Consider the following 56984-nt stretch of genomic DNA (forward strand, 5'->3'; position numbering starts at 1 on the left):
CGCCTACTCGATCTCCGCAGGGGTGCGGCGCTGGCGCGCCTACTCGATCTCCGCAGGGGTGCGGCGCTGGCGCGCCTACTCGATCTCCGCAATCGGAGCCGGGACGTCGGCAGCGAGCCTCAGTCGCGCTTGGGCAGCTCCTGCAGCGTCCACCTGTTGCCGTCGGGATCGGCGAACGTGACGAATCTGCCCCACGCCTGCTCGTCGACGCCCTCTGCCTCGGCTCGCATCGCGTGCAGGTGTGCCAGAGCCTCGTCTGCGTCCGGCACGACCACCTGGATCGTGTTCTGCTTCCCGGGCTCGAGCGTGATGCCCAGGCCCTCGCCGAACGCGATCGAGCACGCCGAACCCGGGGGAGTCATCTGCACGAAGCGCAGTCCGTCGAAGGGCACCTGGTCGAAATCGGCATGGAAACCGATCCGCTCGTAGAACTCCTTGGCCCTGTCGACGTCCGTCACCGGGACGAAGATGAGCTCGATCTTCCAATCCATCGTTCTCTCCCTCGAGCTTTCGCGTAGATCACACGCTACGCGCGGGCCCCGACATCCGCCGGCCGTTCCCCGGTGACTAACATGGGCAGGCACGCGCGAAACGGATGCAGAAAAAGGGGCAGGAGGCGAAGTGGCCACAGAGCGACCCCCCTTCAGCCCGGTCATCGCGCTGCTGACCGTGTCGGCGGTGTGGGATGCTCAGCTGAACGCCGCCCTCCGTGACCTGGGTCTCACCACGCGCAAGTACGGTCTGCTCGCGCACGTGCAGGCGAGGCCCGGCATCTCGTTCAGCGAGCTGGCCCGCCGATCGCAGATCACCGTGCAGACTGCCCACACCGCCGTCCGCTCACTCGCCGACGACGGACTGGTCGCCGATGCGATGGCGCTCGCCGGTGCAGCATCCGATCTCCGCGTCACCGAGAAGGGTGCGGCGGCGCTCGCCGAGGCCGACGCGCGCCTCGCCGGGCTCGACGCTGCGCTGATCGCCGCGGATCCTGAGCTGACGGGGGCCCTCGAAGGCCTTCACGAGGAGCCGATGCGCGGGTCTGCGCCAGAGCAGGGCCGCTGATCGGCCCGCCGGGCGATAGGCACAGCCCTCAGGGCGCGGGCATCTCGAGGGCGGCGACCCCTGGCATCCCGAACCATCGCCGACCGTCGTCGGTGTGGACCGTGGTGGCGAGCACGCCCTCGCACGAGGCGCACCGGGCGACCAGGCCCATCGCCGAGACATAGACCAAGGCTCTCGCGAGCACGTCGACCGTGCCGCAGTGCAGGCACCGCGCCTCGCGGGCGGTGAGGTCTGCACCGAGGGCGTCGGCGAGGACGCCGGCCAGGGCGTTGCCGTCGAGGTGCCCGGCACGTATAGGGCTCATCATGCGCCTCCGAATCGCTCGGTGCGGATGGATGACCCGCGGTGTCCTGCCGCCGTCAGCCAATCGGCGACGGTCTCGACGAAGGTCGTCGGCCCGCACACATAGACGAGAGGATCGGATGCTGCGGCCCACACCGCTGTGTCGAGTCGCTCACGTGTCACCCGACCCGTGACCCCCGCCCACCCCGCTGGTGCCTGCCGCGTGTAGACGTAGTCGACCTCGACGGCGGAGGGGGCGAGGGCGGAGAGTTCGCGGCGGAAGAAGACGTCGTCGGGAGTGCGCACCGAATACAGCAGCCGGAAGGGGCTCTCGTTGCCGGCTCGCGCGTGCGCCTCGGCGATCGCGTAGAGCGGCACGACGCCCGAGCCGCCGGCGATCAGCTGGACCGGCCGGGGGTCGCCGCCGGGCTGCCAGATGAAGAACGCGCCCAGGGGCCCGTGAAGTTCGAGCCGATCGCCGACCTGGAGATCGTGCACGAGGAAAGGCGATACCTCTCCGTCGGGTACTTCGTCTACGGCCAGCACGACCTGCGTGCCCTCGCCCGATGACGCGAGGGAGTACGAGCGCGACGCCTGGTAGCCGTCCGGCGCGGTGAGGCGGACGTCGATGTGCGCCCCGGCATCATTGCCCGGCCAGGTCGGCACCTCGAGGGTGATCCGGCGCGCACTGGAGGTCTCGGGCACGGCTGCCACCACGGTGGCGGCATGCCACGCTGCGGAGCGGCGAGGGGCAGCGGGTAGCTGCGAGCCCCGTGGTGGTGTCACCAGTAGCGCTCCTCTTTCCACGGATCGCCGTGCAGGTGGTAGCCGTTCTGCTCCCAGAAGCCCGGGTCATCGCGCGGCATCGTCACGAGGCCCCGGATCCACTTCGCGCTCTTCCAGAAGTACAGGTGGGGGACGAGCAGGCGTGCGGGCCCACCGTGCTCCGGGTCGAGCGGCGCGCCGTCGGCCTCGAACGCGATCCAGCTCTTCCCGCCGAGCAGGTCGTTCAGCGGAACGTTGGTGGTGTAGCCGCCGTAGGAGTGCGCCATGACGAAGCCGTGATGGGTCTGCACCTGCGCGAAGATCGTGTCCAGCGATACGCCCCGCCACGGCATCTCGAGCTTCGACCAGTGCGTGACGCAGTGGATGTCGGCGCTGATGTCTTCGATTCCGAGGGCGCGCAGCTCATCCCATGACCAGCGGTGGGTGCCGTTCTCCGTGGTGAGCGTGAACTCCCACTCGTCCGTCGAGATGCGCGGCGTCGGGCCGGCGGACAGGACCGGCCAATCGGGGGCGAGGGTCTGACCTGGTGGCAGGCGCGGATTGCGTTCCCGCCGCCGACCGGTGAACCCCCGGGTGATGAAGGACATGCGAACCCCTTCCGTCGGGTTCACCCTAGCGACAGATCGCCCCGATCATCACCCGGAGGCACCAGGATGGAGGCGTGACCAGCACCTCGCTCCTGCCGGCGCGTCCGCAGCCCGACCCCTCGGCGTCGAAGAAGAAGAGGAAAGCGCCCGGCGGCGACCAGTTGTCAGCCGCTCTGATGCTCGTGGGCACCGCGATCGCCATGCTGTGGGCCAACCTGCCCGGCGACACCTACGACGAGTTCTGGTCGATGCCGATCGGGCTCTCGATCGGCGACTGGGCGGGCGTGTTCACGCTGCACCAGTTCGTCAACGAAGGTCTCATGGCCTTCTTCTTCTTCCTCGTCGGGCTCGAGGTCAAACGGCAGCTCACGATCGGAGAACTGACCGACCGATCGCGTGCAGCCGTGCCCATCGTGGCGGCCGTCGCGGGCCTTATCGTCCCCGCGCTGATCTTCGTGTCGTTCACCGCCTCGACCGGCCACGCGCAGGCCTGGGGCATCGTCATCTCCACCGACACCGCTTTCCTGATCGGCGCGCTCGCGATCATCGGCCCGAAATACCCGTCCCGCTTGCGCACGTTCCTCCTCACGCTCGCCGTGGTCGACGACATCGGCGCGCTGCTGGTGATCGCGCTCTTCTACTCCAGCGGGATCAGCCTGTGGCCCTCTCTCGCGGCGATCGTGATCATGGTGCTGATCGCTCTGGTGCGCTTCCTGCCGGAAGGACGCGGCTTCACCTATACGGTCCTCGGCATCGCGCTGTGGATCGCGGTGCTGCTCGCCGGTATCCACCCGACGCTCGCCGGTGTCGCGGTGGCGCTGCTGATTCCCGTGTTCTCGCCGCGCCGCGGCGACGTCGAGCGCACGGCCGAGCTGTCGCAGGCCTTCCGCGAGTCGCCGAATCCGATGTACGCAGCGGCGGTCACCCGGAGCCTGCGCGACTCGTTGTCGATCAACGAGCGGATCGACAACGGATGGCGTCCGTACATCGCCTACGGCGTCCTCCCGTTCTTCGCCCTTGCCAACGCGGGCGTGAAGCTCGACGGTCAGGTGCTCCTGGAGGCGTTGGCCTCGCCGGTGAGCTGGGGAATCGTCGTCGGGTTGGTGGTCGGCAAGTTCGTCGGCATCACCGGCGCGACCGCCCTCATGCGCGCGCTCGGCAGGGGGCAGCTCGCGCCGGGACTCGGAATGAACCGGATTGCGGGCGGAGCCACGCTGTCGGGCATCGGTTTCACCATCTCGCTCTTCATCGTGCCGATCGCGATCGCCGACCCGCACACGCAGGACCTCGCGCGGGTCGGCGTGCTCGCAGCATCCGTCACCGCCTTCTTCCTGGGGTGGGCGGTCCTCTCGATCGGGGATCGATTGCGGCCGCCGCAGGCGATCGGGGCCAAGCTCGCCCGCCCGATCGACCCGACTCGCGACCACCTCCGCGGACGGATCGATGCGCCGTACAAGATCGTCGAGTACGGCGATTTCGAGTGCCCGTTCTGCAGCCGTGCGACCGGATCGGTCGATGCGGTCGTCGAGTACTTCGGCGACGATGTGCTCTGGGTCTGGCGGCACCTTCCTCTCGACGCCCCGCACCCGCACGCGCAAGAGGCGGCGCAGGCGGCCGAGGCTGCGGCCCTGCAGGGCAAGTTCTTGGAGATGGCCAGGAAGCTGTTCGCGCACCAGGACGCACTCGAGACCGATGACCTCTGCCGCTACGCGGAGCAGCTCGGGCTCGACGGCGACAGGTTCGCCTCCGACTTCGGCTCGCCGTCCGTGCTCCGGCGCATCCAAGACGACCGGCTCGATGCCGAGCTCATGGATCTGCATGCGACTCCCACATTCTTCGTCAACGGGATACGGCACAGAGGCCCGTATGACTCGGCCAGCCTGATCCGCGCGCTGCAGGCGCCCGCACCGCAGCCCGCGAAGCGCTGATTCTCTTCCGAGCCGATTTGCCCGAGTCGATTTGCGGAGCCGACTTGCTCGGAATACTCCGTGAGACTGGGTGTTGAAGTTGATACAGAGGCGCTCAAGTTCATAAACTTGATGCCTTGGCACTCAAGTTTCATGAGGAGGACTCGTGCCCGAAGACTTCACCCCCCAGAGCGACGAGAACGGCGCCGGTGCGTTCGATGAGTTCCTGGCCCGCTACATGGCCGGTGAGCGCGCCCGCGAGGCGCGCTCGATCGACCTCAGCAGGTTCTTGAGCAGTCGTACGCAGTCGATCCTGCAGAACGCGGGGCGATTCGCCCTCGAGCGTGGCCAGCGTGAGCTCGACGCGCTCCACGTGCTGCGCGTGATCGTGCAGGAGGCGCCCGCCGACGACGCGGTACGCCGCGTCGGCGCAGACCCGCGTGCCATCGTGCGTGCCGTCGAAGAGCGCCTCCCTGCGCCCACCGATCCTGCCGAGCTCGACGGGGCGATGATCGCGCCGTCGGTGCAGCGCGCGCTGTTCCACGCCTACCAGGTGGCTCGGGCGTCGGGCTCGACCTACGTCGACCCCGAGCACCTCTTCTTCGCGCTCGTCATCGCGCAGGATTCCCCGGCCGGCCAGGTGCTGGCTCAGGCCGGCGTCACCGCCGAGGCCCTCACCCAGGGCGCCCGAGAGACGGTCACGCCGAGCGGAGCCACCTCGAACGAGGAGAAGACGGATGCCGCGGCATCCGAGACTCCGATGCTCGATCGTTTCGGAACCGACCTGACCGCCCGTGCCATGGCCGGCGAGCTCGACCCGGTGATCGGGCGTCTCGACGAGATCGAGCAGACCATCGAGATCTTGAGCCGTCGCACGAAGAACAACCCCGTGCTGGTCGGCGAGGCCGGCGTCGGAAAGACCGCGATCGTCGAGGGCCTGGCCCAGGCCATCGTCGCCGGCACCGTGCCCGAGCAGCTGCGCGGCAAGCGCGTGATCGCGCTCGACCTGCCGGCGATGCTCGCCGGCACCCGGTACCGCGGAGATTTCGAGGAGCGCCTCACGAGCACGATGGACGAGGTCGCCGCCCACAAGGGCGAGCTCATCATGTTCATCGACGAAGTGCACACCGTCGTGGGCGCCGGTGGCGGCGGCGAAGGCGCGATGGATGCCGGCAACATCCTCAAGCCGCGTCTCGCGCGCGGCGAGCTGCACCTGGTGGGTGCGACGACGCTCAAGGAGTACCGCGTCATCGAGAAGGATCCCGCGCTCGAGCGCCGCTTCCAGCCCGTGCGGGTCGGCGAGCCGTCGGTGCAGAACGCCGTGCTGATCCTGCGCGGACTGCGCTCGGCGTATGAGGATCACCACGCCGTCACCTACACCGACGACGCGCTGCGCGCTGCGGTGGAGCTGTCGGATCGCTACCTCAGCGACCGTGTGCTGCCCGACAAGGCGATCGACCTGATCGACCAGGCGGGCGCGCGGCTGCGGCTGCGCCTCGGCATGACCGTCGATGTCGGTGCGCTCGTCGCCGAACTCGCCACCCTCGAGGCCGACAAGAACGCCGCGGTCTCTGGGGAGCACTACGAGGAGGCGTCGCGCATCCGCGACGCGATCGCGGACGTGCAGACGCGGCTGGAGGCGGCGACGTCCGGCGGCCCTTCGACAGGCTCAGAGACCGTCGCGTCTGCCGATGCTGTGGTCGATGAAGCGCAGATCGCCGCCGTGATCAGCCGGGCCACCGGCATCCCGGTCAATCGCCTCACCGAGACCGAGCGCGACCGTCTCGCCCTTCTCGAGGACGAACTGCACGCCCGCGTGATCGGACAGGATGACGCGGTCACCGCTGTCGCCAAGGCCGTGCGCCGCAACCGCACCGGCATGGGCGACTCGCACCGACCGGTCGGATCGTTCCTGTTCCTGGGCCCCACGGGTGTCGGCAAGACCGAGCTCGCCAAGGCGCTCGCCGGGTCGCTCTTCGACGACGACACGGCCGTAATCCGCTTCGACATGAGCGAGTTCGGCGAGCGGCACACCGTGTCGCGCCTGGTGGGTGCCCCTCCGGGATACGTGGGGTACGACGAGGCCGGGCAGCTCACCGAGCGCGTGCGGCGCAACCCCTACTCGATCGTGCTGTTCGACGAGATCGAGAAGGCCCACCCCGACGTGTTCAACCTGCTGCTGCAGGTGCTCGACGACGGGCGTCTGACCGACGGGCAGGGGCGCACGGTCGATTTCCGCAACACCGTGATCGTGATGACCTCGAACCTCGGCAGCGAGTTCCTCGCGTCGCGCTCAGGCGCCATCGGCTTCATCGCCGACGGCGGCGGAGCGACCGGGTTCGGCAGCGACAAGGATCTGCGCGATCGCGTGATGGGCAAGCTGCGCGAGGCGATGCGGCCCGAGTTCCTCAACCGCATCGACGAGATCGTCCTGTTCCGCAAGCTCGCCGTCGATCAGCTGCGCGAGATCGTGGGGCTGCTGCTCGGTGCGACCCGCGCCCGCCTCGCCAAGCGCGACGTCGAGCTCGAGGTGACGGCGTCGGCGATCGATTGGGTCGCCGAGAACGGCTACGAGCCCGAGTACGGTGCGCGACCGCTCCGCCGTGTGATCCAGCGTGAGGTCGACGACCGCATCGCCGACCTGTTCGTCAGCGGTGAGCTCGTGGACGGCGGGTCGGTGACGGTGGATGCTGTCGCCGGTGCGCTCGTCGTCCGCACCACGCTCGTCGACGTGGCGCAGGCCGCGTAGGTTCGTCGTTCCGCGCAAGGCGCCGTCGGGATTCCCGGCGGCGCCTTCGCGTGCGTGCAGGTGTCTTCTGTTCTGTCGGCGGCAGCGGTTCGGCAGCGGGTCGGTTGGGGGTCAGCGGCGGGTCGGTGGGTCGGTTGGGCTGGGGGTCAGCGGCGGGTCGATGCCGCGACGGTGAACTTCGCGTTGCGGGCGACCTGGCGGGTCGGTCCGACGATGCGCTCGAGCGCGGAGCGATAGGCGAGCGGCGAGTTCCACACCGTCCACAGCTCGCCCCCCGGCCGCAGGGCGCGTGCCGCATCGGCGAACAGCCAGAACGCGAGCCGCTCGTCGACAGCAGCCCCCTCGTGGAACGGCGGATTCAGCGCGATGAACGCCGCGCTGCCGTCTGGGCGACTCGCGAGTCCGTCGTCTCGGACGACCTGCACCCGCTCGGCGATGCCGTTCGCTGCCGCCGTGGCGCGGGCCGAGGTGACCGCGGCCGACGACCGGTCGGTCGCAAGCACCGTGATGTCGGGATGCTGGAGCGCCAGCCACACGGCGACGACGCCGGTGCCGCACGCGAGGTCGACGACGTCGCCGCCTTCCGGGAGCCGTCCGGGAAGGTTCTCGATGAGGAACCGGGTGCCGATATCGATCGAGGTGCCCGCGAACACCCCGCCCAGGGCCGAGACGACGATCGGTTCGGAGAGGCCGGGCAGGTTGTGGCGGGCGGTACGGGGCATGGGATCGGCGCCGTCGTGGGGGCCGCGCGCGATCAGCACCCGCGACTTCTGGCGCGCGTGGGTCACGTCCACGGTCGTGAAGTACTCGCGCAGCACGTCGTTCATCGTGAGCGACATGTGCTTGATCCGGCCGCCGGCGAAGACGACGACATCCGGGCGCGCGTGCGCGGCGATGAGACCGGCGATATCGCGCAGCGCATCGAGCGACCGGGGGAGTCGCACCAGCACCGTGCCGGCATCCGTCACGAGCGCGGGGTCGAGCCCCAGTGAGCGGGCGCGGTCCGGGTCGGCGACGGCATCCCGCAGCGTCCATTCGGCCGTGACGGAATCCTGGTGCACGCGCACGTGGCCTGCTCCATCGCCGAGCACGGCGCGCGTGAGGGCTCCTGATTCGTCGCCGATCACGACGAATGCACCCGGCGGAGTCGTCGCGCGTGCCGACGCCGACTCGTCGAGGATCAGCCGGTCCGCAGCATCCGCATCGATCACCGCCCCACGCTAGCGCGAGAGCCGGGATGACGTGAGAGCACACCGGGCTCCGCAGTGCACCTGGAACGGCCGCAATGCCCCTCGATTCCCGCAATGCACCCTCGGTCGAGGGTGCATTGCGACGGTCGAGGGTGCATTGCGACGGTCGAGGGTGCATTGCGACGACCAGAGGTGCGGCGTGGGATGCTCGGAGGATGACAGAACAACACGGCGTGGTGTCGATCGGCATCGCCGGATCCCTCGGACCGGAGGCGGGTGCCGCGGTCGCGGAGGCTGCCGAGCGCGCGGGATTCCGCGGGCTCTGGGTGAACGACACGCCCGGCTCCGATTCGCTCGCCGTGCTGGCGGCGGCCGCCGCATCGACCGAGCACCTCGTGCTCGCGACGGGCGTGATCCCGGTGGATCGCCGCCCCGCCGCCGAGATCGTCGCCGCCGTGCAGCGGCTCGGGCTCCCTGAGGATCGCTTGATTCTGGGCATCGGCGCCGGGAGCACCCGCGTCGGCGCGCTCGACCTGGTCGGCGAGCAGGTGCGACAGCTCACGGCGGAAACCGGTGCGCGGGTTCTCGTCGGTGCACTCGGCCCCAAGATGCGTGCCCTGGCGGCAGAACACGCGGACGGCGCGCTGCTGAGCTGGCTTACGCCCGCACGCGCGGCAGAGCAGGCGCGACAGCTTCGGGATGCTGCACCCCAGGGCGCCGGTCACGTCGCCCTCTACGCGCGCACGGCCGTCGACCCCCGCGCGATCGCGCGACGCGACGAAGAGGCGCGCCGCTACGCGACCTATCCCGCCTACGCGGCGAACTTCGCCCGGCTCGGCATGGACCCGCTAGCCACGGTCCTCCCCGCCCCCGATGAGGATCTGGCGGCAGGAGTCGCCGCCTACACGCAGAGCGTCGACGAACTCGTTCTCCGGGTGATCACGGCATCCGACACGCTCGATGAGCATCTCGAGTTCATCGAGGCCGCCCGCCGTGCGCTGGATGCGAGCTGACAGGATGAGCCGATGAGCCGCCACCACCGTCGTCGGCGCCGTTCCCCAGCATCCGAAGCCGTGCGGGTCATCGCCCGCGTCGTCCTCGCCGGCTTTCTCGTGTATACGGGACTCTCGCACCTGTTCTGGGGTCGCCGCGGCTTCCGTATCGCGGTGCCCGACTGGGCGGTCCGGCAGTCGCACCTCGATAAGGACGCGATCGTCGTCGCGTCGGGGGCGGTCGAGATCGCGCTGGGCGCGGCGCTCGTGGCGCTCCCCGCCGAGCGGGCACGGGTCGGCGCGCTGACCGCGGGGTTCTTCGTCGCGGTGTTCCCGGGCAACGTCCACCAGTGGCTCACCGGCAGGCCCGCCCCGATGATGCGCACCGACATGTCGCGTTTCGGCCGGCTCTTCCTGCAGCCTCTCCTCGTCGCGTGGGCCCTGTGGGCCGGCTCCTGAGCCCGCGCCCGCGCGTGCCTGAGCCCGCGCCCGCGCGTGAGCCCGAGCGGGCGCGGGCGCGAGAAACCACATCGGCGCTGAGACGACACGTGACGCGTGATGTCTCGTCGCGGATGTGGTTTCTCGGGGGTCTGGAGGCCATGGCAGAGTGGACGGATGCCACGCATCGGTGCGATCTTCACTCCCTCCTTCCCGCCCGAGGCGCTCCGCGGCGCCGCGCAGGCCGCCGAGGCCGAGGGCGTGCCCGAGCTGTGGCTCTGGGAGGACTGCTTCCGCGAGTCGGCGTTCGCCGCAGCATCCGCCGCCCTCGCCTGGACCGAGCGACTCAAGATCGGCATCGGGGTCGCCCCCATGCCGTTCCGCAACGTCGCGGCGCTGGCGATGGAGATCGCGACTATGGAGCGACTCTTCCCCGGCCGGCTCATCCCCGGTGTCGGCCACGGAGTGCTGTCGTGGATGGGTCAGATCGGGGCACGCGTCGCCTCGCCGCTCACCCTCATGCGCGAGTACGTACCGGCGCTGCGGTCGCTGCTCGCGGGCGAAGAGGTCACGTTCGCGGGGCGCTACGTGTCGCTCGATCAGGTGCGGCTCGACTGGCCGCCCGCTCAGGCTCCGGTCGTCATGGCAGCGGGGGAGGGACCCAAGACCGTGCGCCTGACGGGCGAGGTCGCCGACGGCACGATCCTCCCGGACGGGAGCAGCCCGGATCGCGTCGCACGCACGCTCGCGCTCGCCCTCGAGGGGCGGACCGCGGCCGGACGCGCCGGGTCGCACGAACTCGTGGTTTTCGTGATCGCCGCCTTCGGAGGCGAAGAGGCCCGCACCGCTGTCATCGACCAGCTCCAGCGGACGAAGGGCGAGGTCGACCCGGCGCTGGTCGTCGCCGGCGCCCCCGAGGAGGTGGCAGCGGCCGTCGCGCCGTTCTTCGACGCAGGAGCCACCGCCGTCATCCTCCAGCCGCGCGACGGCGAACCGGACCTGAACGCGTTCCTGGCCGGCGTCGGAGCAGTGTCGCGGCTGTACGCCTGAGCCCTGGCGCCTAGCCCTGGGCGACGGAGCCCGAGTGACCGAGCCCGAGTGCGCGAGAAACCATATCGGCGCTGAGACGACACGTGCCGCGTGATGTCTCGTCGCGGATGTGGTTTCTCGGGTAGTTGCGGAGGCCCGGACAACGGGTCGCCCGGGCGACATCGGGCGACACGCGGCGACATGGGACGACGGGTCGCGATGTCGGCGGTCGGTGGGAGACTGCGGGGATGCTGTTGGCTGAGCTCGTGACGACGTCCGATCTGGTGGGGTCCACATCGTCGCGCACGGCGAAATCGGCCGCGCTCGCCGCGCTGCTGCAGCGGTTGGAGACCGAAGAGATCGCCCCGGCGGTGGGGTACCTTCTCGCCGCACCCCGCCAGGGGCGGGTCGGCGTCGGCTGGCGGGGGCTGGCCTCGCTCGAGGTCTCGCACGCCGAGACGCCCACGCTCACCGTCGCAGACACCGACGCCTTCCTCGACCGGCTGGTGGCGGCATCCGGAGCCGGGTCGGCGGCGACGCGCAGCGAACTCCTGTGCGAGTTCGCGGGCCGGGCGACCTCTGCAGAGTGGTCGTTCGTGTCGCGCGTGCTCCTCGGCGAGCTGCGCACCGGCGCACTCGAGGGTGTGCTGCTGGACGGCATCGTCACCGCATCGCAGCGGCCGACGGCATCCGTCCGCCGCGCAGCGATGCTCTCGGGCGACCTCGGCGCGACCGCGGTCATCGCCCTGACGGGTTCGCCCGAAGAACTCGACGCCGTCGGTTTGGTCGTGGGTCGCCCCGTCCTGCCGATGCTCGCCTCGACGGCGGCGTCCGCGGGCGATGCGATCGCCGTCACCGGCGCGGCCTCGGTCGAGTACAAGCTCGACGGCGCTCGGATCCAGGTGCACCGCGACGGCGACGAGGTGCGCGTGTTCACACGCAACCTCGCCGACATCACCCATCGCGTGCCTGAGCTCGTCGAGGTCGTGCGCGCCTTTCCCGCCGACCGGCTGATCCTCGACGGCGAGACGCTCTCGCTCGACGAGGACGGCGGCCCCCGCCCCTTCCAAGACACGATGTCGAGGTTCGGATCCGAGACGGCGCGGGCGATCGCGCTGCAGCCGTGGTTCTTCGACGTGCTCCACGTCGACGGCCGGGATCTCATCGACGAGCCGCTGTCGGTGCGGCTCGACGAACTCGAGCGGATCGCGGGCGGGTTCCGGATGCCGGGCATCCGGACCTCTGATGCGGATGCCGCGGAGCAGCTGTCGCGCGAAGCTCTGGCCGCCCGCCACGAAGGCGTGGTGGTCAAGGCGCTCGACTCGCCGTACACCGCCGGTCGACGCGGCAAGAGCTGGATCAAGGTCAAGCCGGTGCACACCTACGACCTGGTCGTGCTGGCCGCCGAATGGGGGTCGGGCAGGCGCACGGGGCTGCTCTCGAACCTGCACCTCGGCGCGCTCGATCCGACCGGCGAGTTCGGCGAACCCGGCGGTTTCGTGATGGTCGGCAAGACGTTCAAGGGGCTCACGGATGAGCTGCTGCGGTGGCAGACCGAACGGTTCCCGCAGCTGGAGACCCGGCGCACCGCCTCGACGGTCTACATCGAGCCGCTCATCGTCGTCGAGATCGCGATCGACGGCGTGCAGCGTTCGACCCGATACCCCGGTGGGATCGCGCTGCGGTTCGCGCGGGTCAAGGCCTACCGCGACGACAAGCTGCCGCGCGACGCCGACACGATTCAGACGCTGCGGGCGATGCTCGGCTGACGGGAGCGCATGCTCGAGCGGCGGCCCCGGACTGGACGAGCCCGAGACGTGCCGGTTGACTGAGCCCATGAAGAACTTCACTCGCTGGCTGCTCGCGTCCGGACTCGTCTTCGCGGGGCTCACCCACCTGTTCTGGGGCCGCAAGGAGTTCCAGGCGCAAGTGCCCGACTGGACGACGGAGCTCCTCCCGATCGACAAGGACGGCGTCGTGGTCGCCTCCGGCGCTGTGGAGATCATGCTCGGCGCGGCGCTGGTCGTGTTCCCGAAAGAGCGCCGGCGGATCGGCGCGATCCTGGCCGGATTCTTCGTCGCGGTCTTCCCCGGCAACATCGAGCAGTACACGAAGCGGCGCGACGGCTTCGGGCTCGACACCGACACGAAGCGGTTGGTGCGCCTCTTCTTCCAGCCGCTGCTGGTCGCATGGGCGCTCTGGTCGACAGCACCGCGGAGTACCGGCCTGAAGCGCTGAGTGCCCGGCTCGCGGTATCCGCTCGCCGATCAGGAACGACAAAGAGGGGCCCCGCTTGCGCGGGACCCCTCTGGCGAACCAGTCGATCGGATCAGCCAGCGGCCTTGACGATCGAGAGCAGGTTCGGGTTGTTGGCGTATGCCTCGGCCGCGTTCGCCTTCGTCACGATGACGGGCGGCAGCAGGTAGGCCGGGACGACCTTGACACCGTTGTTGTACTGCGTGGTGTCGTTGACCTCAGGAGCCTTGCCCTCCTGGAGGGACTGGATCATCTTGATGGTCTGGGCGACAAGCAGCGACGTGTCCTTGTTGATCGTCGAGTACTGCTCGCCGGCCATGATCGACTTGACCGACTCGGCCTCGGAATCCTGACCGGTGACCGTGAAGGTCGAGACGTCCTTGCCGGCCTGCTTCGCCGAGGTGAGGATGGCGCGGGCAAGAGTGTCGTTCGGGGACAGCACACCGTCGATCGTGGCGGCGGTGTAGTTGGCTGCGAGGAGCGAGTCCATCCGGCTCTGCGCGTTCTCAGCCTTCCAGCCCTGCGTTGCGGTCTGCTGGATGTCCTTCTGACCCGAGACGACGACGAGCGTTCCGTCGTCGATCTTGGGCTGGAGCACCGACATGGCGCCGTCGAAGAACACGGCGGAGTTCGCGTCATCCGGGGAACCCGAGAACAGCTCGATGTTCCACGGCGCAGCGTGGCCGCTGCGTGCCGCGAGACCGTCGAGCAGGGCCTGACCCTGCAGCTCGCCGACCTTGTGGTTGTCGAACGCGACGTAGTAGTCGACGTTCGGGGTGTTCTCGATCAGGCGGTCGTACGCGATGATCGTGACGCCGGCGTCGTGGGCCTGCTGCAGCTGAGTACCCAGCTGCTTGCCGTCCTTCGCACCGATGACGATGACCTTCGCGCCGTTGGTGACCATGGCCGAGATCTGGTTCTGCTGCTCGGCAACGGTGTTCGACGCGGGTGCGTACTGAACATCGGCGCCGAACCCGGCGTCCTTCAGGCTGGACTCGAACAGTCCACCTGCGAGCACCCAGTTCTCCGACGTCTTGTCGGGCAGGGCGATGCCGATCTTGGAATCGGCAGCGAACCCGGCCGCTGCTGCGGTCGATGCTTCATCGCTTCGGCCGCCGCTGGACGACGAGCATCCGGCGAGGGCGAGCGCGGCCACAGCAGTGAGTGCTGCTGCGGCAAGAGCGATCTTCTTCATTGATCCATCACTTTCTTCTCTTGGTTGGGAATTGTGAAGCTTCTAGCGCCTTCGGAGATCGGCCGGCTGGCTCGACTCGTTAGAGCTCGATGGAACGACTTCCGGGATATCCGGGAAGCCGTCGGTCTTTCGACGCCGCGACATCAGGAACCCGATGATCGAGGGGCCGCCCCGGCGCTTGCTGAGGACATCGACGGCGACGGCACCGAGGAGGACGAGGCCCCTGATGATCGACACCAGGTCGGCGCCGGTGCCCAGCAACTGCAGGCCGTTGTTCAGGAAGGCCATGACCAGACCACCGATGATGGCGCCGATCACCGTGCCGATACCGCCGGACACGGCCGCACCACCGATGAACACCGCCGAGATCGCATCGAGCTCCCAGCCGTTACCGTCCTGCGGACCGGAGGCCGTGGAACGGGCGACGAAGATCATTCCGGCCAGGGCTGCGAGCACCGACATGTTCATCATGACGAAGAAGTCGATCCAGCGATCCTTCACACCCGACAGTGTCGCGGCGAGTCGGTTGCCACCGACCGCGTAGATGTGGCGGCCGAAGACGGTGCGGTTCGTGATGAACGAGTAGAGGCCGACCAGCACCACGAGGATGATGCCCGAGATCGGGAAGCTCGTACCGGCGCGACCGGTCGCGAACAGCCACGCGACGAAAAGGATCGCGGCCGACAGCACGACGACCTTGGTGATCGACACCCACAGCGGCGCCGCCTCGGAGCCGGTCTTGTGCTGACGACGTCGGAGGCGGATCTCGTAGTAGACGATCCACGCGACGCTGAGCACACCGAGGAGCATCGTGAGGAAGTTGAAGTCGAACGGCAGCGGAAGCTCGGGGAGATAGCCCGCGCCGATCACGCCGAATTCGATCGGGACAGGAGTAGTCGTGGACTGGCCCACGACCTGGTTGAGCCCGCGGAAGATGAGCATGCCGGCCAGCGTCACGATGAACGCGGGCACCCCGACGAACGCCACCCAGAAACCCTGCCAGGCGCCGACCAGAGCGCCCACCACCAGGCCCAGCACGATCGCGAGGTACCAGGGCAGGTGCCAATCGATCATCGACTTGGCCACGACGATGCCGACGAACGCGGCGACCGATCCGACCGAGAGGTCGATGTGGCCCATGATGATGACCATCACCATGCCGATCGCGAGGATCAGGATGTACGAGTACTGATTCACGACGTTGATCAGGTTGACCGACGACAGCGTCAGCCCGTTCGTCATCAACTGGAAGAACAGGATGATCACGATCAGCGACGCGAGGATGCCGAACTGGCGCGCGCTCGACGAGCTGCCGCCGAACATCTTCCTGATGTCGGAGAATCCGCCCCGCTTGGAGGTGGGGGTCGTGTCGGTCATGCCTGTGCCTTCTGTCGGGTGGATGTCATGCTGCGCATGAGGTTCTCGGCCGTCGCGGTCGCCGTGGGGATGTCATCGGTGATCTGCCCCTCGAAGATGGTGTAGATCCGGTCGGTGATGCCCAGCAGTTCGGGCAGTTCGCTCGAGATGAGGATCACGCCCTTGCCCTGCGCCGCGAGGTTCTGGATGATCGTGTAGATCTCGTACTTGGCGCCCACGTCGATACCGCGGGTGGGCTCATCGAGGATGAGCAGATCGGGGTCGGTGAACATCCACTTGGCGAGGACCACCTTCTGCTGGTTGCCGCCCGAGAGCTTCGACACACCGACGTCGACGTTCGGAGTCTTGATGCGGAGGCGCTTGCGATAGTCCTCCGAGATCTCGTTCTCGGCATCGCGGTCGACGACCCCGGCGCGCGAGATCTTCCGCAACTTCGCCGACACGATGGACTGCTTGATGGTGTCGAGGAGGTTGAGCCCCAGGACCTTGCGATCCTCGCTCACGTACGCCAGGCCCTCGTCGATCGCGGCTTGGACGTTGCGCAGGACGATCTCCTTGCCGTCCTTGATGATCGTGCCCGACTCGTAGGTTCCGTACGAGCGCCCGAAGATGCTCATCGCCAGCTCGGTGCGGCCTGCGCCCATGAGCCCGGCGAGCCCCACGATCTCACCGCGACGAACGACGAGGTTCGAGTGCTTCGCAACGAGTCGCTCAGGGACCTGGGGGTGACGCACCGTCCAGTCGCGGACCTCGAAGAACACCTCGCCGATGTGTGCGGTGCGGTCGGGATAGCGGCTCTCGAGCGATCGGCCGACCATGCCGCGGATGATGCGGTCCTCGTCGACGCCGCCGGCACTGACGTCGAGGGTCTCGATCGTGCGACCGTCGCGGATGATCGTGATCGAGTCGGCGATCTGCTCGATCTCATTCAGCTTGTGGCTGATCATGATCGACGCGATGCCCTTGCTCTTGAGCCCCAGGATGAGGTCGAGCAGGTGCTGCGAGTCGTCTTCGTTCAGCGCGGCGGTGGGCTCGTCGAGGATGAGCAGCTTGACGTCCTTCGCGAGCGCCTTGGCGATCTCGACGAGCTGCTGCTTGCCCACGCCGATCGTCTTGATCTGCGTCTCGGGGTCGTCGTTCAGGCCGACGCGCGCGAGGAGGTCGACGGCCCGGGTCCGCGTGTCGGGCCAATCGATCACGCCGCGCTTCTCGATCTCATTGCCCAGGAAGATGTTCTCGGCGATCGATAGCTCGGGGATGAGCGCGAGCTCCTGGTGGATGATCGCGATGCCGGCCTGCTCGCTGGCCCGAATGTCGCGGAATTCGACCGTCTCTCCGCGGAACCAGATGTCGCCGCTGTAGGTGCCGTAGGGGTAGACCCCGGAGAGCACCTTCATGAGCGTGGACTTGCCCGCGCCGTTCTCGCCGCAGATCGCGTGGATCTCGCCGGCGTGGACCGTAATCGAAACGTGATCGAGAGCCTTGACTCCGGGGAACTCTTTCGTGATGGAGCGCATCTCGAGGATGGGCGTTGCGCTGGGCTCACTCACGGGCGGACTCCGTTGTCGGGTGGTACTCGGGGTTCAGGGGGCGAACGTGTGACCGTTCACATTGAGTCATGGTGCTCTCCTGAGACGCCGGTGTCAAATCTCTGGGATAACAGGATGGAAACGATATGCCCAGCGGCGTTCTCGGGTGCGAGCGCGCCGCTTCAGCCCGCCCGCGGCGGCGCGGTCGAGCCCCGCATGACCAGGCTGGTGGCTACCCAATCGTGCTCCGGAGCGGGTTCGCCGAGGAGGGTCGCGACAGCACGGCGACCGAGCATTCCGAAGTCCTGATGGATCGTCGACAGCGGCGGCCACACGTGTGCGGCGATCGGAATGTCATCGAACCCGACGACGCTCACATCCCCCGGGACGTCGAGCCCGGCATCCCGGAATGCATGCAGTAGACCGATCGCCATGAGGTCGTTCGCCGCGAACACCGCGGTGAAATCGCGTCGCCGCAGCAGCTCGTACCCGGCGAAGTACCCGAAGTCGGCCGTCCAGTCGCCGGCGATCGGCGGCATCGTTGGCAGGTCGGCATCCGAGACCGCCTCGAGGAATCCGCGCATCCGCGCATCGGCCTCGATCCAGTCCTGGGGCCCGGCGAGATGCACGATTCCCGTGTGGCCGAGCGAGATGAGGTGCTCCGTGGCGGCTTTGGCCCCCATGAGCTGGTGCGGGTCGACCGATCGCGCATCGCTCCCGACCGACTGCAGGCTCACGTAGGGAACGTCGATCTCCATCCCGGCGATGACGTCGAACGTGCGCGTCTGCGGCGCGCTGACGACGATTCCCTCCACGCCCTGGTCGAGCAGGATCCGCACGCCGTCCGCGATCGCCTCGGGCGTCGCTGCGGGAATGTTGGCGGTCGTGACGATGTAGCCGCGCTCGCGGGCGGCCTCCTGGAGCGCCGCGATCGCGGCGCTCGGACCGTACTCGCCCACGGTGGCGAGCAGCACACCGAGGGTGTGACTGCGGCTGGTGACCAGCATCCGCGCCGCTCTGTTCGGCTTGTAGCGGAGGGTCTCCATCGCACGTTCCACGCGCGAACGCGTCTCATCGCGGATGCTGTGATGATCGTTCAGCACCCGGGAGACGGTCTGGTGGCTCACGCCCGCCAGGCGCGCGACATCGCGTATGCTCGGCGCGCGGCCGCGCTCGAGATCGGACGACACTGGCACCTCGGGGGCTGGATGTTCACGGTCACATTCGCGACGTGGAGACCATTATGCACCCGAGTGGTCGCATGCCCCTTCGGGAGCGGTCCCAGTGCGGCGACTACTGCTCCCGGAGCCGCACCAGCCGCTCGTGGCCGGTCTCCTCGAGTTCGGCGATCGACTCGCGCGCCTTGACGAAGTCGGAGAACGAGCGGTATCCGAGCGCCTTCTCGCTGAACGACGGATCCATTCGGCGCATGTGCGTCTTGACCGCCGAGCTGTGCAGCCATTCCGCGTCGTCCTTGTCGTGCCCCAGGCGCAGCGCCCGATCCAGGAGTGCGGTGGCCGTCTCCTGCGGGTCTTCGGCCGGTTCGTCGGGCTGCGGCTCTTCGACAAGCGGCGTCGCGGCAGCCGCCTCGGCCGCGGCAGCGAGCGTTTTGGACGACACCCGACGATTGGTGCGCTTGGGTGCGACGCCGTCGAGTGCGCCTACCAGGGATGCCTCGACGTCGGACGCGCCCGAGAACGCCAGGGCCGTTCCGGGTGCGGCCGCGGCGGCGGCAGAGGCGGCTGTCGTTGCGCTCGCCGGTTCGGTGGGTGCGCTCCCCGGTTCGGTCGATCCGTCTGCGGCGGCCGGCGCGTCGGCGGAGATGGCCGAGTCGGCCGCGGCGGCGGCCGCAGCATCCGCTTTCGACTTCGCACCGGTGCGTCGTCCCGACGAGCGCGTCTTCGGCGCATCCTTCACCGGCGCGGCAGCCTCGTCTGTGGGCTCGCTCGACGCGGTTTCTTTCGCCACGGGCTCCTTCGCCGCGCGGCCGGAATGCTGATCTTTCGCGGGCGCGCGCACGATCGGCTTGACCCCGGGGAGCGAGTCGTACGCCTCGAACTCGTCGCACGCGGCGGCCAGCGACTTCGCGGTCGAACCGGCGACGCCCACACCGATCACGTAGCGGCCGAGCCGCTTGCAGCGCTGGGCCAGGGGCACGTAGTCCGAGTCGCCGGCCACGATCACCACGTGGGTGAGGTCGGGAAGCCGGAACATGTCTTCGACCGTGTCGACCGCGAGGCGGATGTCGGCGCCGTTCTTCGCGTACGCCGCGGCGGGGAAGAGCTGCACGAGATCGACGGCGCGGCCGACCAGCTGCGTGCGATAGATCGCGTTGACCGGCGATGACCAGTCGGCGTAGGCGCGGGTGAGCACGAGCGTGCCGAACGACGCGGCGAAATCGATGATCGCGCCGACGTCGATCGACGCGGCCGCGAGGCGCTCGGCGATCTCGGGTTCGGTGGGGTTCTCCGCGATGCGCTGCCGATCACGCGCATAGGAGTTCCGACCGTGCACGCGGTCGTACCACGACATCACGATGTTGTCGAAGTCGAGGTAGACGGCGACGCGGCCGCTCTGAGTGTCTGGCATGGTTCCAGTGTGTCACCCGCCCGACCGGCTCATCCGCCGGGGCCCGTCACTCGCCCGGGTACCGCACACCGATCTGCCGGCGGATCTCATCGAGGGTGCCCATGATCGCGACCGACTCGTCGATCGGGAGGATGTCGCCCTCCAGTCGGCCTTCTGCGACGAGGCGCTCTGCAGCGAACGCCTGGTACTGCATCCCTCGGCTGATCACGTCGGATTCGTACGATTCGAGCACCGTGCCGTCAGCGGCGACGACCCGGAACGAGGTGGGGGTGTACCAGACGTGGTCGATGTCGATGCGCGCCTCGGTGCCGAGGATCGTCGCCGTGTTCGGGCCGGCTGCGCGCGACGACGACAGCGTGGTGGCGATCTGCCCGCCCGGGTAGGTGAAGATCGTCGCGACCTCCTCATCCGCCCGCGTGGCCTGCAAGCGGGCCGACGCCTGGATGCCCGACGGCGCACCCAGAACGTCCCACGTGAACGAGATGGGGTAGATGCCGAGGTCCAGGAGCGCTCCGCCGCCGAGTTCCAGGGCGTTCAGCCGGTGGGCGGGGTCGGCGGTGATCTTCTGGGTGTGATCGGCTGTCACGGCGCGGATCTCGCCCAGCGTGCCTTCCGCGATGATCTCGCGGATGCGCACCATGTGGGGCAGGTAGCGCGTCCACATCGCCTCCATTGCGAGCAGGCCCTTCTCGGCGGCGAGATCGCGGATGCGCGCCGCTTCGGCGGCATTCAGGGTGATCGGCTTCTCGATGAGCACGTGCGTGCCGTTCTGCAGCGCGAGCACGGCGTTCTCGACGTGCAGCGGGTGCGGTGTCGAGATGTACAGGATGTCCACCTCGGGGTCGGCGGCCAGCGCCTCGTACGAGTCGTACGCGCTCGGGATGTCGAACTCGGCGGCGAAGGCATCCGCCGACTCCTGACTGCGCGATCCCACGGCGACGAGGTCGAGTCCTGCTGCGCGCAGGTCTGTGGCGAAAGCGTGGGCGATGCCACCCGTGGCGAGGATTCCCCAGCGAAGTCCGGTCATGTGAACGAGCGTAGCGAGGTTACGGCACCAGGATGATCTTGCCGTTCGCGCCCTCTTCGACGGCGCGATGGGCAGCGGATGCCTCGGCCAGCGGGAACGTGTCGCCCAGCTCGATCGAGAAGGCGCCTGCGGCAAGCAGCGCCAGGGCCACCGGGACCGCCTCGACACGCCAGGCCGACTGCTGCGGGGTCAGACCGATGGGTGAGCCACCGCCGAACGCACGGATGCCGAAGCCCGCAGCATCCCGCCCGCGCACGATCGTTGCGATCCGGGACTTGTCGGGCACGAGCTCGATCGACGTCAGGATCGCCTCGTCTGTTCCGGCGGCGTCGATCGCGACCGTCACGCCGCCCGGCGCGGCGGCGCGTACGCGGTCGGCGAGACCGTCTCCGTAGGCGACCGGAATCGCGCCGAGCGCTTCGATCCGCGCGAATCGCCGCGGCGAGGCGGTGGCCACCACCGTGGCGCCCCAAGCGACGGCGAACTGCACGATGGCCTGGCCGACGGCGCCCGAGCCGCCGTTGACGAGCAGCGTGTCGCCGGGGCCGACATCGAGCGACCGCACCGTCTGGTAGGCCGTGCCGACCGGAATGCCCAGAGCCGCGCCTTCGGCGGCGGACACGCCGGGCGGGCGGATCCACGCGTTCTTGGCGGCGACGACCACGTCGGTGGCGTAGGCGCCCTCGACGTCTTTGAGTGCGACCGGGTCGCCGGCTCGGAACCCGTCGACACCGGAGCCGACCGCGGTCACGATGCCCGCAGCATCCGATCCGACGTGGCGCGGCTCGCCGATCGTGTCCGAAGCCCGCAGACCCCCGCGGAGCTTGGCGTCGATCGGGTTCACGCCCGCAGCCTCGACGCGGACGACGATTTCGCCTTCCCCGGCGACCGGGTCGGGCACCTCGCTGAGGGTCAGGACCTCGGGTCCGCCGAATCGGGTGTAGACGATCGCATGGCTCATGTGGGGGCCAACGGCGGCGCCGCGACGCGTATTCCGATCACCCGGCGATGGCCTTGGCGATGCGCTGCGGCGAGACCTGCTCGGCGGTGCCGAGGCGCTGGGCGAAGAGGCTGATCCGGTACTCTTCGAGTAGCCACCGCGCGTGCACGATCCCGGCAGGCGCGTCGGCGGGTGCGGGGATCACCCCGCCGGCGTCGGAGTACAGCGCGGCGGCGCGCTCGAACTCGGTCATGCGCTGGCGGTCGCGGCCGGGATTGTCGGCGAGGGTCGTGACCCGCTCGATCGCGCCCTGCAGATACCGCGGGAGGTGCGCGAGCCGGGCGAGCCCGGTTCGCGTGACGAAGCCGGGGAAGACGAGTCCTTCGAGCTGACCGCGCACGTCGCCCAGCGCCCCGAGCAGGGTCAGGGCGTTCTGTCCGCGGAGGGCGCGGTCAGCATCCCGCCACAGCAGCAGGATGCGCGCGCACAGTGACACCGCCGCGAACAGCTCGTCCACGCTCACCGACGAGAGCGCTTCGCGCACGCGCGCGAACTCGGCGCGCGTGCGCACGCCGTCCGGCGCCGTGCGGCGCAGGACCGCATCGGCTACCGCGACGCGGCAGTCTTCGATCAGCGCCTTCGCCGACGGATACGGTGAGGCGGCCAAGGCCAGCTTCTCGGCCGAGGTGAGGTGCTCGAGCACGTACGTCGCCGCCGACGGCACCGCCAGCAGCAGGAGGCGGCGCACGCCCGCGCGCGTCTGCCGGGCGGCGTCCTCGGCGGAGGTCTCGATCCGCACCGACACCGAGGCTCCGTCATCGATCAGCGCGGGGTAGCCGCGCACGATACCGCCCGCCACCCTCGTGTCGATCACGTCGGGCAGGTCGTCGATCGTCCAGTCGGTCAGCCCGGAGCGGGTGACGGAGATGCCGGATGCCTCGGCGACATGCTCCGCTCCGTTGTGCGCCGCGGGCGTCGAACGGGCGACGGTCCGTTCCACCGTCGTACGCGCCCGGCCCGCCAATCGCTGCTGGAGCGCGGCGAGGTCGCGGTTGGAACCCACCGCGCGCCCCCGGTCGTCGACGGCGCGGAACGACACCTGGAGATGACCGGGAACCCGCTCCATGTCGAAGTCGTCGGCGCTGACCCGTTGGTTCGCGACGCGCTGCACGAGCCCCGCCAGTGCCGCACGCAACGTCGTCGCGGGGACACCGTCATGGGACTCGGGGCCGAGGCCCGCCAGCTCGTCGGAGAACGTCGCGGCCCAGTCGGCGGCCGGGACGACGGTGCGTCGGATCGCCTTGGGCAGTGCACGCAGCAGGGCCGTGACGAGCTCGTCGCGCATGCCGGGGACCTGCCAGTCGAAGCCGTCAGGGCGCAGCTGGGCGAGCAGCGCCAGCGGGATCACCGCGGTCACGCCGTCGTCGGGCGCCCCCGGCTCGAAGCGGTACGCGAGCGAGAGCACCTGGTCGCCCTGGTGCCACCGGGCGGGGAATTCGCGCTCGTCTGTCCGGCCCACCTCGTCCAGGAGGTCGGCCTCGGTCAGGTCGAGCAGACGCGGCGTGCGGGTCGAGGCATCCTGCCACCAGGTCTCGAACGACCGCACGTCGAACACGTCGTGCGGGATCCGTGCGTCGTAGAACGCGAACACGGCCTCGTCGCCGACGAGGATGTCACGGCGTCGCTCGCGCTCCTCGATCTTCTCGAGGCGCCGACGCTGCTCGACGTTGCGCCGCAGGAATGCGGTCAGGCGCTTGTCGTCCTTCGACGGGCTCAGGAACCGGAAGGGCTCCCACTCGCCCTCGACCAGGGCGTGCCTGACGAACATCTCGCGGGCAAGTGCGCGGTCGTCCCTCGCGAGCTGGACACGACGGCGCGGTACGATCTCGACCCCGAAGAGCGTGATCTTCTCGGTCGCGACGGCGGCTCCGGCATCCTTCGACCAATGCGGATCGCTGACCTGTCGACGAACGAGGTCGCCGGCGAGGGGCTCTGCCCATTCCGGGTCGATCGCGGCGACCGTCCGGGCGTACAGGCGGCTGGTCTCGACGAGCTCGGCTGCCATCACGGCGGTCGGGCGCTTCTTCTTCAGGCCCGACCCCGGGAAGATCGCGAACCGGGTGCCCCGCGCCCCGAGGTACTGGGCACCGGCCAGCCGCTTGGTCTCGGTGCGCTCACTCGACGAGCGGGCCGGCGGCGCCTTGGCGACCGACCGCTCGTCGATGATGCCGATGTGCGAGAGGAGTCCGGCGAGGATCGCCTTGTGGATCTCGTCGGGGTCGGCTGCGGCGGTGGTGGTGGCAGGGGCGGTTTCGCCTGTCCGGATCAGCGAGCGCAGCTGACGGTGCACGTCGAACCACTCGCGTACGCGCACGTAGTTCAGATGCTCGGCGCGGCACAGCCGCCGGAAGGCGCTCGAGCCGAGTTCGGACTGCTGCTGCTGCAGATACGTCCAGAGGTTCAGGATGCTCAGGAAGTCGCTGTTCGGATCGGCGAAGCGCGCGTGGAGGCGATCGGCCTCTTCGCGGCGCTCTTCGGGGCGCTCGCGCACGTCCTGGATCGTGAGGCCGGCGACGATCGCGGACACGTCGGGGAGTACGCCCGAGGCGCGGGCGGCGATGAGCATTCGCGCGAAGCGCGGATCCATCGGCAGCCGAGAGATCTCACGGCCGAGCGGGGTCAGGCGCGGGGTCGCGTTTCGCGGAAGCTCGACAGCGCGCAGTTCGAGCAGCAGGTCGAATGCGGCCTTCACTCCGCGGGAATCCGGCGGAGTGAGGAACGGGAACGCCTCGATGTCGCCGAACCCGAGCGAGAGCATCTGCAGGATGACGGCCGCCAGGCTCGTTCGGAGGATCTCGGGTTCGGTGTACTCGGGCCGCTTGTCGAAGTCGTCCTCCGAATACAGCCGGATGGCGATTCCCGAGGTGGTGCGCCCCGCGCGCCCCGCGCGCTGCTGCGCCGACGCCTGCGAGACGGCCTCGATCGGCAGCCGCTGGATCTTCGATCGCGCGCTGTACCGCGAGATGCGCGCCGTGCCGGTGTCGATGACGTAGCGGATGCCGGGCACCGTCAGGCTCGTCTCGGCGACATTGGTCGCGAGGATGACCCGACGCCGGACGCCGGCGACCTTCGAGCGCTCGAACACGCGGTGCTGCTCGGCGGCGCTGAGCCGCCCGTACAGGGGGAGCACCTCGGTGGGGTGCGCGTCGTGCGCGTAGACGCCGCGCACGGTGTCGGCGGCGTCGCGGATCTCGGCCTCGCCCGGGAAGAAGACCAGCACGTCTCCGGCCGGTTCGCGGTCGAGTTCGCGGAGCGCCGCGACGACATCGTCGACGTCGTCGGCGCTCTCTGGTGCCCGGTAGCGGATCTCGACGGGATACGTCCGCCCCGACACCTCGACGATCGGCGCGGGCGTGCCGTCAGCATCCGCGAAATGCTTCGCGAAGCTCTCGGGGTCGATCGTCGCGCTCGTGACGATGACGCGCAGGTCGGGGCGCTCGGGAAGGATGCGGCGCAGATACCCGATGAGGAAGTCGACGTTGAGCGATCTCTCGTGGGCTTCGTCGACGATGATCGTGTCGTAGCGGCGCAGCAGCCGGTCGCGGTGGATCTCGTTGAGCAGGATGCCGTCGGTCATGAGTGCGACGCGGGTGTCTTCGGAGACCTTGTCGGTGAAGCGCACCTTGTAGCCGACCGTCGTGCCGAGCGGCACCTGCAGCTCTTCGGCGATGCGCTCGGCGATCGTGCGGGCCGCGATGCGGCGCGGCTGGGTGTGCGCGATACGGGTGCGGCCGAGTTCGAGGCAGATCTTCGGCAGCTGCGTGGTCTTGCCCGAGCCGGTGGCGCCTGCCACGATCACGACCTGGTGGTCGCGGATCGCGCGCGAGATCTCGTCGCGCGCGGCGCTGACGGGCAGCTCCGGCGGGTACGAAATGACGGGTTCGGGAGAGGGCATAGCCCTCCATTCTAAAGTCCGCGATGCCTTCGCCTGCGGAGTACCTCTCGCTTCTAGGCTGGAGCGCATGACATCGATCCCCACGATCCAGCTCAACGACGGACACGACATCCCTCAGCTCGGCTACGGCGTCTTCCGGGTGCCGCCCGCAGACACCGAGCGCACCGTCAGCGAGGCCCTCGAGGTCGGCTACCGCCACATCGACACTGCGGCGATCTACGGAAACGAAGAGGGCGTGGGGGCGGCGATCGAGAAGTCCGGCATCCCGCGTCACGAGATCTTCCTCACCACCAAGCTCTGGAATGACCGGCACGAGGGTGACGAGCCGCGCGCGGCGCTCGGCGAGAGCCTCGAGAAGCTCCGCACCGACTTCGTCGACCTTTACCTGATCCACTGGCCGACCCCCGCGCGCGACAACTACCTGCACGCATGGGAGAAGCTCATCGAGCTGCGGGATGCCACGCTCGCGCGCAGCATCGGAGTCTCGAACTTCCTCGTGCCCCACCTCGAGAAGATCGTCGCCTCGACCGGGGTGATCCCGGCGGTCGACCAGATCGAACTGCACCCCGCCTACCAGCGCCGCGATATCGCCGAGTGGGCCGCCGCGCACGGTGTCGCGATCGAGGCGTGGGGTCCGCTCGGCCAGGGCAAGTACGACCTGTTCTCGCTAGAACCGGTGCACGCCGCCTCGGTCGCGCACGGCAAGACCCCCGCCCAGGTCGTGCTGCGCTGGCACCTGCAGAAGGGGTTCGTCGTCTTCCCGAAGTCGGTGCGCATCGAGCGGCTCCGCAAGAACCTCGCCGTCTTCGACTTCACGCTGTCGGACGCAGAGATCGCCGCGATCGACGACCTCGACTCCGCCGACGGCTCGGGCCGCGTGGGCTCGCACCCCGACGACGTGAACTGAGCCGATGAACGGGCTCCACGCCTCGGCGAGCCCCTACCTGCGCGCCCACGCCGACAACCCCGTCGCCTGGTTCCCGTGGGGAGCCGAGGCGTTCGAGGAGGCACGCAGGCGAGATGTGCCCGTGCTCGTGTCGATCGGCTACTCCACGTGCCACTGGTGCCACGTGATGGCCAGGGAATCGTTCCAGGACGCCTCCACCGCCGCGCTGATCAACGACGGGTTCGTCGCGATCAAGGTCGACCGGGAGGAGCATCCGGAGGTGGATGCCGCCTACCTCGCGGCCGCCGCGGCCTTCACACCGCATCTCGGCTGGCCGCTCACGGTCTTCGCGACCCCGGACGGCGCGGCGTTCTTCGCCGGAACCTATTGGCCTCCGGATGCCCGTCCGCCGCTGCCGGCCTTCCGCGATGTGCTGGCGGCCGTCCGCGAAGCCTGGACCGACCGCCGCGTCGAGGTCGCGCACACCGCAGCCGCTGTGCGGGACGCCCTCGAGCACGCGGCGGCCCCATCCATGTCGGCCGCGTCGCTGCCCGAGCTCGACGATCTCGCCGCAGCGGCGACGCGCCTCGCCGAGCGCGAAGACCCCGACTTCGGCGGGTTCGCCGACGCGCACGCGAGTATGGGCACGCCGAAGTTCCCCAGCGTGCCAGCGCTGCGGTTCCTCCAGTCGCCCGCGCTCCGCGATGCCGCACCGCGTGCGGCGGGGGTCGCTGCCCGCGCCCTCGCGGCGATGACCGCATCCCCCCTGCACGACCCGGCGGACGGCGGGTTCTTCCGCTACGCCACGCGCCGCGACTGGACCGTTCCGCACTTCGAGCGCATGCTCACCGACAACGCGGGGCTGATCGAGGTCGCACTCGACGCCGGTGACCCGGGCATCGCCCTCTCGTCCGCCGGTTTCCTGATCGATGTGCTCCAGCGACCGTCGGGCGGCTTCGCCGCTGCGCAGGATTCGGAGTCGATCATCGACGGCGCACGCAGCGAGGGCGGCTACTACGCGCGGGATGCCGCGGGGCGAGCGCTCCTGGAACCCCCCGCGATCGACGGCAAGGTCGTGACCGGGTGGAACGGGCTCGCGATCGGAGCGCTCGCCCGCGCCGGAGCGGCGCTGCGCCCGGAGCGACCCGACGACGCGGATCGGCTGATCGGCGCGGCGCGCGCGGCGGCGGACGCGGTCATCGATCGCCACCTGCGGGCAGACGGCCGACTGCTGCGCGCCTCGCTGGACGACGTCGCGTCCTCAGCGCCGGCGACTCTCGAGGATTACGGGGCGCTCGCAGAAGGTCTCGTCGCGCTCGCCGTCGCCACGGGGGAGGCGGTCCACGCCGAGCAGGCCCGATCGCTCGTCGACGCGTGCCTGGACGGCGGGCCGGAGGGCGACCCCGTGCTCGTCTCGCAGGGCATCCGACCGCCCTCCGACGACACCGACGGCGACCACCCGTCCGGTCGCGCCTCGTTCGCGTCGGCGGCGTACGCGCTCTGGCTGCTGGGCGCGGGGGATCGGTATCGGGATGCTGCGGCATCCGTCATCCGCTCCGGCGCGGCCTCGGCTCTCGCCGAGCCGCTCGCCCACGGCTCGCTCCTGCGTGTCGCCGCGCAGCTCGCCGCGCCACCGCGTCAGGTGGTGATCGTCGCCCGCGACGACGCGTCGCCGCACGACCCGCTCGTCACGGCCGGCAGCAGCCTGGCCGCCGACGTCGTCGCGATCGTCACCGCCGATCAGGCCGCCGGCTTCGCCCTCAGGGGGTTCACCTTGTTCGAGGCAAAGGGCCTGCAGGGCGGCGTCACCACGCTGTACGACTGTCGCGCGTTCGTGTGCCGACTTCCCGTCACGCGGCCGGATGAACTCGCGCGGTCGCTGCCTGCCTAGACCCAGCTCTGCAGCCAGTTGTGCAGGCGCCAGAAGTCGTAGGGCACCGAGGTCGCCGTGAGGATCGGGTACCAGAACGCCGACACCAGCACGACGAAGACGAGGATCACGATCACGACGCGCTGGCCGCTCTTGCGGCGTGCCGGTTCCACCAGGCCCGCCCCCGCGATGTCCCTCAGCGCGAAGGCGAGCGCGAGCACCAGGAACGGCAGCATCGCGATCGTATAGAACTGGAAGATCGTGCGCTCGGGGTACAGCAGCCACGGCACGTACGTGACGGCGACACCCGTGAGGACGAGCGCGTAGCGCCAGTCGCGGGTGCGGACGAAGCGCCAGCAGAGGTAGATCACGGCCGCGATCGCCCCCCACCAGATCAGCGGGTTGGGCATGCTGTACACGTTCTGCACGCAGCCGTTGGTCGCGGTGCATCCCGCCTGCCCGACGATGTCGGCGTGGTAGTACATCGAGGTCGGGCGTACCAGCAGCGGCCACTGCCACGCCGGGCTGGCGTAACTGTGGGGGCTGGAGAGCCCGACGTGGAAGCCATACATCTGCTGGTGGTAGGCCCAGAGGTTCTGCAACGGGAGCGGCACCCACGACCAGAAGCCGGTCGCCGGGTGGGTGTCGACGGCGTGCCGGCCGAATCCGCCGTCGGTGACGAGCCATCCGGTCCACGATGCGAGGTAGACGGCGAAGCCGATCGGTACGAACAGCAGGAACGCGACAGGTCCTTGGCGGAACGCCGCATCCGCGGGCCACAGCCGCACTCCGGCCCGCCGCCGGGCGAGGGCGTCGGTGACGACGAGGTAGACGCCCAGCCCCGCGCCCACGTACAGTCCCGACCACTTCACGGCCGTCGCGGCGCCGATCGCAACCCCCGCGGCCAGCAGCCACGGGCGGTTCCAGAACACCGGACCCCACGCGGGGCGCCGACCCTCCGACATCCGCTGCGAGTCGATCATCCGCTGCGCAACGACCGTCGCCAGCCGGTCGAGGTGCCGTCGTCTGTCCAGCAGCACGAACCAGAAGCCGAGCAGCACGAAGAACGTGAGGAAGATGTCGAGGATGGCGACCCGGCTCATCGCGATCGCGAGTCCGTCGATCGCGATCAGCATCGCCGCGACCGAGGCGAACACCGTCGAGCGGACCAGTGCGTATGCCACGAGGTACATGAGCAGCACGAGAGCCGTGCCGAACAGCGCGGTGGTGAACCGCCACCCGAGCGACGAGTCGGGGCCGAACAGCGCCATCCCGGCGCCGATGATCCATTTGCCGAGCGGCGGGTGCACCGCGTAGCTGCCGGCGGTGGTGAAGATGTCGGTCTCGCCGAGCACGAACCTCGCGTCCGCGCGGTCGGGCCAGTTCGCCGGGAAGCCGAGGTTCCACTGGCTCCACGAGTCTTTGACGTAATAGGTCTCGTCGAAGATGAACGAGTGCGGGTGGCCCAGATTCCAGAAGCGGAGGATGCCGGCCAGCAGCGTGATCAGGGTGGGTGCGAGCCAGCCTGCGAGGCGCCGGCGGCGCGGGTCGGCGCGCACGCGCGCGGTCCACGAGTCGTACAGCGACGATCGCGGCGTCGGCAGCAGCGGCTCGAGGGTGCTCGTCACGGCGTCAAGCCTAGGCTGGGGTCGTGATCATCCTCGCCGCGACGCCGATCGGCAATCTCGGCGACGCGTCGCGGCGACTGATCGAGGCGCTCGAGTCGGCGACCGTGATCGCGGCCGAAGACACCCGCACCACCCAGCGCCTGCTCCAGGGGCTGGGTGTGACCAATCGCCCCCGGCTGGTGGCCCTGCACGACCACAACGAGAAGGAGCGCGCGGGCGAGATCGTCGAGCGCGCGCGCACCGAAGACGTGCTGGTGCTCTCGGATGCCGGTATGCCGACCGTCTCCGACCCGGGATACGGCCTCGTGGCCGCGGCGGCTGCCGCCGGCGTCACGGTGACGGCGATCCCCGGCCCGAGCGCGGTCGTGACCGCCCTCGCCGTCTCGGGGCTGCCGACCGACCGGTTCACGTTCGAGGGCTTCGTCGCGCGCAAGTCCGGCGAGCGCCTGAGCGCCTTCCGCGACCTCGCGGCCGAGAAGCGGACCATGGTCTTCTTCGACTCGCCGGCGCGCGTCGCGGCGACGCTGCGCGACATGGCCGCCGTCTTCGGCGCCGATCGCCGCGCCGCCGTCTGCCGCGAGCTGACGAAGCTGTACGAAGAGGTCGCCCGCGGAACGCTCGCCGAGCTCGCGGAGTGGGCGGCACCCGGCGTGCGGGGCGAGCTCGTCATCGTCGTCGAAGGCGCCGCAGCACGGGTCTTCTCGTTCCCCGACGCGGTCACCCAGGTGCTCGAGCTCGTGCGGTCGGGCACCCGACTGAAGGATGCTGCGTCCGAGGTCTCCGCGCACACGGGGCACTCCTCGCGGGAGCTGTACCAGGCCGCGCTCGCGGTCAAGGGCTGACAACGCCTATCGGGGCCGCTCTATGACGCTGTCACAGGGCCGAGCCGCAGCATCCGCTCGAACTAGGATCGAAGGTATGCCTACCGGCGACTCCTTCTACATCACGACGCCGATCTACTACCCGAGCGACGTGCCGCACATCGGCCACGGTTACACCACCGTGGCCGTCGACGCGCTCGCGCGCTGGCACCGTCAGGCGGGCGATGACACGTGGATGCTCACGGGCACCGACGAGCACGGCCAGAAGATGCTGCGGGCCGCCGCCGCCAACGGCGCGACGCCGCAGGAGTGGGTCGACCGGCTGGTGGGCGAATCGTGGTTCCCGCTGCTGAAGACGCTCGACGTCGCCAACGACGACTTCATCCGCACGACGCAGCCGCGTCATGAGGAGCGCGTGCAGAAGTTCGTGCAGGCGATCTACGATCGCGGCTACATCTACGCCGGTGAGTTCGAGGCGCTGTACTGCGTGGGGTGCGAGGAGTTCAAGACCGAGTCCGAGATCGTCGACGGCACCGGGCAGTTCGAGGGTCTGAAGGTCTGCGCGATCCACTCGATTCCGCTCGAGCTGCTGCAGGAGAAGAACTACTTCTTCAAGCTCAGCGAGTTCCAGGATCAGCTGCTCGAGCTGTACAAGACCGATTTCGTGCGCCCCGAATCGGCGCGCAACGAGGTCGTCTCGTTCGTGAAGCAGGGGCTGAAAGACCTCTCGATCTCGCGCTCGACCTTCGACTGGGGCATCAAGGTGCCTTGGGACGAGTCGCACGTCATCTACGTCTGGGTCGACGCGCTGCTGAACTATGCTACCGCCGTGGGGTACGGCTCAGACCCCGAGGAGTTCGCGCGCCGCTGGCCCGCCTACCACGTGGTCGGCAAAGACATCCTGCGGTTCCACGCCGTCATCTGGCCCGCCATGCTGCTGGCCGCCGGAGTCGAGGTGCCGCGCGGCGTCTACGCGCACGGGTGGCTGCTGGTCGGTGGCGAGAAGATGTCGAAGTCGAAGCTCACCGGCATCGCGCCCACCGAGATCACCGATGTCTTCGGCTCGGACGCGTACCGGTTCTACTTCCTCTCGGCGATCGCGTTCGGGCAGGACGGGTCGTTCTCCTGGGAAGACCTGTCGGCGCGGTACCAGGCCGAGCTCGCGAACGGCTTCGGCAATCTCGCCTCGCGCACGGTCGCGATGATCGAGCGGTACTTCGAGGGCATCGTGCCGCCCGCGGGGGAGTATTCCGCGCAGGATCTCGCGATCCAGCAGACGGTGGCGGATGCTGCGGCCACCGCCGACGCGGCGATCGACCGTTTCCGCATCGACGAGGCGATCAGCGCGATCTGGAAGATCGTCGATGCGCTGAACCTGTACATCACCGAGAACGAGCCGTGGGCGCTCGCGAAGGACGAGGCGCAGCGCGAGCGCCTGGGCACCGTGCTGTACACGGCGGCCGAGGGTCTGCGCGCGCTCGCGGTGCTGCTGTCGCCGGTGACGCCGATCGCGACCGAGAAGCTGTGGATCGCGCTCGGCGCGGCCGACAGCCTCGGCCGGCTGCAGGATCAGCCGATTCGCGAGTCCGGCCGGTGGGGAGTGCTCACGCCCGGCACGTCGGTCAACGGCCTCGCGCCGCTGTTCCCTCGCGTCGAGCAGTCGGTGTAATGACTTCGGCCCCTGAGCCTGTCGATTCGGCCCCTGAGCCTGTCGATTCGGCCCCTGAGCCTGTCGAAGGGTCGGACCCGAGCCAGTACGTCCGGGAGCGCACCCAGGAGGGGCGCAAGGACGTGCGGTGGCCCGTCGCCCCCGAGGCTCTGGCGGTGCCGGTCTACGACAACCACTGCCACCTCGAGATCGCCGACGGCGACGAGCCGCTGTCGCTGGACGCGCAGCTCGACCGCGCGGCCGACGTCGGGATCATCGGCGTCGTGCAGGCCGGTGGCGACATCGAGTCGAGCCGGTGGTCGGCGCGGGCTGCAGCATCCCACCCTCGTGTGCTGGCTGGGGTCGCGATCCATCCCAACGAGGCGCCGGCTTACCAGGAGGCGGGGCGACTCGGCGGCACCAGTTTGGAACAGGCGATCGCCGTGATCGACGAGCTGGCCGCGCAGCCGCGGGTGCGGGCGATCGGTGAGACGGGGCTGGATTTCTTCCGCACGGACGAAGCCGGCATCCCGGCGCAGTTCGAGAGTTTCGAAGCGCACATCGCACTCGCCAAGACGCACGGGATCGCGATGCAGATCCACGATCGTGACGCGCACGATGCGGTGCTCGAGACTCTGACGCGGGTGGGCGCTCCCGAGCGCACGGTTTTCCATTGCTTTTCGGGCGACGACGACATGGCGCGCATCGCTGCGGATGCCGGGTACTACCTGTCGTTCGCCGGCAACGTGACGTTCAAGAATGCGCAGAACCTGCGAGACGCGCTGGCAGCGACTCCGCTGAATCGAATTCTGGTGGAGACGGATGCTCCATTCCTCACGCCGGTGCCGCATCGGGGTCGCCCGAACGCGCCCTACCTGATTCCCGTGACGGTGCGGTTCATGGCTGCCGAGCTCGGGCTGGAGCTCGACGAGTTATGCGCCCAGCTCGCGGCCAACACGCTCGAGGTCTACGGCTCGTTCGAGGATTGAGGCTTCACGCCGCCGGCCGGAATCGTCTCGGGGGTGGATCGACATCGCCCCGCGCATAGCGCAGCCCCAACCGCGGGACGAGCACGACCGGATCGCCCGAGCCGGGCGGCGGATGGAGGGTGAAATCGCCGCGCCCTGCGCGTGTGATGCGCCAGCCACCGTGATGCAACTGCATGTGATGGAACCGGCACAGCAGGATGCCCCGGTCGATATCGGTCCGGCCGCCCTCGGAGTAGGGATCGATGTGATGCGCTTCGCAGTACGACGCCGGTCGATCGCAGTGGCGCCATCGACAGCCGCCATCGCGCACAGCGAGGGCGATCTTCTGCTTCGGAGAGAAGATGCGCGCTTCACGGCCCAGGTCGAGCGGATTGCCGGCGCCGTCGAGGGTGCACTCCATCGCGCCGGTGTCGCAGACGTGCTGCCGAGCCAGCCAGGCGGGGATCGATGCGCGGTCGTCTTCCAGCATCCCCACCGCGTCCTCGCCCTTCAGCACGCCCTGCGGGACGATCACCCGCACGCCGGCTTGCCGCGCGCCGAAGACCGATGCTGCATCGGCCAGCGCTCCCGACCGCAGGACGTCGACGAGCAGGTCATACGCGAGCTGTTCGTTGGTTCGAGGGTCGGCGATGAGCTCTTCGGCGCGCGCCTGCTCCTCCGGGTCGACGAACCGCGGACCACCGCGACGCGGGCGCAGAGCGGCATCCATGACGGTCTGCGTCCACGCGCCGCCCATGTCGTCGAACACGATCGAGCCGCGGCGCAGGCCGTCGGCATCCGTCCATAGGCGAAAGGATCGCCGCTCGAATCGCTCGTCGAACCGCCGCCGCGCCCCATCGGGGTCGAGGTGATCGCGCACCGTGCGCGCAGTGCGGCTGAGCTCTTCGACCGTGCGGTGCTGCGCTTCGGCGACGAGCTGTTCCGCCGCGAGGCCCCAAGCGACTCGCACCGCAGCCTGGTCGTCCGGCGAATCCGCAATGGGCGGGGTTCCGAGTCCTTGCAGAATCGCGTCGTGCTGGGCCGAGCTGATCGTTCCTGCCAGCAGCGCTCGCCCGAGCACCGCGTGCCACGGGGCAAGCTCATCCGTCGCGTCGCGCGAAGCCACAGCATCCGCCATCGCGCCGATTCCCGCGGCAGTGCGCAGCGACTCCCCGAGGCGCAGGTGCATGGCCGCCTCGGCCCTGGTCGCCCCGGTGAGCTCTTGAATCAGCGACGCGGGGGAGCGGTGGCCGCGCTTCTGGGCGAGACCCTCGTGCCCGGCGTCGCGCGTCGACCGCGCACCCGCGACCCCCGAAGCGGCGATCCGCACCTTCTCGGCCACGCGACCGAGAACAGTCGCGGAATCGAGCACGGCGACGAGTTGATCGTCATCGAGCCCATCGAGTGCGCGGGGGAGTTGATCACTTTCGACATCCCCACCGAGCGCGCGGCGCAGCACATCGATCTGCGTCGCGAGTTCGGAGAAGAAGGCCATAGTCAATCATCCAATAGGCCTCCGACATTCGAATAAGCTACGTCGCTGTCAGCGTGCGGTGTCCGACCGCCGATCAGTGTCGTCGATGTCCACGACCCAACCGACCTGCGAGCGAGTGTGCCGCTCGGGCGGCGGATCGCCGGCCAGGTCGCCCTCGACCGGAGCTGACAGATGTTGATCGTCTGGGTCGACCTCCGGCTGGCGTACACCGATCACCGGCAGGAGGACGGCTGTACCGGGCACGGAGACGGCCCCGATCATGTACCGCGACGGTTGCGAGCCGACGAAGACACCGTTCCCGACGCCCCGTCCGGCGAGCGGCCACTCCTCGCCATCGGGAGGCATGACCGCGTCCGGAGGAGCACCGTTACCCGGGCGACGAAGGATTCTCCGTTCGATGACGGCCTGCGTGACGGCATACACGGCGACGGCTCGCCCGCGGACCCGCTCGACCGGCACCTCCTCATGGTGCGACTCGACCGCGTCGACCGTGGCGGCGAGTGTGGGGCCGAGCGCGTCCGCCAGGGAGGGATCGAGAAGCCGGGTCGCGATGCCGAAGTCGATCTCGTCGCCGACCGCGAACGGGTCGCCGCAGCAGCTCCACTCCCATCCCGTCAACCACACGCGCGTCATGGATTCCACGCTACGCGCAGTCACGGCGACCGCGTCCGACATCTTCCAGCAGCTCAGCGGTGTGAAGTCGCCTGAGCACTCGTACGCGAAAAAGCGACGCGGATGCTGCCTCCACACGCGCCGCAGAGAGAACCGTTCGGACGGCGTCGACAGTACGGTTGCGGTGTGCCTGCAATCGATCCGCTTCCCGACCGCCCCATCCCGGACAATCCGTCGGGCAAGCTCGTGCTCTTGCGCCACGGCGAGACGGAATGGTCCAAGAGCGGCAAGCACACCGGACTCACCGACATCCCGCTCACCGATCGCGGAGAAGAACTCGCCCGCGTCGCCGGTGAGCTGGTCACCGGTTACGACTTCTCGCTCGTCCTGACCTCTCCGCTGCAGCGCGCGCGGCGTACCGCTGAGCTCGCGGGTCTCCACGCCGAAGTCGACCCCCTCCTGGTCGAATGGGACTACGGCGGATACGAGGGGCGTACGACGCGCGATATCCGCGCCGATCTCGGCTACAACTGGAGCGCATTCACCCATGGCGTCATTCGCGGAGCGACTCCCGGCGAGACGGTGGAGGAGGTCGCTGCGCGCGCGTCGCGGGTGCTCACCCGGGTACTTCCCGCGATGGTCGAGGGAGATGTCGCCCTCGTGGCGCACGGCCATTTCCTGCGCATCCTCACCGCCGTCTACCTGCGAATGGCTCCGCGGTTCGGTGCTCAGATCACTCTGGATGCTGGATCCGTCTCGGTGCTCAGCTTCTACCGCGAGCAGCCGGCCATCCTCTCGTGGAACTACGGACCCGAGCTGCCCCTGGTGCCCTCGGAGTCGTGAGCGTCGCTACCCACGAGTGACCGAGCTGTTGCTCGCTCCGTCGCAGACACGGCCGAACGGCGCCTCGACGACGTCGTGTGGTGCGATTCAGTGAGTACCAGCGCGACGGCGGAGTACTTGGGCGACCACGATCAGCACCAGCCCGACGAGGAGCACAATCGGTCCGATCGTTCCCCACAGGGATGAGCCGCTCATGGCTGATCCGCCGAGGATGTTCAGGCCCTGAAGAGTCCAGATCAACCCAACGACCACGAAGATCACTCCGGTGATGAGGAGCGGCAGTATTCGTTTCATGGTGCGACCTTAGGCGCTCGCCGGGTCATCGGGGCTGGCTATTCTTCCGTCATGGCACACCGCGCGATCAAGCCCGAGCTGCACGTGGAGACGGTCGGGGAATGGGAAACATGGCTGAGCTCGGATCCCGACCCGAACGGCGTCCTCCTGCGGCTGCGGAAGAAGGCGGCGACCCGGCCAGGGATCACCTACCCCGAGGCGCTCGACGTCGCGCTGTGCTGGGGCTGGATCGATGGACAGACTCAACCCCTTGATGCCGACTATTACCTGCGGACCTTCACGCCGCGACGCCCACGGAGCATGTGGTCGAAGGTCAACATCGATCACGTGACCCGCCTGATTGACGAAGGTCGCATGCGGCCCGAAGGCCAGGACGAGATCGACCGCGCGAAGGTGGACGGGCGATGGGACAACGCATATCGGCAACGCGATGGTGAACTGCCCGCGGAGCTGCAGGACGCCTTGAACGCCGATCCGCAGATCGCCGAGGCCTTCGCGTCGCAGTCTGCGCAGAATCGGTTCGCGATGGCGTTCCGCGTCGCCAACCTCAAACGGCCGGCTTCGCGCGAGGCCCGCGTCGCCGAGTACGTCCAGATGCTCAAGCGGGGTCAAACCCTGCACTGACGACCACGGCGGGCCGCCAGCGTGAGCACGGTGGAAGCGTCATGGCGGGACACGCTGCATGAAGCTCCCTGGGCGTGCACAGGACAGGCGGCTTGGTCGCACCTCGCGGTCAGCGTTCTGACAGGCACCTCGGGTACATTAGGAGATCGGGCCGTCACGCCGGTGAGGGGAACGCTCTTCGAGAGCACCTTCCGGCCACTCACGGTCCACGTGCGAACAGCGCGAAATGCCACGGCGAACGCCGTAGGAAGCCCTCAGGTGCCGAGCCTGAGAGCACTTTGACGCCCGAGGCCAGAGGATTCGATCCTCGCCTCGGGCGTTGCCATTTCGGCCCGCGTGCCGCATGCGTAGAGCAAGGTTCATCCGGAGCGCGGGCAGCCGATCCTTTCCGGCGGCCCCTAGGTTTCCTCAGCGGCCCAGCGTCCGAGTGCGGTGATGGACGCGCGAAGAGCGAGCCCGCGATCGGTGAGCGCGTATGCCCGGGTGTTGTGCCGGAGGGGCAGACGATGCAGGACGCCAGCCGCTTCGAGCTCGCGCAAGCGGGTCGCGAGCATGTTCGTCCCCAGGCCGAGGTCGCGCTGCAAGTCTCCGTACCTCTGCGGCCCGTCGAGGAGTCGCTCAACGATGAGCAGCGCCCATCGTGCTCCGACGATGTCGAGGGCTGCGGCGAGGTCGCTCACGCGATCGGATCGGCGTCCGGCTTCATCCAGAACGGCGAATAGTGGTAGCCGTCGGGGTCGTCGAACTGGCGCTGGTACATGAAGGGATAGTCATCGATGTCGCCGACCCGCCCGCCCGCGGCGCCTGCGCGCTCGACGAGTTCGTCGACCGCCTCACGGCTCTGCAGGTCGAACGAGACCGTCACCTTGGAGGGGGTATCGGGCCCGCCGATCAGCTCCGCGGTGCCGCCGACAGATGCGTACATCGCGCGACTGCCGAGCATGACGTACTGCTCGGGCGTGATCGCGAAGCACGACACGTTGTGATCTGACATCTCGGTGTTGAGAGTCCATCCGAGGGCGGTGTAGAACGCGGTGGCGCGCTCGACGCTCTCGACCGGGCACGTGATGAAGAGGCTCATGCAGCCGATACTTCCAAAATGGAAGTGCCGTGTCAACCGTGCGCGCCGGTGCGGCGCCGATCCTTGTCACGTCGCCACCTCGATCGCCGGGGGAGCAGCCGCGATGTGCGAGATCGGGCCCCACACGAGTGCCAGCGTGATCGCCGAACCGGCGAAGGCGAACCACCAGGGCGCCGTGAGACCCCACGTCTGGGCGATGAGTCCGCCGAGCAACTGGCCGATGACGAGCCCGCCGAAGACGCCGACCATGTTGACCGAGGCGATGCGGCCCTGCAGCTCCATCGGCACGAGCCGCTGCCGCACGGTCGTCGAGATCGTGGCCCAGACGAACGCGTACACGCCGAAACCGAACATGATCACGAAGGCGACCACGGGAGATGTCGTGAGGGCGAACGAGAGGTGCATGACGACCTCGAGCGACAGGCACACCCGCATGAGCGTCGCGAATGACACGTGACGCTCGAGCCAGCCGAACGAGCCGATGCCCACGAGGCCCCCGAGGGCCGACGCGCTCGTCAACGCTCCGTACCCGACCGGGCCCATGTTCAGATGCTCGGTCGCGTACAGCACGAGGATGCCCCAGGGCGCCGCCCACGTCACGTTGAAGACCAGGATGATGAGCACGAGGGTGCGCACCGGGGCGTTGCCGCGCAGCCAGTGCAGTCCCTCCCGGATGGAATGCGCCTTCATGCCCGGCTCGACGGCGACCCGTGGTGGGACCGGCGTTCGCGCGATCCGTGAGATCAGGACGACGGCGAGACTCACACAGACGATCTGCACGACGAACGGCCAGAACGAGCCGACGGCGAACAAGAACGCGCCCAGCGGAGGACCGGCGAGCTGATTGCCGACGAGGAACCCCGCCTGCAGTCGTGCGTTGCCGAGGCCGAGGTCGACCGGCCGGACGAACATCGGCAGCAGCGTGCTGTCGGTGGTGTCGGCGAAGACCTCGGCGGTGCCGTAGAGGAAGCTGGTCGCGAGCACGATCCACACCGTGGCGTGGCCGGTCAGCAGGAACACGACCAGGCCGAAGACGATCACCGCCCGAGACCCGTTCGCGAGCATCACGAGCCGTCGGCGATCGTGGTGGTCGGCGACCGATCCGGCCAGCAGGCCGAACAGCACCCACGGCAGGAACTGCATCATCGCGCCGACGGCCACCAGCAGCGGAGAGGAAGTCAGCGACGCGATCAGCAGGGGCGCGGCAGACAGTGCGATGCCGTCGCCCAGGTTGCTCGTCCACGACGAGGCGAGCATCCACCGGAAATCACTGCCCAGACGACGGGGTGCGACCAGTTCGCCGAGCGAGGGCATCCGGCCATCCTAGGCGCGGGCCCGGACACGCCGACGAACGGATGCCGCGACTCGGCGACCCTACGCCGAGGCCTTGGCCGGCTTGTGGAAGAGCGTCTCGGTTTTTTCGAGCTCCATGCCCTTGGTCTCGGGGATCTTGAAGAAGACGTAGAAGAACGACAGAGCGGCGAAGGCGGCGTACATGCCGTAGGTGAGCGGGAGCGACCAGGCCGCCATGGCCGGGAAGCTCACCGTGATGAGGAAGTTCGCGATCCACTGCGCGCCGGCCGCGACGCCGAGCGCCTTGCCGCGGATGCGGCTGGGGAAGATCTCGCCGAGGAGCACCCACACCAGCGGCCCCCACGACGCTCCGAAGCCGATGACGAAGATGTTCGCGGCGACGAGGGCGATGGGGCCCCAGGGGGCGCCGAGCGAGACCGCGCCGTCCGCATCGGTCGTCGAGAACATGAACGCCACGGCCATCGTGCCCAGCGACAGCGCCATCATCACCGAACCGGTCAGCAGGATCGGCTTTCGACCCACGCGGTCGACCAGGAATATCGCGATCAGGGTCACCAGCACGTTGGTGATGGAGGTGACCACACTGATGGTCAGCGACGCGCTCTCGGGGAAGCCGACCGACTGCCACAGGGTCGTGGAGTAGTAGAAGATCACGTTGATGCCGACGAACTGCTGGAACACCGACAGGATGATGCCGACCCAGACGATGCTCTTGAGCCCCAGCACCGGGCCCCTGAGTGAGACCCCCTGCGTCTTCTTGTCCTCCTCGATGGCGTTCGTCAGCTCTTTCATCGTCTGATTCAGATCAGCCGGGGGCACGAGCCGTGCGAAGATCTCCTTCGCCTCGTCGTTGCGGCCCTTGCTGATCAGATACCGCGGCGATTCGGGAACGGTGAACGACAGGATGCCGTACACGGCGGCCGGGATGATGCCGACGATGAACATCCACCGCCACGCCTCGAGTCCGAACCACAGCACGCTGTCCGCACCGCCCGCGGCGCCTGCCAGAAGTGCGTCCGAGAGCAGTGCGGTGAAGATACCGATCGTGATGGCCAGCTGCTGGAGCGAGGCCAGACCGCCGCGGATCTGGCGCGGCGCGATCTCGGCGATGTAGGCCGGCGCGACCACCGAGGCGATGCCGATGCCGAGGCCCCCGATGACGCGCCACAGGGCGAGGTCCCACACCGAGAAGGCGAGGCCGGCGCCGAGCGAGCTGACGAAGAACATGATGGCGCCGATGAACATGACGCGAAGGCGCCCCCAGCGGTCTGAGAGATTGCCCGCCAGGATCGCGCCCACCGCGCAGCCGAGCAGGGCGATCGCGACCACGAAGCCGGTGATGACCGCGTTGAGCCCGAAGTCCTGCTGGATCGAGTCGACGGCGCCGTTGATGACGGACGAGTCGAAACCGAAGAGGAATCCGCCGACGGCTGCAGCGACGGAGAGCCCGATCGCTCGGCGACCGTAGGGGCCCCGGAGGGAGAACGATCCAGTGGGAATGGAGCCGCCGGCATCAGTCATGGCGCAACCTTATCGACGCGTCGACTGTGCGGACAGGGGACTTGAGTCGTGTGTCTATACAGTGTTAGGCATGCCCGTGACCTTGCTCGGTGCGTCCGAGATCCGCGCGCTCGCGGCCGAACTGGACGTCACGCCCACCAAGAAGCTGGGGCAGAACTTCGTCGTCGACGCCAACACCGTGCGCCGGATCGTCGCGGTCGCGCGCGTGAAGGTGGGCGAGCGGGTCGTGGAGGTGGGCCCAGGGCTGGGTTCGCTGACCCTCGCGATCCTGGAGACCGGAGCATCCGTCACCGCTGTCGAGATCGACCATCGCCTCGCCGCTCGACTGCTCGAGACCGCTGCCGCGCACGGCGTCGATTCCGGTGCCCTCGAGGTCGTGGACGCCGATGCCCTGCGGATCACCGCGCTCCCGGGCGAGCCCACGGTGCTGGTGGCGAACCTGCCGTACAACGTGTCGGTGCCGGTGCTGCTGCACTTCCTCGAGCACTTCGAGAGCCTGGCCCGCGGAGTCGTGATGGTCCAGGCCGAGGTCGGCGAGCGCCTCGCCGCCCCGCCCGGGTCGAAGATCTACGGGGCCCCGAGCGTCAAGGCGGCCTGGTACGGCCGGTGGCGCCTGGCCGGAACGGTCTCGCGCCAGGTGTTCTGGCCGGTGCCGAACGTCGACAGCGTGCTGGTCGCGTTCGAACGGGATGCTGCGGCCCGCGGCACCGACGAAGAACGCGTGCGCACGTTCCGGATCGTGGAAGCGGCCTTCCAGCAGCGGCGCAAGATGCTCAGGCAGGCGCTCTCGGGCGTCCTGGGCGGAACGGCGGCCGAAGCATCCGCCGTCCTGGAAGCCGCCGGGGTGGCTCCGACCGCGCGCGGCGAAGAGCTGTCGATCGAAGACTTCGTCCGCATCGGCGCCGCCGCCACCTGAGGAGTATCGGCTGAGGCTAGGACGATTCGGGATGCTGGCTCCTCGCGCCGACCGAAAGCCCGCGCGCGAATGAACGACTCGGCATATTCATCGCGCGTTCATACCCAGGCAACCGAAACACGCCGGTAACATGAGGCCTCGTCGGTCACACTGGCGAGACGCCCGGTGCGAGAACCGGCGTCAGGGGGGTGGCAGAAGATGCCTACGGCCGAGCACGCACCACCCGAGCGCGTCCTGCTGCACATCAGTGACACCCACCTCCGGGCGCACGGGTCGCGCCTGTTCGACCTCATCGACTCCGCCGAGCGGCTCGGCCGGGCCTTCGCGGCGATCGAGGCCTCCGGCATCCGCCCCCACGCGATCATCTTCACCGGCGACCTCGCCGACTACGGCGAGCACGATGCCTACGCGCAGCTCCGCGCACTGGTCGAGCCGTTCGCGGCACGGCTGGACGCCCGGGTGTACTGGGTGATGGGCAACCACGACGACCGCGGTGCTTTCCGCAGCGCCCTGCTCGACGGATCGGGTGCCGACACCCGCCCGGTCGACCGCGTCGACGAGATCGACGGCCTCCGCATCATCACTCTCGACACCAGCGTGCCGGGGCTGCACCACGGTGAGGTCCGACCGGAGCAGTTGCGCTGGCTCGCCGAGGTGCTCGCGACCCCCGCACCGCTGGGCACGATCCTCGCGATGCACCACCCGCCGGTGCCCAGTGTGCTCGCGTTGGCGGCGAGCGTAGAGCTGCGCGACCAGCAGAGCCTTGCCGCCGTGCTGCGGGGCACTGACGTGCGCACGATCATCGCCGGGCACCTGCACTATTCGACCTTCGCGACCTTCGCAGGCATCCCCGTGTCGGTGGCGTCGGCCACCTGCTACACGCAGGATCTCACCGTGCCCATCGGCGGCACTCGCCCGCAGGACGGCGCACAGGCGTTCAACCTCGTGCACGTCTACGACGAGACGATCGTGCACTCGGTCGTTCCCGTCGAGGTCACCACCACGCTCGAGTACATCGATCCCGATGAGGCGCGCCGGCGCTTGGCAGAGGCCGGCGTCGCCCCGCGCGAGGTCAGCCCATCACACCGGATCGACCCGCCGACGGCGCCCATTCCCGTCCTGGGCTGACCAGGCCCCCATCGGCGGCCGCCTCGCGGCGCTCCCACGGCGCGCGCACCGGGAAGAGCCGGCCGAGAAGGCTCTGCACCGTGCGCACGCGCACGTGCTCGGGCACCTCCGCCTCGCCGCCGTCGTTGAGGCAGAACATGTCGATGTCGCGACGTTGCGCGAGCCGCTCCATGCGGCCGAGGGAATCCGACAGCGTCGTCTGCAGGTAGCGCACGCGGGGTTCGCGCGTGGAGACCGCCCGCCCGGTGAACAGCGCGTAGTAGTGGTACAGGCTGTTGGTCACCGAGATATCGGTGGCCGAGCGGAACCGCGATGCTGACGTACGGGCGAAGTCGTCGGGGAAGGCCTCCTCGAGTTCGCTCAGGATGCTGCGGCGGAGCGCCACCGGGCAATGCTCGAGGTCGTGCGTGATGACGCGCCCGAAGCGCTCCTGCAGCAGTTCGCGATTCACCCGCAGGGCGTTGTCGTGGCCGCTCCGCCGAGGCTTGGGCGCACCCGGGCCGATGCGCACGCCGCTCTCGACGAATCGGGTCACTGCGCCGGCGGAGAAGAACAGCTCCGGCTCGACGGGACGACCGAAGAACATGTCGTCGTTCGAGTAGAGGAAGTGCTCGGCGAGGCCGTCGATGCGGTGCAGCTGCGATTCGACCGCGTGCGAGTTGTGGATCGGCAGGACCGACGTGTCGGGGAAGAACTCCTCGCTGCGCACGACCGTGACCTGGGGATGCTCGGCAAGCCACGCCGGTCGCTCCGAGTCGGTCGCGATGAAGATCCGGCGCACCCACGGCGCGTACATGTTGACGCTCCGCAGGGCGTACCGCAGTTCGTCGACGTGCCGGTAGCGGGCCGGCCCGTCGTCGCCCTCGCCGACGACGTACTCGGACTGGGCCGCGGCGCGCTGGCGCTGGAACTCGCTGGGCGAGCCGTCCACCCACGAGAAGACCATGTCGACGGGATGCGTGACATCGCCTGGCTGCGGGTCGAACATGCCGCCGATCGTGCGCCACGACCGCCCGTACGCCGGGATGTCGGTGAAGGTCAGGTCGTCGGTCGCCATGATCTTACGGGTGAGGGCGTTCGCGTGCGGCGCGTGCACGACATCCGCGCCGAAGCGCCAGAACTCGAGGTTGACCGCGGTAGCTGCGCCATACCGCATCGCGCCGTCTGAGGTGATGCGCGGACGAAAGACCCGCAGAGCGCTCGGACCCGGCGGCACCGACACGTCGTGCAGGGGCACGGCCGACGAGCCGCCGGCCTTCGCATAGAGGGGCTCGCGTGCGCTGGCAGCGGTGAGGGCGGCGAGAGTCGCAGCGCGAAGGTCGAGGTCGATCGCGAGCGCGGTCGTCCGGCCTGACCTGCGGATCAGCAGACCGGTGACGCCGGCTTCCTCGAGCGTCTGCGCGACGAAGAGCAGATCCGCATCGTGTGCGGCGGCGGGAGAGACGTCCTCGTGGACGAGATGCAGCATCCCGTTCGCGAGCACCACGTCTTCACGGGCGAGCAGTGCGTTCCAGGGCTGCGGGTCGCGAGGAAGAGCGGTGAGAGTCGTCATGTAGTCCGTTCGGTGCAGCGGCCGCGCGAGCGGCAGGGGAGCGGCCGCCGAAGCGGCGGGCAGGAGTGCCGCGCAAGCGGCTGGCCGCCAGCGTAGATCGCCGACGTTTCCGGCGGATTGCGCGCCGTTTCCGTTGCGCGCGAGGTGTCCGCCTGGTATACGCCGATCATCGCATGCCATCCGGCCCGTCAACGACCAGGTCTCGCCCGCGAATGTCTGGATCAGCGTACGGAGAGCGTCTGCAAGAACGTCGCGGTGTCGCGTGCGATCTCGGCTGAGCGCGTGTGGTGCAGGTAGTGATCGCCGCCGAGTGCGATGACCGTTCCCCGCTCGACGCTCGCTGCCTGACGTGCGTGCAGTTCGGCCCAGCCGGCGACGTCCGTATCGTCTTTCACCACGAAGAGCAGGACGGGAAGCGACGCCGGGAACGTCGCTCCACTGACCGAGGCGAAGTTGGCGGGAACCTGCTTCATCTCATCGAGCATCGTGGGGGCGGTCGAGTTCTTCGTGGTCAGCAGGCGCATCTGGTCCTTTGTCTGTTCGTCGTAGGGCAGTCCGGCGTATGCATCGCCCGAGACCGATGCCAACACGCGGAGGATGCCGAGTTCGCGGAGTTCGGCGAGCCCGTCGGTCGGAACCGGTTGGTCCGAGCCCGGCTGGTCGGGCACGCTGCTGTCGATCCCGACGAACGCGATGAGTTCGTTGGCGTAGGTTTTGCTGTATTCCAGGGCATAGATGCCCGAGATCGAGTGACCCATCAGCACGTAGCGGTCGACGCCCAGGTACTGCAGCACCTCGTGCACCTCCCGTGCGATGTTCGCCGGGGTGCGAGGCGTATCGGTCTGATCGCTGAGTCCCGTGCCGAACGGCTCTACCGCGATCACGCGGTAGGTGCCGTCGAGTTCCGCGATGAGGGGCTGGAAGTCGAGTGCCGGAGCCGCGGTTCCCAGGCCCGGCAGGAGCACGATCGTCTGCGCCCCGCCGCCGCTGTCGAGGACGTTCATCTGCTTGTCGTCCACGGGCACGAGTTCGCCGTAGGGTGCGATGGCGGCCAGATCGGACTTCGTCGCCACGACGTTCACGACGCAGATGGTGGCGAGCACCAGCACGGGGAGTGCCACGACGACGCCGATCGTCAGGAGGGTGATCTTCAGGGGTTTTCGCAAGGGATCATCTTCTCCGGAGGGCGGCTCGTCGGTCCGTGTCCATCTTTTCAGCAGAGCGCATACCGAGAGGACACTGACGTGCTCAGAAGTCACGCATCCGCATGACGGACATGGGGCGACTAGCCTGGGGAGGTGACCGACGAACCGCGCTTTTCCACCGGCATTCCCGAGACCCACCGCCCGTATGCGGCCTTACCCGAGCGCTACGACCTGACCGAGTACCGGCAGGTCGGAACGTCGGGGCTCTTCCTCCCCCCGATCTCGCTCGGGCTGTGGTGGAACTTCGGCGACAACATCCCGTTCGACCGTCAGCGCACGGTCCTGCGCCACGCATTCGACCACGGGATCACGCACTTCGACCTCGCCAACAACTACGGCCCGCCCTACGGGTCGGCCGAGACGAACTTCGGACGCATGATGCGCGAAGACTTCGCGCCCTACCGCGACGAGCTGATCCTCTCGTCGAAGGCCGGGTACGACTTCTGGCCCGGCCCGTACGGCAACTGGGGCTCGCGCAAGTACCTGATCGCGAGCGCCGAGGCGTCGCTGAAGCGGATGAGCGTCGACTACGTCGACATCTTCTACTCGCACCGCGTCGACCCGGTGACCCCGATCGAGGAGACCATCGGGGCCCTCGACACCCTCGTGCGCCAGGGCAAGGCGCTCTACGTCGGCATCTCGTCGTACAGCGCAGAGCGCACCGCCGCGGCCGCGGCCGCGGCGCACAGCCTCGGGACGCCGCTCGTCATCCACCAGCCCGCTTACTCGATCCTCAACCGATGGGTCGAGGACGGCCTGACCGGTGTGCTCGCACAGGAGGGCATGGGCGCGATCGCCTTCACGCCGCTCGCACAGGGTCTGCTGACCGACAAGTATCTCGGCGGCGGCCACGCCGACCGCTCCCAGCAGCGCGGCTCACTGCCGGCATCCCCGCTGTCCGACAAGGGGCTCGCGAAGCTGCGCGGGCTGGATGTGATCGCGAAGGAGCGCGGCCAGACGCTCGCGCAGATGGCGATCCAGTGGGTGCTGCGCGACCCGGTCGTCACGTCGGCGCTGATCGGAGCATCCCGCCCCGAGCAGCTCGACGAGAACATTGCCGCGCTCGCAGGCCCCGCCTTCGACACCGCGGAGATCGAGCAGATCGACGCGCTGTCGGACGGAGTCGACGTCGACCTCTGGGCGGAGTCGGCATCCCAGTGACGTCGCAGCCCGAGCAGCGCGTGCGCGTCCGCGCGCCCGGGAAGCTCAACGTCTTCTTCGAGGTCGGCGACGTGCAGGACGACGGGTATCACGACGTCGCATCCGCCTACCAGGCGGTGTCGCTGTACGAAGATCTCTGGGCCGAGCCCGCGCGCGACTTCTCGGTGTCGGTCACGGGGTCGGTCGACCTCGACGCCGTGCCGGAAGACGATCGCAACCTGGCCCTGCGCGCAGCCCGCCTGGTCGCCGCGCAGATCGGCCACACCGGGGGAGTGCACCTCGAGATCGTCAAGCACGTGCCCGTCGCGGGCGGGATGGGCGGAGGGTCGGCGGATGCTGCGGCCGCCCTGGTCGCGTGCGACGCGCTGTGGGGGGCCGAGCTCGGCACCGTCCAGCTGCAGCGGCTAGCTTCGCGGCTTGGCGCCGACGTGCCGTTCGCGCTCATGGGCGGCACCGCGATCGGCACGGGCCGCGGCGATCAGCTCAGCCCCGCCCTGGCCAAGGGCCGGTTCGACTGGGTGATCGTGACGGCCAACGGAGGGCTGTCGACCCCCGACGTCTACGGGCGGCTGGATGCTCTCCGGCAGGATCACGCCTTCGACATCGCCCCCGCTCGCACCCCCGAGGTGGAAGCCGGCGTACTGCACGCCCTGCGCGCCGGCGACGCGACGGCGCTCGCGCACCGCGTGCGCAACGACCTCCAAGCCGCCGCCCTCTCGCTGCGGCCCGACCTGCGCGCGACCCTCGAGCTCGGAGAGTCGGCCGGGGCGCTCGCCGGGATCGTGTCGGGTTCGGGCCCCACGACGGCGTTTCTCACGGCCGGCCCGGAAGAGGCGCTCGAGCTGCAGGTCACTCTGACCGCGTCCGGACGGACCGCGCTGCACGTGCACGGACCGGTGCGCGGCGCGCACGTCATCTGAGCCGCTCATTACACCCGGTTACGGCGAACGGACAATAGTGCCTCGCTCCGAGGCTGGTGTCCGCGGCCTCATGTAGCGTGGAAACAGCCCGTCGGCACCCGTGCGCATCCGTGCGGTCCACGACGCCGCGATCGGGAGGACGACATGAAGGCAGTACTGGAAGGCTCGGTCATCGCCGAAGCCGATAAAGACGATCTGGTCCAGATCGAGGGCAACTGGTACTTCCCGCCGTCGAGCGTGACGGCCGGGGTGCTGGTCGACAGCGCCACGCCGTACACGTGCCCCTGGAAGGGTGCCGCGCAGTACTACACGGTCGAGGCGGGCGGAGCTTCGCTGCCCGATCGCGCCTGGTCGTACCCGACGCCGTACCCGACCGCGATCGAGAAGGTCGGCAAGGACTTCTCGGGCTACGTCGCTTTCTGGAAAGAGGTCCAGGTCGTCGACTGACCGACGACTTGGCCCGCACGTCCGCACTCCGCCCGCTGAGTCGCGTTTTGCACCCGACGATTCAGCACCGACGAAGGAGACGCCGTGATCGAGTTCACCCATGTGACCAAGGAGTTCCCCGACGGCACGCGTGCCGTCGACGACTTCAGCCTCGTCATCCCGTCGCGCAAGACGACGGTGTTCGTGGGCTCGTCGGGCTGCGGCAAGACGACGCTGCTCCGCATGATCAATCGCATGGTCGAGGCTTCCGCCGGCACGATCGCGATCGATGGCGACAGCATCCTGGATGAGGAAGCGGTGAAGCTGCGCCGCCGCATCGGCTACGTGATGCAGAACTCCGGTCTGCTGCCGCATTTCACGGTCGCCGACAACATCGCGACGGTGCCGGTGCTTCAGGGCGAGGGCCGTAAACGTGCGAGGGCGCGGGCGTTCGAGCTCATGCGCACCGTGGGGCTGGATGAGGCGATGGCCGATCGCTACCCCAGTCAGTTGTCCGGCGGACAGCAGCAACGCGTAGGTGTGGCCCGCGGGCTGGCCGCCGATCCCAACATCCTGCTCATGGACGAGCCGTTCGGTGCCGTCGACCCGATCGTGCGCACCGAGCTCCAACAGGAGCTCATCCGCCTGCAGGACGACATCGGCAAGACGATCGTGTTCGTCACGCACGACATCGACGAGGCTTTCCTCCTGGGCGACCAGGTCGTCATCCTGGAGAAAGGCGCGAAGATCGCGCAGGTCGGCAGCCCGAGCGAGATCCTCGAGAACCCCGCCAGTGACTTCGTGGCGAGCTTCATCGGCGTCGACAAGGGAAAGCGCGCGCTGCATCTGAAGAAGACCGCGCAGGGCACCGTGGTCGTCGACGGCGACGGCCGCACGCAGGGTGCGCTCGTGGACGACCCGATCCCGGAGAGCGCGGCACCGTGAACTGGGTCGTCGAGAATATCGGTCTCATCGGGGATCTGACGCTCATCCACCTGCGGCAGAGTGTCATCGCCCTCGTGATCGGCTTCATCCTTTCCGTTCCGCTCGGATGGGTCGCGTGGCGCTACCAATTGGTGCGCAGCAGTGTCATCACGATCACGGGCCTGCTGTACACGATCCCCTCGATCGCGCTCCTCATCCTGCTGCCCTCGCTGATCGGCTACAGCTTCGTCAGCGAGACGAACCTCATCGTCGCGCTCACGATCTACGCCGTCGCGATCCTCGTGCGCTCCGTGGCAGACGGGCTCGATTCGGTCGATCCCGACGTTCGCCAGGCCTCGACCGCGATCGGGTTCGGATCTTTCCGGCGCTTCTGGGCGGTGGATTTCCCGCTCGCCGGTCCCGTGATCCTCGCGGGCCTGCGCGTCACCGCGGCGAGCACGATCTCGCTCGCGACCGTCGGCATCCTGGTCGGCGTCATCAATCTCGGCTATCTCTTCACCAACGGCTTGCAGCGCCGCATCATCCCCGAGGTGCTCGCAGGTGTGGTCGCCGTCGTGCTGCTGGCCCTCGTCGTCGACCTGATTCTCGTCGTCGCCGGCCGACTGCTGCTGCCCTGGACGCGGCGGGTGCCGACCCCCAAGACCCGACGCAGCGCGGCGATCCCGGCGGGAGCCGGCGCATGAATCTCTTCGCCGAAGCGATCGCGTGGATCTTCTCGGGCAACACCGGCCTCATGGATCCGATCGGCGTCGCGATCGCGCAGCAGCTCATCTATACCGCCGTCTCGGTGCTGGTCGCCGCGGCCATCGCGATCCCGATCGGCTGGTACATCGGCCACACCGGCAAGGGCCGCGAATTCGCGATCGGAGTGTCGGGGGCTGCGCGCGCCATTCCCTCCTTCGGGCTCCTCATCCTCCTCACCCTCCTGCTCGGGGTTCTGCACAAGCCCGAGGCCGCCGTCATCACGTTCGTGATCCTGGCGATCCCCTCACTGCTGGCCGGCGCGTACACCGGCTTCGAGGCGATCGACCCCCGCGTCGTCGACGCGGGCCGGTCGATGGGCATGACGGAATGGCAGATCCTGTGGCGCATCGAGGTGCCGCTCGGTCTCGCGCTCCTCGTGGGAGGCATCCGCGCCGCCACCCTCCAGGTGGTCGCGACGGTCACGATCGCCGCCTACATCGGGCTCGGCGGGCTCGGGCAGTACATCATCTCCGGGCTTCAACTCCGCCGAATCGAGGTCGTGATCGGGGGTGCGATCCTGGTCGCGGCGCTCGCCCTCATCCTCGACGGGATCTTCGCGCTGCTGCAGCACGCGGCCGTGCCCCGCGGCATCCGGGCAGCCGGAGCCGCCGGTGCAGTCACCTCACGCAAGTCCCCGCGCCGGCGGGCCGAGGCCGCCGTCATCGGCGCCGACGTCACCCCCTGAACCTTCCTTCCCACAGCACACCACCAAGAAAGAGGAAACCCATGTTCACAGCACGCACCCGAAAGGGTCTCGCCGGTCTCGCGGGAGTGGCGATCGCCGCGCTCGCACTCGCCGGCTGCTCATCGAGCAACCCGCTCGACAGCGGCTCCAGCGCCAGCGCGACCGCCGGCGGCACCGTCGTCGTCGGCTCGCAGGCCTACTACTCGAACGAGATCATCGCCGAGATCTACGCGCAGGCGCTCGAGGGCGCCGGTGTCACGGTCGAGCGTCAGTTCAACATCGGTCAGCGCGACGCGTACATCCCGCTCCTGAAAGACGGCTCGGTCGGCCTGTTCCCCGAGTACTCCGGCAACCTGCTGCAGTACTTCGAGGCAGACACCACCGCGCGCACCGCCGAGGAGGTGTACGCGGCTCTGCCGGACGCCCTGCCCGACGGCCTCGAGGTGCTGGATCAGTCCACCGCGACCGACCAGGACTCGTACACCGTCACGAAGGCCTTCGCCGACAAGTACAAGCTGAAGACGATCGCCGATCTTGCCAAGGTCGACGTGCCCCTCACCCTCGGCGGCAACGCCGAGCTCGCCGAGCGCCCGTACGGGCCTACCGGTCTGCAGTCCACCTACGGCGTGACCGTCGGGTTCTCGGCCACCGGCGACACCACCGTCGAAGACCTCGTCGCAGGCACCGTCAACATCGCAAACGTGTACACCGCAGACCCGCGGATCCAGACCCAGGACCTCGTCGTGCTCGAAGATCCCAAGGGTCTCTTCCTCGCGTCCAACGTCGTCCCGGTCGTGAATTCGGCGGTCGCCGCTCAGGTGGCCGACGTGATCAACGCGGTCAGCGCCAAGCTGACCCCGGAAGGGCTCGTCGCGCTGAACGTCGCGAGCACGGTCGACCAGAAGTCCTCGGCCGACATCGCCAAGCAGTGGCTGGCGGACAACGGGCTCAACTGATCCGACCCGACCCACCCGAGAGGCCGCTCCGCATCCGCGGGGCGGCCTCTCGGCACAGGTCGCCTAGCCTGGTAGCAACATGGCGCATCTTCTCGGGGCCGAGGCCCTGCAACTCGAATTCCCCACCCGCATCATCTTCGACTCGGTGTCTCTGGGCATCGACGAGGGTGACCGCATCGGGGTGGTGGGACGCAACGGCGACGGCAAGTCGAGCCTCCTGGCGATGCTCGCCGGCCGGCTAGAGCCCGATTCGGGGCGTGTCACCGTGCGCCGCGGCGTGCGCGTGGGCGTGCTCGACCAGGGCGACACCCTCGATGAGGCCGACACCGTCGCGTCGGCCGTGGTCGGCGATCTGCCCGAGCACGTGTGGGCGAGCGACCCGCGCGTCCGAGATGTCACCGCGGGGCTGCTCAGTGAGATCGGATGGGATGCTCCGATCGCCGGCCTCTCGGGTGGCCAGCGCCGCCGGGTCGCGCTCGCGCGGCTCCTGGTCGGCGACGACGATGTCCTCATGCTCGACGAGCCCACCAACCATCTCGACGTCGAGGCGATCGCGTGGCTCGCGGAGCATCTCAAGCGGCGGTGGGCTCCGGCATCCGGAGCACTCCTCGTCGTGACCCATGACCGGTGGTTCCTGGATGAGGTCAGCACGAAGACGTGGGAGGTGCACGACCGCGTCGTCGAGCCGTTCGACGGCGGATATGCGGCGTACATCCTCCAGCGGGTCGAGCGCGACCGGATGGCCGCCTCGTCCGAGGCGAAGCGCCAGAACCTCGCGCGCAAGGAGCTCGCGTGGCTCCGCCGCGGCGCCCCCGCCCGCACCGCGAAGCCGCAGTTCCGCATCGACGCCGCCAATGCGCTGATCGCCGACGTACCCGAGATCCGCGACCCCGTCGCGCTGCGCTCGCTCGCGGTCGCCCGCCTCGGCAAGGACGTCGTCGACCTGCTCGACGCATCGGTCACCTATCCCGCGACAGACGCAGGGCCTGATCGCGTCGTGCTCACCGACATCGAGTGGCGCATTGCGCCGGGCGAGCGCACCGGCATCCTCGGGGTCAACGGCGCCGGAAAGTCGACCCTCCTCGGGCTCGTCGCCGGGACGGTGCAGCCGACCGGCGGCCGGGTCAAGCGCGGCACGACGGTGAAGGTCGCCACGCTCACGCAGCGCCTCGACGAACTCGAGCAGCATCTGAACAGCCCGGTGCGCGTCGTGCTGGAGCGCCTCCGCACGACGTATTCGTTCGGCACCGGGTCAAAAGCGCAGGAGCTCACGCCCGGGCAGCTCCTCGAGCGCATGGGCTTCACGAGCGCTCAGCTGTCGACGCCGGTCAAAGACCTCTCGGGCGGACAGAAACGCCGGCTGCAGCTGCTGCTGGTCCTTCTCGATCAGCCCAACGTGCTGATCCTCGACGAGCCGACCAACGATCTCGACACCGACATGCTCGCCGCGATCGAAGACCTGCTCGACTCGTGGCCGGGCACGCTGCTGGTCGTCTCGCACGACCGCTACTTCATCGAGCGGGTCACCGATCAGCAGTACGCGATCCTCGACGGTCGCCTGCGCCACCTCCCCGGCGGCGTCGACGAGTATCTGCGCCTGCGGCACCTGCAGCAGCAGAATGCGGATGCTGCGGCCTCCGCGTCAGGCGGCGCCAAGGCGCCGGTCGCCACGCGGAGTCTTGCGGGCGCAGACCTGCGCGCCGCACAGAAGGAGGTGTCGGCGATCGAGCGCCGCCTGTCGAAGCTCGATGCCCTGATCAACTTTGCTCATATCGCGATCGCCGAGCACGACCAGGCCGACTACGACGGCATCGCGGCGCAGTCGGCGACGCTGCACGAGCTGCAGGGTGAGGTCGCGCAGCTCGAGGAGCGCTGGCTCGAACTCTCCGAGCTCGTATGACTCCGATCGGTCCCTGAGCTCGTCGAAGGGTCGACGCTTCGACGAGTTCAGCGACCGGTGGCGCTACAGGTCGAACCCGATGCTGAGCTTGCGCAGCAGCCCGGCCAGCCGATCGCGGTCTGACCGCGAGAGCTCGCCGAGCAGCACGGCCTCGGCATCGACGAGGCGCGTGATCGCCGCATCCACCCGTGTCCTGCCGTCGGTCGTGAGCGTGACCAGGATGCTGCGCCCGTCGTCGGGGTCTGCTTCGCGCCGCACGAGCCCGCGCTCGTAGAGCCGGTCGATCCGGTTGGTCATGGTGCCGCTGGAGACGAGGGTCTGCTGCAGCAGCTGCTTCGGGCTGAGCTGGAACGGCTCGCCCGCGCGGCGGAGCGCCGACAGCACGTCCCACTCCCACGACTCCAGGTCGCTACGGCGGAACGCGTCCTTGCGCGCTCGGTCGAGGTGGCGCGAGAGCCGGTCGACGCGGGAGAGCACCTCGAGGGGCGAGAAGTCCAGGTCGGGGCGCTGAGTAATCCAGGCGCCGACGATGCGGTCCACTTCGTCGGTGTCGTGCGGCATCCGTCCATTATCGACCGCCGGCAGCATCCCGCCCTTCGTCATTGCCATGCCCGCTGACCCGAGACATCACTTCGAGGCCGAGACACCACGCGCGGCGTGATGTCTCGGCCTCGAAATGATGTCTCGGCGGCGGCGCGCCGCCGCGTCGACGGGCGGGGGCGTCGCCGCCGGCGCTCCCGGAGAGGTCTGGCAGACTTGTGGACGCGCCGATGGCGCGATCCGCCGTGGTGTAACGGCAGCACGACAGCCTTTGGAGCTGTTAAGTCCAGGTTCGAATCCTGGCGGCGGAGCATGCCAGACAACACCGAACACGACGTGAGAACCCCCACCGATGCGGGCCTGGCGGTGATCGTCCTGGCCGCGGGCGAGGGCACGCGCATGAGATCCCGGACGCCCAAGGTGCTGCACCGGATCGGGGGCCGGTCGCTGCTCGGTCACGTGCTCGAGACCTCCCGCATTCTCGCGCCGGCGCGCGTCGTCGTGGTCGTCCGGCACGAGCGCGACCTCGTCGCCGGCGCCGTGAGCGACGTCGCGCCCGAGGCGCAGGTGGTCGACCAGGACGAGGTGCCTGGCACCGGTCGTGCCGTGGAGGTCGCTCTCGCGGCCCTGCCCGACTTCGACGGCGATGTGCTGGTCCTGAGCGGTGACGTACCGCTCCTGGATGCCGACACGCTCGCCGGCCTCGTCCGCGCGCACCGGGAGAGCGCCGCCGCGGTCACGCTGCTCAGCGCGCACCTGGACGACGCGACCGGGTACGGCCGCGTGATCCGCGACGCCGCGGGGGAGGTGCACCGGATCGTCGAGCAGAAGGATGCGACCGATGCCGAGGCGGCCGGCACCGAGATCAACGCGGGCGTGTACGTGTTCCGCTCCGCAACGCTCCGCACCCACCTGGCGCTGGTGGGCACCGCGAACGCCCAGGGCGAGAAGTACCTCACCGACGTCGTCGGGCTGCTCCGCGACTCGCGACTGGGGGTCACCGCAACCGCTGCGGGGGATGCCGCATCCGCCCTCGGTGTGAACGACCGGGTGCAGCTGGCCGAGGCGGCGCGGCTGCTGAACGCGCGCACCGTGCGCCGGTGGCAGCGGGAGGGCGCGACGATCCTCGACCCGGCGACCACGTGGATCGATGTGACCGCCTCGCTCGCGCCCGATGTGACGGTGCTCCCCAACACGCACATCCTGCGTTCCACGAGCGTCGCCGAGGGCGCCATGATCGGCCCCGACACGAGCCTGGTCGACTGCGAGGTCGGCGAGGACGCGATCGTCACGCGCACGGACGCGACGCTCGCCGTGATCGGCGCATCCGCCACGGTGGGCCCGTTCGCCTACCTGCGACCCGGGACGTACCTCGGGGCAAAGGGCAAGATCGGCACGTTCGTGGAGACTAAGAACTCCACGATCGGCGACGGCAGCAAGGTCCCGCACCTGTCGTACATCGGCGACACGACGATCGGTGTCGGGGTCAACCTCGGAGCCGGCGCCATCACCGCGAACTACGACGACCTCGCCAAGCACCGCACCGAGATCGGCGACCACGTGCACTCGGGCTCGCACAACGTCTTCGTGGCGCCCGTTAGGATCGGAGAAGGCGCGAAGACCGGGGCCGGTGCAGTGATCCGCAAGGATGTGCCTGCCGGCGCCCTGGCCCTGAGCGTGGCCCCTCAGCGCAACGTCGAGGGGTGGGTACAGGCGAACAGACCGGGCACCGATGCGGCAGCAGCCGCGACGAAGTCTCAGTCGGCACAGAAGGCAGACGATGGCGCGCAAGAGGAAGACGGTTGAACTCGACCGCGAGCACGACGTCGCCCCGGGGCTCGTAGCCAAGACCAAGAAGCGACTCGTGGTCGCATCGGGCCGATCACATCCCACGCTCTCGGCCGATGTCGCCGCATCGCTCGGCACCCAGCTCGTGCCGACCGAGTACCGCACGTTCGCGTCGGGCGAGATCCTGACCCGGTTCGAGGTCTCGATCCGCGGCTGCGACTTCTTCCTGATCCAGAGCTTCGGGCCGCCCGTGAACGAGTGGCTCATGGAGACCCTGATCATGCTCGACGCCGCCAAGCGCGCGTCGGCCAAGCGCATCACGGTCGTCGCGCCGTACTACCCGTACTCCCGCCAAGACAAGAAGAGCCGCGGCCGTGAGCCCATCAGCGCCCGACTCGTCGCCGATCTGCTCAAGACCGCCGGCGCCGACCGCGTCATGAGCGTCGACCTGCACGCCGCGCAGATCCAGGGCTTCTTCGACGGGCCCGTCGACCACCTGTTCGCCAAGCCGGTGCTGCTGGAGTACTTCCGGCGCACCCTGTCGCCCGCCGATCGTGACAGGCTCACCGTCGTCTCGCCGGATACCGGGCGCGTGCGGGTGGCCGACCAGTGGTCCGACAGCCTGG

The 56984-nt window shown here is 69.0% G+C and carries 51 protein-coding genes, 1 tRNA gene and 1 pseudogene (1 of these 53 running past the window's edge); 28 read left to right on the forward strand and 25 right to left on the reverse strand.

Annotation, left to right across the window (positions count from 1 at the left end; translation table 11 throughout):
* Positions 1–119: 119 nt before the first annotated feature.
* Entirely contained in the window at positions 120–656 is a 537-nt protein-coding gene (locus ACFE6Z_RS00325) for a GNAT family N-acetyltransferase (RefSeq protein ID WP_375383710.1), read from the reverse strand.
* On the opposite strand from ACFE6Z_RS00325, the gene ACFE6Z_RS00330 reads away from it, so the two are divergent.
* Complete coding sequence (locus ACFE6Z_RS00330; RefSeq protein WP_375383711.1) at positions 622–1059, forward strand: MarR family winged helix-turn-helix transcriptional regulator; 438 nt, start codon at positions 622–624, stop codon at positions 1057–1059. The genes ACFE6Z_RS00325 and ACFE6Z_RS00330 overlap by 35 nt on opposite strands.
* Before the next feature lie 28 nt (positions 1060–1087).
* On the opposite strand, the gene ACFE6Z_RS00335 is transcribed toward ACFE6Z_RS00330, so the two are convergent.
* Genes ACFE6Z_RS00335 through ACFE6Z_RS00345 form a run of 3 tightly spaced genes read right to left on the reverse strand, consistent with a single transcriptional unit; the run spans position 1088 to position 2714 of the window.
* The gene (locus tag ACFE6Z_RS00335; RefSeq protein ID WP_375383712.1) at positions 1088–1366 is read right to left on the reverse strand and encodes a DUF6510 family protein; all 279 of its coding nucleotides are present in this window, start codon (positions 1364–1366) and stop codon (positions 1088–1090) included.
* The gene (locus ACFE6Z_RS00340; RefSeq protein ID WP_375383713.1) at positions 1363–2127 is read right to left on the reverse strand and encodes an FAD-binding oxidoreductase; all 765 of its coding nucleotides are present in this window, start codon (positions 2125–2127) and stop codon (positions 1363–1365) included. The genes ACFE6Z_RS00335 and ACFE6Z_RS00340 overlap by 4 nt, the downstream gene beginning before the upstream one ends.
* Entirely contained in the window at positions 2124–2714 is a 591-nt protein-coding gene (locus ACFE6Z_RS00345; protein WP_375383714.1) for a molybdopterin-dependent oxidoreductase, read from the reverse strand. The genes ACFE6Z_RS00340 and ACFE6Z_RS00345 overlap by 4 nt, the downstream gene beginning before the upstream one ends.
* Before the next feature lie 74 nt (positions 2715–2788).
* Here ACFE6Z_RS00345 and nhaA point away from each other — a divergent pair, with 74 nt between their 5' ends.
* Entirely contained in the window at positions 2789–4642 is a 1854-nt protein-coding gene (gene nhaA / locus ACFE6Z_RS00350; RefSeq protein WP_375383715.1) for a Na+/H+ antiporter NhaA, read from the forward strand.
* Positions 4643–4787: 145 nt separating this feature from the next.
* Positions 4788–7370, forward strand: a complete 2583-nt coding sequence (locus tag ACFE6Z_RS00355; protein ID WP_375383716.1) for an ATP-dependent Clp protease ATP-binding subunit — start codon at positions 4788–4790, stop codon at positions 7368–7370.
* Between the two features lie 146 nt (positions 7371–7516).
* Here ACFE6Z_RS00355 and ACFE6Z_RS00360 read toward each other — a convergent pair whose 3' ends face one another.
* A complete protein-coding gene (locus tag ACFE6Z_RS00360) occupies positions 7517–8581 on the reverse strand; it encodes a class I SAM-dependent methyltransferase (protein ID WP_375383717.1) in 1065 nt (354 codons plus the stop codon).
* A gap of 194 nt (positions 8582–8775) precedes the next feature.
* Here ACFE6Z_RS00360 and ACFE6Z_RS00365 point away from each other — a divergent pair, with 194 nt between their 5' ends.
* From ACFE6Z_RS00365 to ACFE6Z_RS00385, 5 genes are all read left to right on the forward strand, one after another.
* Entirely contained in the window at positions 8776–9573 is a 798-nt protein-coding gene (locus ACFE6Z_RS00365; RefSeq protein ID WP_375383718.1) for an LLM class flavin-dependent oxidoreductase, read from the forward strand.
* 12 nt (positions 9574–9585) lie between these two features.
* Positions 9586–10011: a hypothetical protein gene (locus tag ACFE6Z_RS00370; protein WP_375383719.1), complete on the forward strand. Its 426-nt coding sequence runs from the start codon at positions 9586–9588 to the stop codon at positions 10009–10011.
* A gap of 156 nt (positions 10012–10167) precedes the next feature.
* Complete coding sequence (locus ACFE6Z_RS00375) at positions 10168–11040, forward strand: LLM class flavin-dependent oxidoreductase (RefSeq protein WP_375383720.1); 873 nt, start codon at positions 10168–10170, stop codon at positions 11038–11040.
* Between the two features lie 227 nt (positions 11041–11267).
* Positions 11268–12788, forward strand: coding sequence for an ATP-dependent DNA ligase (locus ACFE6Z_RS00380; RefSeq protein ID WP_375383721.1), 1521 nt, complete (start codon positions 11268–11270; stop codon positions 12786–12788).
* A 67-nt stretch (positions 12789–12855) separates the two neighbouring features.
* Entirely contained in the window at positions 12856–13257 is a 402-nt protein-coding gene (locus tag ACFE6Z_RS00385; protein WP_375383722.1) for a hypothetical protein, read from the forward strand.
* A gap of 91 nt (positions 13258–13348) precedes the next feature.
* Here ACFE6Z_RS00385 and ACFE6Z_RS00390 read toward each other — a convergent pair whose 3' ends face one another.
* The 9 genes and pseudogenes from ACFE6Z_RS00390 to hrpA form a co-directional block, all read right to left on the reverse strand.
* Positions 13349–14470: a substrate-binding domain-containing protein gene (locus tag ACFE6Z_RS00390; RefSeq protein ID WP_375383723.1), complete on the reverse strand. Its 1122-nt coding sequence runs from the start codon at positions 14468–14470 to the stop codon at positions 13349–13351.
* 42 nt (positions 14471–14512) lie between these two features.
* Positions 14513–15847, reverse strand: coding sequence for a multiple monosaccharide ABC transporter permease (gene mmsB / locus ACFE6Z_RS00395; RefSeq protein ID WP_375383724.1), 1335 nt, complete (start codon positions 15845–15847; stop codon positions 14513–14515).
* Positions 15844–17364: a multiple monosaccharide ABC transporter ATP-binding protein gene (mmsA, locus tag ACFE6Z_RS00400; protein ID WP_375384612.1), complete on the reverse strand. Its 1521-nt coding sequence runs from the start codon at positions 17362–17364 to the stop codon at positions 15844–15846. The genes mmsB and mmsA overlap by 4 nt, the downstream gene beginning before the upstream one ends.
* A gap of 194 nt (positions 17365–17558) precedes the next feature.
* Complete coding sequence (locus ACFE6Z_RS00405; protein WP_375383725.1) at positions 17559–18566, reverse strand: LacI family DNA-binding transcriptional regulator; 1008 nt, start codon at positions 18564–18566, stop codon at positions 17559–17561.
* Between the two features lie 103 nt (positions 18567–18669).
* The gene (locus ACFE6Z_RS00410) at positions 18670–19395 is read right to left on the reverse strand and encodes an OST-HTH/LOTUS domain-containing protein (RefSeq protein ID WP_375384613.1); all 726 of its coding nucleotides are present in this window, start codon (positions 19393–19395) and stop codon (positions 18670–18672) included.
* 9 nt (positions 19396–19404) lie between these two features.
* Positions 19405–19965: pseudogene (locus ACFE6Z_RS00415) on the reverse strand (NYN domain-containing protein); the annotation flags it as partial.
* A gap of 46 nt (positions 19966–20011) precedes the next feature.
* Positions 20012–20992 (reverse strand): Gfo/Idh/MocA family protein, encoded by a 981-nt coding sequence (locus tag ACFE6Z_RS00420; RefSeq protein WP_375383726.1) that lies wholly within the window; start codon positions 20990–20992, stop codon positions 20012–20014.
* A 19-nt stretch (positions 20993–21011) separates the two neighbouring features.
* Positions 21012–21953, reverse strand: a complete 942-nt coding sequence (locus ACFE6Z_RS00425; protein ID WP_375383727.1) for an NADP-dependent oxidoreductase — start codon at positions 21951–21953, stop codon at positions 21012–21014.
* 37 nt (positions 21954–21990) lie between these two features.
* Positions 21991–25887 carry an ATP-dependent RNA helicase HrpA gene (hrpA, locus tag ACFE6Z_RS00430; protein WP_375383728.1) on the reverse strand — a complete coding sequence of 1299 codons (3897 nt, stop codon included), beginning with the start codon at positions 25885–25887 and terminating at the stop codon, positions 21991–21993.
* Positions 25888–25954: 67 nt separating this feature from the next.
* Here hrpA and ACFE6Z_RS00435 point away from each other — a divergent pair, with 67 nt between their 5' ends.
* Complete coding sequence (locus ACFE6Z_RS00435) at positions 25955–26794, forward strand: aldo/keto reductase (protein WP_375383729.1); 840 nt, start codon at positions 25955–25957, stop codon at positions 26792–26794.
* Positions 26795–26798: 4 nt separating this feature from the next.
* Complete coding sequence (locus ACFE6Z_RS00440; protein ID WP_375383730.1) at positions 26799–28664, forward strand: thioredoxin domain-containing protein; 1866 nt, start codon at positions 26799–26801, stop codon at positions 28662–28664.
* Here ACFE6Z_RS00440 and ACFE6Z_RS00445 read toward each other — a convergent pair.
* Positions 28661–30271, reverse strand: coding sequence for a dolichyl-phosphate-mannose--protein mannosyltransferase (locus ACFE6Z_RS00445; protein WP_375383731.1), 1611 nt, complete (start codon positions 30269–30271; stop codon positions 28661–28663). The two genes, ACFE6Z_RS00440 and ACFE6Z_RS00445, sit on opposite strands and share 4 nt — an antisense overlap.
* A 23-nt stretch (positions 30272–30294) precedes the next feature.
* Between ACFE6Z_RS00445 and rsmI the strand changes: the two genes are divergently transcribed.
* From rsmI to ACFE6Z_RS00460, 3 genes are all read left to right on the forward strand, one after another.
* Positions 30295–31113, forward strand: a complete 819-nt coding sequence (rsmI, locus tag ACFE6Z_RS00450; protein WP_375383732.1) for a 16S rRNA (cytidine(1402)-2'-O)-methyltransferase — start codon at positions 30295–30297, stop codon at positions 31111–31113.
* 76 nt (positions 31114–31189) lie between these two features.
* Positions 31190–32761 carry a methionine--tRNA ligase gene (gene metG / locus ACFE6Z_RS00455; RefSeq protein ID WP_375383733.1) on the forward strand — a complete coding sequence of 524 codons (1572 nt, stop codon included), beginning with the start codon at positions 31190–31192 and terminating at the stop codon, positions 32759–32761.
* On the forward strand, positions 32761–33729 hold the full coding sequence (locus ACFE6Z_RS00460; RefSeq protein ID WP_375383734.1) for a TatD family hydrolase: 969 nt from the start codon (positions 32761–32763) through the stop codon (positions 33727–33729). The genes metG and ACFE6Z_RS00460 overlap by 1 nt, the downstream gene beginning before the upstream one ends.
* Before the next feature lie 4 nt (positions 33730–33733).
* Here the strand turns inward: ACFE6Z_RS00460 and ACFE6Z_RS00465 are convergent, their stop codons facing one another.
* Positions 33734–35203: an HNH endonuclease signature motif containing protein gene (locus ACFE6Z_RS00465; protein ID WP_375383735.1), complete on the reverse strand. Its 1470-nt coding sequence runs from the start codon at positions 35201–35203 to the stop codon at positions 33734–33736.
* Positions 35204–35251: 48 nt separating this feature from the next.
* Complete coding sequence (locus tag ACFE6Z_RS00470) at positions 35252–35836, reverse strand: DUF6578 domain-containing protein (protein WP_375383736.1); 585 nt, start codon at positions 35834–35836, stop codon at positions 35252–35254.
* Between the two features lie 165 nt (positions 35837–36001).
* Between ACFE6Z_RS00470 and ACFE6Z_RS00475 the strand changes: the two genes are divergently transcribed.
* Positions 36002–36658 carry a histidine phosphatase family protein gene (locus ACFE6Z_RS00475; protein WP_375383737.1) on the forward strand — a complete coding sequence of 219 codons (657 nt, stop codon included), beginning with the start codon at positions 36002–36004 and terminating at the stop codon, positions 36656–36658.
* 87 nt (positions 36659–36745) lie between these two features.
* Here the strand turns inward: ACFE6Z_RS00475 and ACFE6Z_RS00480 are convergent, their stop codons facing one another.
* Positions 36746–36952, reverse strand: a complete 207-nt coding sequence (locus tag ACFE6Z_RS00480; RefSeq protein ID WP_375383738.1) for a hypothetical protein — start codon at positions 36950–36952, stop codon at positions 36746–36748.
* Between the two features lie 51 nt (positions 36953–37003).
* On the opposite strand from ACFE6Z_RS00480, the gene ACFE6Z_RS00485 reads away from it, so the two are divergent.
* Positions 37004–37576 carry a YdeI family protein gene (locus ACFE6Z_RS00485; protein WP_375383739.1) on the forward strand — a complete coding sequence of 191 codons (573 nt, stop codon included), beginning with the start codon at positions 37004–37006 and terminating at the stop codon, positions 37574–37576.
* 398 nt (positions 37577–37974) lie between these two features.
* Here the strand turns inward: ACFE6Z_RS00485 and ACFE6Z_RS00490 are convergent, their stop codons facing one another.
* The 4 genes from ACFE6Z_RS00490 to ACFE6Z_RS00505 all read right to left on the reverse strand — a co-directional run bounded on the left by ACFE6Z_RS00490 (position 37975) and on the right by ACFE6Z_RS00505 (position 41492).
* Positions 37975–38256 (reverse strand): winged helix-turn-helix transcriptional regulator, encoded by a 282-nt coding sequence (locus ACFE6Z_RS00490; RefSeq protein WP_375383740.1) that lies wholly within the window; start codon positions 38254–38256, stop codon positions 37975–37977.
* Positions 38253–38657, reverse strand: a complete 405-nt coding sequence (locus tag ACFE6Z_RS00495) for a VOC family protein (RefSeq protein WP_375383741.1) — start codon at positions 38655–38657, stop codon at positions 38253–38255. The genes ACFE6Z_RS00490 and ACFE6Z_RS00495 overlap by 4 nt, the downstream gene beginning before the upstream one ends.
* 66 nt (positions 38658–38723) lie before the next feature.
* Positions 38724–39971, reverse strand: a complete 1248-nt coding sequence (locus ACFE6Z_RS00500; RefSeq protein ID WP_375383742.1) for an MFS transporter — start codon at positions 39969–39971, stop codon at positions 38724–38726.
* A gap of 60 nt (positions 39972–40031) precedes the next feature.
* On the reverse strand, positions 40032–41492 hold the full coding sequence (locus ACFE6Z_RS00505) for a sugar porter family MFS transporter (RefSeq protein ID WP_375383743.1): 1461 nt from the start codon (positions 41490–41492) through the stop codon (positions 40032–40034).
* 70 nt (positions 41493–41562) lie between these two features.
* Between ACFE6Z_RS00505 and rsmA the strand changes: the two genes are divergently transcribed.
* Positions 41563–42408: a 16S rRNA (adenine(1518)-N(6)/adenine(1519)-N(6))-dimethyltransferase RsmA gene (rsmA, locus tag ACFE6Z_RS00510; RefSeq protein WP_375383744.1), complete on the forward strand. Its 846-nt coding sequence runs from the start codon at positions 41563–41565 to the stop codon at positions 42406–42408.
* 198 nt (positions 42409–42606) lie between these two features.
* The gene (locus ACFE6Z_RS00515; RefSeq protein ID WP_375383745.1) at positions 42607–43536 is read left to right on the forward strand and encodes a phosphodiesterase; all 930 of its coding nucleotides are present in this window, start codon (positions 42607–42609) and stop codon (positions 43534–43536) included.
* On the opposite strand, the gene ACFE6Z_RS00520 is transcribed toward ACFE6Z_RS00515, so the two are convergent.
* Together ACFE6Z_RS00520 and ACFE6Z_RS00525 are read right to left on the reverse strand one after the other, a co-directional pair.
* Positions 43481–45088 carry a stealth conserved region 3 domain-containing protein gene (locus ACFE6Z_RS00520; RefSeq protein ID WP_375383746.1) on the reverse strand — a complete coding sequence of 536 codons (1608 nt, stop codon included), beginning with the start codon at positions 45086–45088 and terminating at the stop codon, positions 43481–43483. The two genes, ACFE6Z_RS00515 and ACFE6Z_RS00520, sit on opposite strands and share 56 nt — an antisense overlap.
* A gap of 221 nt (positions 45089–45309) precedes the next feature.
* Complete coding sequence (locus tag ACFE6Z_RS00525) at positions 45310–46254, reverse strand: alpha/beta fold hydrolase (RefSeq protein ID WP_375383747.1); 945 nt, start codon at positions 46252–46254, stop codon at positions 45310–45312.
* Between the two features lie 132 nt (positions 46255–46386).
* Between ACFE6Z_RS00525 and ACFE6Z_RS00530 the strand changes: the two genes are divergently transcribed.
* From ACFE6Z_RS00530 to ACFE6Z_RS00565, 8 genes are all read left to right on the forward strand, one after another.
* Entirely contained in the window at positions 46387–47454 is a 1068-nt protein-coding gene (locus ACFE6Z_RS00530; protein WP_375383748.1) for an aldo/keto reductase, read from the forward strand.
* Positions 47445–48374, forward strand: a complete 930-nt coding sequence (locus ACFE6Z_RS00535; RefSeq protein WP_375384614.1) for a 4-(cytidine 5'-diphospho)-2-C-methyl-D-erythritol kinase — start codon at positions 47445–47447, stop codon at positions 48372–48374. The genes ACFE6Z_RS00530 and ACFE6Z_RS00535 overlap by 10 nt, the downstream gene beginning before the upstream one ends.
* 144 nt (positions 48375–48518) lie before the next feature.
* Positions 48519–48821, forward strand: coding sequence for a DUF427 domain-containing protein (locus tag ACFE6Z_RS00540; protein WP_375383749.1), 303 nt, complete (start codon positions 48519–48521; stop codon positions 48819–48821).
* Positions 48822–48905: 84 nt separating this feature from the next.
* Positions 48906–49745: an ABC transporter ATP-binding protein gene (locus tag ACFE6Z_RS00545; protein WP_375383750.1), complete on the forward strand. Its 840-nt coding sequence runs from the start codon at positions 48906–48908 to the stop codon at positions 49743–49745.
* Positions 49742–50428: an ABC transporter permease gene (locus ACFE6Z_RS00550; RefSeq protein WP_375383751.1), complete on the forward strand. Its 687-nt coding sequence runs from the start codon at positions 49742–49744 to the stop codon at positions 50426–50428. Before ACFE6Z_RS00545 ends, ACFE6Z_RS00550 begins: the two co-directional genes overlap by 4 nt.
* Positions 50425–51174 carry an ABC transporter permease gene (locus tag ACFE6Z_RS00555; RefSeq protein ID WP_375383752.1) on the forward strand — a complete coding sequence of 250 codons (750 nt, stop codon included), beginning with the start codon at positions 50425–50427 and terminating at the stop codon, positions 51172–51174. Before ACFE6Z_RS00550 ends, ACFE6Z_RS00555 begins: the two co-directional genes overlap by 4 nt.
* 41 nt (positions 51175–51215) lie before the next feature.
* Entirely contained in the window at positions 51216–52130 is a 915-nt protein-coding gene (locus ACFE6Z_RS00560) for a glycine betaine ABC transporter substrate-binding protein (protein WP_375383753.1), read from the forward strand.
* Positions 52131–52209: 79 nt separating this feature from the next.
* Entirely contained in the window at positions 52210–54030 is a 1821-nt protein-coding gene (locus ACFE6Z_RS00565; RefSeq protein WP_375383754.1) for an ABC-F family ATP-binding cassette domain-containing protein, read from the forward strand.
* A 63-nt stretch (positions 54031–54093) separates the two neighbouring features.
* On the opposite strand, the gene ACFE6Z_RS00570 is transcribed toward ACFE6Z_RS00565, so the two are convergent.
* Positions 54094–54591, reverse strand: a complete 498-nt coding sequence (locus tag ACFE6Z_RS00570) for a MarR family winged helix-turn-helix transcriptional regulator (protein WP_375384615.1) — start codon at positions 54589–54591, stop codon at positions 54094–54096.
* Between the two features lie 218 nt (positions 54592–54809).
* Between ACFE6Z_RS00570 and ACFE6Z_RS00575 the strand changes: the two genes are divergently transcribed.
* From ACFE6Z_RS00575 to ACFE6Z_RS00585, 3 genes are all read left to right on the forward strand, one after another.
* Positions 54810–54881 (forward strand) — tRNA-Gln (locus tag ACFE6Z_RS00575).
* 1 nt (position 54882) lies between these two features.
* On the forward strand, positions 54883–56376 hold the full coding sequence (glmU, locus tag ACFE6Z_RS00580; protein ID WP_375383755.1) for a bifunctional UDP-N-acetylglucosamine diphosphorylase/glucosamine-1-phosphate N-acetyltransferase GlmU: 1494 nt from the start codon (positions 54883–54885) through the stop codon (positions 56374–56376).
* Positions 56351–56984: the 5' portion of a ribose-phosphate diphosphokinase gene (locus ACFE6Z_RS00585; protein WP_375383756.1), read on the forward strand. The gene runs 401 nt beyond the window's last position; 634 of the gene's 1035 nt are visible here — the first part of the coding sequence; it begins with the start codon at positions 56351–56353; its stop codon lies beyond the right edge, outside the window. The genes glmU and ACFE6Z_RS00585 overlap by 26 nt, the downstream gene beginning before the upstream one ends.

Source organism: uncultured Microbacterium sp. (genome assembly GCF_964244775.1).
In the GTDB taxonomy this organism is placed as follows: Bacteria; Actinomycetota; Actinomycetes; order Actinomycetales; family Microbacteriaceae; genus Microbacterium.

Coding starts and splice junctions, on each gene's coding strand:
- hrpA (WP_375383728.1), bottom strand. CDS start 25,887: ATGCCCTCTCCCGAACCCGTCATTTCGTACCCGCCGGAGCTGCCCGTC.
- ACFE6Z_RS00460 (WP_375383734.1), top strand. CDS start 32,761: ATGACTTCGGCCCCTGAGCCTGTCGATTCGGCCCCTGAGCCTGTCGAT.
- ACFE6Z_RS00560 (WP_375383753.1), top strand. CDS start 51,216: ATGTTCACAGCACGCACCCGAAAGGGTCTCGCCGGTCTCGCGGGAGTG.
- ACFE6Z_RS00370 (WP_375383719.1), top strand. CDS start 9,586: ATGAGCCGCCACCACCGTCGTCGGCGCCGTTCCCCAGCATCCGAAGCC.
- glmU (WP_375383755.1), top strand. CDS start 54,883: ATGCCAGACAACACCGAACACGACGTGAGAACCCCCACCGATGCGGGC.
- ACFE6Z_RS00555 (WP_375383752.1), top strand. CDS start 50,425: ATGAATCTCTTCGCCGAAGCGATCGCGTGGATCTTCTCGGGCAACACC.
- ACFE6Z_RS00520 (WP_375383746.1), bottom strand. CDS start 45,088: ATGACGACTCTCACCGCTCTTCCTCGCGACCCGCAGCCCTGGAACGCA.
- ACFE6Z_RS00380 (WP_375383721.1), top strand. CDS start 11,268: ATGCTGTTGGCTGAGCTCGTGACGACGTCCGATCTGGTGGGGTCCACA.
- ACFE6Z_RS00385 (WP_375383722.1), top strand. CDS start 12,856: ATGAAGAACTTCACTCGCTGGCTGCTCGCGTCCGGACTCGTCTTCGCG.
- ACFE6Z_RS00565 (WP_375383754.1), top strand. CDS start 52,210: ATGGCGCATCTTCTCGGGGCCGAGGCCCTGCAACTCGAATTCCCCACC.
- ACFE6Z_RS00470 (WP_375383736.1), bottom strand. CDS start 35,836: ATGACGCGCGTGTGGTTGACGGGATGGGAGTGGAGCTGCTGCGGCGAC.
- mmsA (WP_375384612.1), bottom strand. CDS start 17,364: ATGCGCTCCATCACGAAAGAGTTCCCCGGAGTCAAGGCTCTCGATCAC.
- mmsB (WP_375383724.1), bottom strand. CDS start 15,847: ATGACCGACACGACCCCCACCTCCAAGCGGGGCGGATTCTCCGACATC.
- ACFE6Z_RS00345 (WP_375383714.1), bottom strand. CDS start 2,714: ATGTCCTTCATCACCCGGGGGTTCACCGGTCGGCGGCGGGAACGCAAT.
- ACFE6Z_RS00505 (WP_375383743.1), bottom strand. CDS start 41,492: ATGACTGATGCCGGCGGCTCCATTCCCACTGGATCGTTCTCCCTCCGG.
- ACFE6Z_RS00570 (WP_375384615.1), bottom strand. CDS start 54,591: ATGCCGCACGACACCGACGAAGTGGACCGCATCGTCGGCGCCTGGATT.
- ACFE6Z_RS00500 (WP_375383742.1), bottom strand. CDS start 39,971: ATGCCCTCGCTCGGCGAACTGGTCGCACCCCGTCGTCTGGGCAGTGAT.
- ACFE6Z_RS00465 (WP_375383735.1), bottom strand. CDS start 35,203: ATGGCCTTCTTCTCCGAACTCGCGACGCAGATCGATGTGCTGCGCCGC.
- ACFE6Z_RS00375 (WP_375383720.1), top strand. CDS start 10,168: ATGCCACGCATCGGTGCGATCTTCACTCCCTCCTTCCCGCCCGAGGCG.
- ACFE6Z_RS00435 (WP_375383729.1), top strand. CDS start 25,955: ATGACATCGATCCCCACGATCCAGCTCAACGACGGACACGACATCCCT.
- ACFE6Z_RS00495 (WP_375383741.1), bottom strand. CDS start 38,657: ATGAGCCTCTTCATCACGTGCCCGGTCGAGAGCGTCGAGCGCGCCACC.
- ACFE6Z_RS00425 (WP_375383727.1), bottom strand. CDS start 21,953: ATGAGCCATGCGATCGTCTACACCCGATTCGGCGGACCCGAGGTCCTG.
- ACFE6Z_RS00335 (WP_375383712.1), bottom strand. CDS start 1,366: ATGATGAGCCCTATACGTGCCGGGCACCTCGACGGCAACGCCCTGGCC.
- ACFE6Z_RS00390 (WP_375383723.1), bottom strand. CDS start 14,470: ATGAAGAAGATCGCTCTTGCCGCAGCAGCACTCACTGCTGTGGCCGCG.
- ACFE6Z_RS00420 (WP_375383726.1), bottom strand. CDS start 20,992: ATGACCGGACTTCGCTGGGGAATCCTCGCCACGGGTGGCATCGCCCAC.
- ACFE6Z_RS00365 (WP_375383718.1), top strand. CDS start 8,776: ATGACAGAACAACACGGCGTGGTGTCGATCGGCATCGCCGGATCCCTC.
- rsmA (WP_375383744.1), top strand. CDS start 41,563: ATGCCCGTGACCTTGCTCGGTGCGTCCGAGATCCGCGCGCTCGCGGCC.
- ACFE6Z_RS00485 (WP_375383739.1), top strand. CDS start 37,004: ATGGCACACCGCGCGATCAAGCCCGAGCTGCACGTGGAGACGGTCGGG.
- metG (WP_375383733.1), top strand. CDS start 31,190: ATGCCTACCGGCGACTCCTTCTACATCACGACGCCGATCTACTACCCG.
- ACFE6Z_RS00480 (WP_375383738.1), bottom strand. CDS start 36,952: ATGAAACGAATACTGCCGCTCCTCATCACCGGAGTGATCTTCGTGGTC.
- ACFE6Z_RS00540 (WP_375383749.1), top strand. CDS start 48,519: ATGAAGGCAGTACTGGAAGGCTCGGTCATCGCCGAAGCCGATAAAGAC.
- ACFE6Z_RS00515 (WP_375383745.1), top strand. CDS start 42,607: ATGCCTACGGCCGAGCACGCACCACCCGAGCGCGTCCTGCTGCACATC.
- ACFE6Z_RS00440 (WP_375383730.1), top strand. CDS start 26,799: ATGAACGGGCTCCACGCCTCGGCGAGCCCCTACCTGCGCGCCCACGCC.
- ACFE6Z_RS00325 (WP_375383710.1), bottom strand. CDS start 656: ATGACCGGGCTGAAGGGGGGTCGCTCTGTGGCCACTTCGCCTCCTGCC.